This window comes from Acidobacteriota bacterium (genome assembly GCA_003225175.1).
Taxonomy (GTDB): Bacteria; Acidobacteriota; Terriglobia; order Terriglobales; family Acidobacteriaceae; genus Gp1-AA112.
This window is the reverse complement of record QIBA01000045.1, coordinates 1-57,671: the sequence shown is the minus strand read 5'-3', so window position 1 is coordinate 57,671 and position 57,671 is coordinate 1. Positions and strand designations below refer to the sequence as shown.

The window sequence follows — 57,671 nt, the reverse complement described above, 5'->3', positions numbered from 1 at the left end:
GTTACCAAAGTGACTCGCAACGCGCGTTTACGGGTTCCGATCCAGCCACTCTTCAAGCTTAATAATTGAGGCAGCAGAAATCGCCGCCGTTACCTACCCCTATCTTTGGAGCAAATCTGGATGTTTGAGAACAACAAGCTACTCGACAGCCTGTGGTTTCGAATGGGCGTTCACACCCTCGCCTTTTGGAGCTGGATAGCTGCATGCTGCGTCCTGCTCGCCATTCACTAGTTCTGGTTTCCCGACAGTACTGAGACGCGTAATCCCGGAAATTTCTAACCTGCACGACTTCTGATCATTTCTTTAAATCGAATCTAGCTCAATGCAGAGGAGGCACTCTCGTGCCCTCTGCAGAGCTTCTAAAGCAGTGCTCAAATCTTCGCTGTCCAGAACTCAACCGACGAGTTTGTTTTCGACCTTCAGGCGATACTTTCTGGTCACTGAGCGCTCTCCGTGCGTCGCACGAACGAATACAACTGGATCACGAGCGTCACTGCCCACTTGTTCCAGGTCCAAATCGATCGCCACTCGACCGTCGGGCTCGCTGACGGCCTGCGAGTGAATCGGAACTCCAGCCGGATATTGCAATCGTGAAGTGACCAGCGCTCCATCAACGGCTACACCAGAATCGCTAACTAGCAATCGCATGGTTAGCTTCTTCTCGAGAACTGGCTCGTCGGAGTTGAGCCAGGTGACAGCCAGGCTCTCGCCCTCGGCATCGCGAATTTCAGTCTGATCGCGGAAGAATTGCTCGATTGAGCCGGCCTTGATCACATCGAGCACCTCGCGATGCTGCTTTTTTAAGAGATCGTGAATATGCTCCTCTGAGAATCCCGGATTGCCGACCTGCTCAGCATACGACGAACCGTATTTGCCGATGCAGTGCCCTTTCACGAATACCATCGTTTGCAGTAGCAAGTCTGCCTTTCGTGCTTCACTCTGGACGTGGTAGATGGTCTGATTGTGTTTTACGTCGGTGTTAAAACCAAAAATCATCGGGTCCTGTGATCGCGCAGCACGGGAGATTCAATCTTGTTAATTGCTCGCGTGGAGGTGGTCGCTCATCAGAGCTCTCATTGCGTGTCCTGCGCTTGACACTCCGTCGCGGCGAAACTTATAGTCAAATGTTTCACCGTCTCTGTTGGCGCGCATTATATAACGGCCTCTATGCCGAACCAGCCTCTACCTTATTACGTCAATTACCTGCCCGTTTTGCTGCAGATTATTGTGGCTTGCGTGGTGGCTGGAGGCATGGTCGGTCTTTCCGCATTGGTCGGAAAGCATCGCTACAGCCGCACGAAAATGCAGGCGTATGAGTGCGGCATGGTCGGTACTGGCGATGCCCGTCAACGATTCTCCGTGAAGTTCTACATGGTCGCCATGCTCTTCATCCTGTTTGATGTTGAGGCGATCTTTCTTATTCCCTGGGCTGTGATCTACCGCAAGTTGCCGGCTGCAATCGCTCCCGCGCTGGGCGGCACTCCTGGGGACTTTAGCGCGCGCATGTTCGGTTTCTGGGAGATGTTGGTTTACATCGGCGTCGTCCTCGTCGGCTTCTTCTACATCTGGAAAAAGGGCGCGCTTGATTGGAACAAAACGGAGAAGACGGACTTCTAGATGCCGTTACAGCCTGCAATCACCGAAATTGACCAACTCAAAGACAGACCGGCAGCAGCGGCGCTCCAGTCTGCCTCACTCTTGGAAGCGGCGAAATTCGATCGCGATGAGTTGACGATTTATGTCAACCGCGCCGACATCCGGCGTGCTTGTGAGATTCTGCGGGAGAACACGCAGACTAAATTCAACTTTCTTTCAGACATTACTTGCGTCGACGTCTTCCCTTCTGAGCCGCGCTTTGAAATGATTTATAGCCTGCTCTCACACTCGCGAAAAGAACGAGTCCGCATAATCGCCAAGCTTCCAGGGGGAGACCCTTCGATCGAATCGCTCATGGGTTTGTGGGCTTCCGCGAACTTCTTCGAACGCGAGGTCTTCGATCTTTTCGGTGTGCGCTTTGTGGGACACCCAAATATGCGGCGCATCATGATGCCCGAGGACTGGGAAGGTCATCCGCTCCGTAAGGATTACCCAGTGGAGGGATATCGCTAAAATGGCGCATCTCAATCCCACACCGCTACTGGAACCAGCACAGGATCGCACGATGATCCTGAACATGGGCCCGCAACATCCGTCAACGCACGGAGTGTTGCGACTCCTGCTCGAGATTGACGGCGAAACAGTTATCAAGTGCATTCCCGATATCGGATATCTCCACACCGGAATCGAGAAGACTTGTGAGGCGAAGTTCTATCAGCAGGTGGTTCCACTAACGGACCGCATCGACTACTTGTGCCCGATGACCAACAATCTTACGTATTGTTTGGCTGTCGAGAAACTTCTTCAGCTTGAAATCCCGCCTCGAGCTCAATACTTGCGGGTTCTACTAAACGAGCTTACCCGTATCAATTCGCATCTGGTTTGGCTTGGCACCCACGCGCTCGATATCGGCGCGATGACGGTGTTCCTATACTGCTTCCGCGAGCGCGAAGAACTTCTGAAGATCTTCGAGAATGTTTCCGGCCAGCGAATGATGACTTCTTACTTCCGCATTGGAGGCGTCTCTCTCGATCCACCCCTGGACTTCTGGAGCAAGGTAAAGCATTTCATCGATAAATTCTCGGATCGTGTTGATGAATATGAGGGTTTGCTGACTTCCAATCCGATCTGGATCGAACGTACTCGCAGTGTCGCATACCTTACCGCCGAAGACTGCACTGCCCTTGGCGTAACTGGTCCGAGTGCGCGTGGCAGCGGAATTGATTGGGACCTGCGTCGGGATATGCCCTATTCGGGCTACGAGAAGTTCCAATTCAAAGTACCCGTTTCTAAAGAGGGCGATGTCTATGCTCGTTATCTATTGCGCGTACAGGAATTGCGCGAGTCAAACAAGATTGCGCGACAGGCATTGGAAGGTATGCCTGAGGGCCCATTTAAGGCTGAGGCTCCCAAAGTAGTTCTCCCGGATCGGGAAAAGATGAAGACCCAGATGGAAGCGCTCATCTATCACTTTAAAATCGTTACGGAGGGCTTTTCGGTTCCGGCGGGCGAGGTGTACCAAGGTGTGGAGTCGCCGCGTGGAGAGATGGGCTATTACATTCGCAGCGATGGGACCGCCAAGCCATATCGCGTCCATATGAGATCAGCGTGTCTTGCGAATTTGCAAGCCCTCGAAAAGCTTTGTATCGGCAGACTTTTAGCCGATGTTGTCGCCGCAATCGGAAGCATCGATATTGTGCTCGGGGAGATCGACCGCTGATGCAATACTCGCGCGAGCTCGAGCAAAGGTTCCAAAAGCTAGTTACCCAATACCCGTGGAAACGTTCGGCACTCATTCCTTTGCTGCTCTATGCGCAGGATGAAGTCGGGTATCTGTCTGATGACGTGGTTTCTGACATCGCGAAAAGAGTTGATCTGAACGAGCTTGAAGTTCGCAATGTGATCAGCTACTACTCCCTTTTGCGCACGAAGCCGGCGGGCAAATACGTCGTTCAAGTGTGTACAAATATCAGTTGCATGCTTCGAGGAGCTGAGAACGTATTCGATCATTGCAGGCAGAAGCTCGGAGTCGATCACAAAGAGGTCACCCGCGACGGAACATTTTCAGTCGAAGAGGTAGAGTGCATTGGGGCTTGCAGCTGGGCTCCCGCGGTGCAGGTGAACTATGACTTTCACCTGGAAGTAACGCCGGAGAAGATGGACCAGATCCTCGACAGCTATCAGAAGAAGACGCAACAGTGAAGACGATCTACACGCCAACGCCGCTGGCCTCACATCCCGACGAGGTTCGTATTATCTCGAAGCGTTTTGGCCACGGCGCGCAAAACATCGATCGCTACATTGAACTCGGCGGCTACAAAGCTGCCCGCAAAGCGCTGGAGATGCAGCCCGACGACATCATCAATGAAGTAAAGGCATCTGGGTTGCGCGGTCGAGGAGGTGCCGGCTTCGCCACCGGAATGAAATGGTCGTTCATTCCCAAGCAATCTGAAGCTCCGAAATACATTCTCATCAACGGCGACGAGAGCGAGCCTGCCACCTGCAAAGATCGGCTGCTGGTCGAATACGATCCGCATGCAATTATCGAAGGCGTGATCATTGCTGGATTGGCAGTTGGCGCGAAGCTCGGCTTCATTTATCTACGGGGAGAATATCGCTATCTTCTCGAAATTATGGAGAAAGCCGTAGCCGACGCCTACGTGAAGGGTTTTCTCGGCAACAGCATCTTCGGCAGCGGACGCGAGTTCAACATACTGACTCACACCGGCGCGGGAGCGTACGAAGTAGGTGAAGAATCTGCACTGATGGAGTCACTCGAAGGCAAGCGCGGATTGCCGCGCCTGAAGCCGCCTTTCCCTGCTATCAAAGGTCTCTACGGCGGTCCAACGGTCATTAACAATGTTGAGACGATCGCCACCGTTCCTCCAATCATTCTGAATGGCGGTAAATGGTACGTGAGCTTCGGACCGAATGAAAAGAATGGTGGCACGCGCCTGACTTGCCTAACAGGACACTTCAACAAACCTGGCGTTTACGAATTACCGCTTGGATATCCTTCAAAGAAAATGATCTATGAAGTGGGCGGCGGTATTCCGAACGGACGCAAATTGAAAGCTCTCGTCCCCGGCGGGTCGTCGACGTTCCTGCTGAACCAGGAAGAAGCCGAGTCCGCGACGATGGACTACGACTGGTTTGCGAGGCGCGGCGAGTTCCTTGGGTCAGGTGGAGTAGTGGCGATCGATGATCAGACATGTATGGTGAAGGTCGCGCTGCGCATCATGAAGTTTTACCAACACGAGAGTTGTGGCTGGTGCATTCCATGCCGCGAAGGCACCGACTGGCTGAAGAAGACCCTCACGCGCTTCCACGATGGAGGCGGCGTTAATAAGGATATCGATCAAATGCTGTATCTCGCGAACAACATGGCTGGACGAACATTCTGCGCTCTGGGAGACGCGGCTGCATTCCCAACCATCTCCATTGTGAAAAAATGGCGCCAGGAGTTCGAAGAGCATCTCGATGGCAAGCCGTGCCCATTTGAGCCCGTGTCGAGAGAAATGGCCATCGCTTAAGGAAATCACATATCTCGGAAATGGCTGACGTAACCATCACTGTCGACGGCAAGAAGGTTACCGCACCTGCGGGAACGCTTCTCATTGAGGCCTGCAAGAGCGCAGGCGTTGAAGTGCCCGCCTTCTGCTACTACCCCGGACTATCAGTTCAGGGCGCATGCCGTATGTGCCTGGTGCGCATCGAGAAGATGCCGAAGCTTCAGACGGCGTGCACCGTACCGATTACGGACGGCATGATCGTCATTACCGCTACCCCTGAGGTCCATCAGGCTCGTAAAGCAACGGTTGAGATTTTGCTCGGAAATCATCCTCTTGATTGCCCGGTCTGCGATGCTGGCGGAGAATGCGAATTGCAGGATATGACCTTCGCCTACGGCGCGGCGGAATCACAGTACATGGAGTCCAAGCAGCACAAAGAGGAGCAGCAGTGGTCACCTGTCGTCTTCTTTGATCGGCCGCGCTGCATTCTTTGCTATCGCTGCGTTCGTGTGTGTGGTGAAGGAATGGACGTATGGGCGCTCGGCGTACAAAACCGAGGCGTGGCATCCCTGATTGCTCCGAATAAGCAGGATCATCTCGAGTGCGAAGAGTGCGGCATGTGCATCGACATCTGTCCTGTCGGCGCACTCACGTCGGGCGCGTACCGTTACAAGACTCGTCCATGGGAGATGAACCACGTCGGCACCATCTGCACGCATTGCGCCGACGGTTGCAAGACAACTCTTGGTGTGCGTCGTTCCAAAGGTGGGATGGAGATCGTTCGTGGTGACAATCGTGATAAGAGCGGCATAAACGGCGATTTCCTCTGCATCAAGGGTCGCTATGCCTTCGATTTTGCGAATTCCGACGACCGCATAACGCAGCCTCTAGTCCGTCGCGATGGCAAGCTGATGGCAGTTTCCTGGGAGCAAGCCATCGATCACGTCGCGAACCGCTTCAAGCAGATTCGCGATTCACAAGGCGGGGGCGCAATCGGTGTAATCGGTTCGAATCGCACAACTAACGAAGAGAACTATCTGCTGCAAAAGTTCGCGCGCTCTATTTTGGGGACGAACAACATCGATCATCACCAAACGGCCGATTATCCTGCATTCGCCAAGGCCGTTGCAGGCAAGCAGAACATAACGGCGACACTGCGCGAAGTGACGACTGCTCCAGCAGTTCTGCTCATTGGGAACGACCCCACTGAGCAGCATCCTTTGCTTGCCTGGAATCTCCGCACCAACGTTCGTATTCACAATGGCCGTATTTACATCGTGAATTCGGGAGACATCAAGTTGCGTCGCCAAGCTCGCGCTTACGCGCAGGTTCCGATGGATGGCGGCGAGAGTTTGATGGTTCGATATCTGGGCGGGGATGATTCAGTCGCCAGTCAGTTGCAGTCTAGCAGTCTCAGCCGCGACCTGCTTCGAGAGTTCCGCGACAAGGTAAAGGGCGAGAAAGAGCTGATCATTGTCTTTGGTTCCGAGTTGCGCGGCGACGACGTTTTTAGGCTTGTGAAGTGGGGATCGGCGCAGTCGGCCAAATTCATCTGTCTAGGCGACTACTCAAACTCCCGCGGCGCTGCTGACATGGGTCTGTATCCCCATCTGCTCCCGGGATTCACTCCAGTCTCGAGCAACTCGGCCTTTGCGCAGGAATACGGATCCTTGATGCCAGGGCAGGCTGGACTCGACATCCAGGGCATGTTCTCCGCCGCCAAATCCGGCAAACTCGGCGCGCTCTACATAGTCGGATCGAATCCTGTAGCCCGTTACAACATCGATCCGTTTGCTTTGAAAAATACTTGCATTGTCGTGCAGGATCTGTTTCTCACCGAGACCGCGACTATAGCGGAAGTTTTCCTCCCTGCGGCAAATGCTTATGAGAAAGCCGGCACATATTCCAACACTTACGGCGACCTTCAGCTTTTGAAGAAGGCTGGCGATTTGGCCGGAGTGCGCACCGACTTCGAGCTGATCGTCCGCATTGCCGATCGCATGGGAGCAGACGTCCACAAGCTGGTTCCTTTCGGGAAGGGCATTCGTGCCGATATGGGACAGAGTCGTGGAGCGCAATCCGGAGAAGCGGATCAGCACCTTGTGTGGCTTAGTGCCCGGAATCTTGAGCCTAAGCTTAGTCCGTTCGATCCAGAGGCATTGCTGGACGAGATCCAGCGGCTTGTTCCCGGTTACAACTTCTCACGGCTGAACCTGTTTTCCGGAGGTGACGTTCACACTCTGGCTCCAGAGTTCAGCTCTATCTCACAACCTTCATCGCCGGAAAGCATTGTTCCGGCCAATGACACGCTCTTCACGTCCGGCACACTCGGCCGGTATTCGAACACTCTCAATTCGGTCATTGAGAACCGACAAGCTACAACGGTCGAAGCACAAATTCCGGCCGATTAGAGATTGATTCCGTCTGTTTTTGAAGTCTGCAGTTGATACAGGCCAGAGCCCCTGCTTACAGGATCAGGGTGACACCAAGCGGATCAAGATAACGGTTCAGAACTTAAAGAGAATTGGAATTGCTTCAATACCTCATCTTTGCGGTTATAAAAATCGCGCTGCTGCTCTTTATCCTGCTGACAGCAGTGGCGTACATCGTGCTCATGGAGCGCAAGGTTATTGCGCGCATGCAGAACCGCTGGGGTCCCAATCGCGTTGGGCCGTTCGGTTTGCTGCAACCTTTGGCAGATGGCATCAAGTTCATCCTCAAAGAAGACATCATTCCCGACAGCGTCTATAAACCACTTTACATAGCAGCTCCGATGATCGCGCTTACTCTTTCGCTGATCTCGATCTCCATCATCCCATTTGGTGGAGAATGGACGATAGGCAGCTATCACATACCCCTGCAAACGACTGCGTTTTGGAACGGCAACGGGATTCAGGACATCAACATCGGCCTGCTAATCATTCTTGGTATCACTTCGCTGGGAGTTTATGGAGTTGCACTTTCGGGTTGGTCTTCGAATTCGAAATATTCCCTGCTTGGATCTTTGAGAGCAAGCGCGCAGCTCATCAGCTATGAATTGGCGCTTGGGCTCTCGCTGGTCGGCGTGCTGCTTCTTGCCGGGAGCTTGAGCCTACGACAGATTGTTGATTCTCAGGCCGGCTCCCTCCTGAACTGGAACTTTTTCGGAGGTCTGCAGTTCGTCGCTTTCTTTATCTACATCATGGCGGCGTACGCGGAGACGAACCGCATTCCATTTGATCTGCCTGAGGCGGAGACCGAACTGGTTGCCGGCTATCACACCGAATACAGCGCCATGAAATTTGCCATGTTCTTCATGGCTGAATACTGCAACATGGTAACTGTAGCGTGTCTGGCGACTCTGCTCTTCTTTGGCGGCTGGCACAGTCCGCTGGAGGGACTGCATCTGCCTGTGCCAGCAATCTGGCTGATGATTTCGCCGCTGTTCTGGTTTTTTGTGAAGGTGTTCTTCTTTATCTTTGTGTATATCTGGGTTCGCGGGACGCTTCCGCGCTTCCGCTACGATCAATTGATGGCTTTTGGCTGGAAATTTCTGCTACCCCTATCGATTGCGAACATTGTGGTCACCAGCCTGGTGCTGGCACTGCGGTCTTAGTCTCGGAACGGAAATGCTTCACACGATTTTGTTCCTTATCTTCGGCGGAATCTGTGTGGCGGGAGCCCTGAATTTCCTGCTGCAACGCCACCCCGTGAACAGCGCTCTGTCGCTGATCGTCGTTATGGGATCGCTCGCATTGCTGTTCCTGCTGTTAGGCGCAGAATTCGTGGCCGCCGTTCAGATAATTGTCTATGCCGGCGCCGTCATGGTCCTGTTTGTCTTCGTGATCATGTTGCTGAACGCCGGCGAAGAGGAGCGCACCCATGGCAGCCGCGTTGCCCTAGTGCTAGGCGTACCCGGTCTTATCGCGCTTTTTGGATTGCTCTGCTGGACGGTCTCGTCCTCTCGTTCCCAGCTTGGACAAGTACAGATCGGGGGATATTACGTTCCCACCACAGAATTGGGCATCGCTCTCTTCCGCGAATTCCTGCTGCCGTTTGAGATTACCTCTGTCCTTGTGCTGATTGCCATTATGGGAGCCGTCGTTCTGGCCAGGAAGGAGCGCCAATGATGACACAGTCCATTCCACTCTCTTGGTATCTGATTCTCAGTGCGTTCCTATTTGCCATCGGAGTGGCTTCCTTTCTGATTAAGCGAAATATCATCACGATCTTTATGTCGATTGAGCTGATGCTAAACGCTGTGAACTTGGCCTTCGTAGCGTTCGCCAGCCACTGGCATCAGGTAAGCGGACAGGTATTCGTCTTCTTCGTAATGGTCGTGGCTGCAGCAGAAGCCGCTGTGGGACTGGCGATTATTCTCGCTGTGTTTCGTAGCCGCGAAACCTTGAATGTGGATCAGGTGAACCTGCTCAAACTATGAATTCGAATACGAATTTCAACTTGTGGATGATCCCGATTCTGCCGCTAATTGGCTCTGCCATCAACGGCATTTTCGGCAAGCGATTCCCGCGCAATCTTGTCGCCACCATCGCGCTTGTTTTTCCTGGCGCAACGTTCGCCTATGCAGTGTGGGTGGTCAGCCAATTTGCGAGTCTATCGCAGGCACAGATCCCGCACATCGAGCGTCTGTTCCCGTGGATCGAAGCTGGCGGGTTCCGTGTCGATTACGGTTTCTACCTCGATCAGCTTTCGGTGACAATGCTGCTTGTCGTTACGGGTGTCGGATTCCTGATTCACATTTATTCGGTCGGATACATGGCAGAGGAAGGCGGCTATTACCGCTTCTTCTCCTACCTGAACCTCTTCATGTTTTTTATGCTGACGCTGGTGCTGGCGCACACGTACCTGTTGATGTTTGTCGGTTGGGAGGGCGTCGGCCTGGCTTCGTATCTGCTCATTGGATTTTTCTTTCGCAAGGACTCGGCCGCCCAGGCAGGCAAAAAAGCATTTATCACCAACCGCGTGGGTGACTACGGGTTCCTTTTGGGAATGTTCCTGCTGATCAAACAATTTGGAACGCTCGATTATGACAAGGTCTTCAAGACAATTTCTGGACGACCAGTCGAAGCCAGCGTCGGGGTATTGACGATTACCGCGCTCCTTATAATGTTCGGTGCCGCCGGCAAATCTGCACAGATTCCGCTATATGTCTGGTTACCGGACGCTATGGAGGGTCCGACTCCCGTTTCGGCACTGATCCACGCTGCAACCATGGTGACGGCAGGAGTCTACATAGTTGCGCGCTCGAATGTTCTATTTCTGCACTCGCCGGAAGCGCTGCGCGTGGTTGCAATTATCGGAGCGTTGACTGCTATCTTCGCCGCCAGCATCGGCCTGGTGCAGAACGATATTAAGCGCGTCCTCGCATACTCCACGGTCTCGCAGCTTGGCTACATGTTTATGGCCTGCGGTGTGGCCGCGTTCTCTGCGGGCATTTTCCACCTTGTGACGCATGCGTTTTTCAAAGCCCTGCTCTTTCTCGCAGCAGGATCTGTGATTCACGCGCTCGGCGGCGAGCAGGACATGCGCCACATGGGAGGACTGCGAAAGCTGATTCCGTGGACATTCTGGGTGATGACGATTGCTACGTTCGCCATCGCAGGATTTCCACCACTTAGCGGATTTTTCTCGAAGGATGAGATTCTCTGGAAGGCATTCTCTGACAAGAATCACGGAAACTGGGTCCTCTGGCTGATCGGATTGATCACCGCGGGAATGACATCGTTCTACATGTTCCGCCTCTGGTTTATGACCTTCTTTGGGGAGCGCCGCGAAGCAGTCCATAACGAACACGAGGAGCCTACGGGAGGCGTTCATGCTCCCGGCTCAGCGCAGGCTGCTGCGGGTCATCAATCTGGAGTCCAGCACGGTCATGGCAATTATGGTCACACCGGACATGTTCACGAGAGTCCGTGGATAATGCTCGCTCCGCTGGTGGTCCTTGCCATTGGTTCCATCATCGTAGGCTGGCTCGGAATTCCTGAGGCGCTCCATGGTCACAACAGATTCGATCAATTCCTCGCTCCTGTCGTCCATACCAGTTCCGAGCCAGTGCGTTCCACAGAAAACTTTCCCTCGGAGCCTCAGAAATCCGAGAGCCCTGAGGAGAACAAGAGTCTCGAGCTAGAGCTCGCCGGAGCTTCGGTGGCCGTGGCATTCGCTGGGCTCGGTTTGGCATATCTCTTTTATGTGCGGCGTCCTGAGCTCCCCGACCGCATCGCGACAAATTTGAAAGGTGTTTATCGCATTCTGCTGAATAAATACTGGGTCGACGAGACGTATTATGCAACGCTGGTGAATCCCATCGTCGACGGCTCCCGCAATGTACTCTGGCGTGGCGTGGATGTCGGAGTGATTGATGCTCTCGTGAACGGCGCCGGCACGACCTCCAAGTTATTGTCAGGAATAACGCGCCGCATGCAATCCGGCAGCATTCGGTCCTACGCAGGTTGGGTCGCGCTTGGAGCCGCTTGCGTCGTCGGCTTCATGATCTGGATGGGGCTGCACGCATGAACGAGCTAGTCCTCACCCTGATCACATTCGTGCCGGCCGCCGGAGCTATCCTCCTGATGTTGATGCCGCGAAACGATCGCGCCATCAAGTGGATTGCGCTTGTCGTTTCCATTTTGGCTTTCTTCTTCTCGCTCCACCTCCCGGTGTATTGGAGCCACGGTGTAACTGGCTTTCAGTTCTCCGTCGACAAGCAATGGATTTCTAGTCCGAACACTCACTACCACTTGGGCGTCGACGGCATCTCGGTCTGGCTCGTCCTACTCACCACTTTCCTCACACCGTTTTGTGTACTCATTTCGTGGAAGTCGATCCACGGTGCGGTCAAAGAGTTCTTCGTGCTGATGCTGATCCTGGAGACGGCGATGATTGGCGTTTTCGTCTCGCTCGATCTTTTCCTCTTCTACGTCTTCTGGGAGGCTACGCTGATTCCCATGGCGTTGATGATCGGCATGTATGGACACGAGCGCCGCGTGTATGCCGCCGTCAAGTTTTTCCTGTACACGATGATCGCGTCCGTATTCATGCTCGGTGCCATTATCTGGTTCTACATACACACCAGTAGCTTCGACTACGTCACGATTCAAAACGCAATTCAAGGTGGATCCATCACAGGCTTTAATCGTGCCGCTGAGTTTCTGTTTTTCGGCTTCTTTATCGCCTTCGCAGTAAAGGTTCCGCTCTTTCCGTTCCACACCTGGTTGCCAGACGCCCACGTCGAAGCTCCGACCGCTGGCTCCGTATTGCTCGCAGGCGTTCTGCTGAAGATGGGCACCTACGGATTGCTCCGATTCAATGCGACGCTGTTCCCTGCGCAGGCACACGAACATGCGCTTTGGATCAACATTCTTGCTTTGATCGGCATTGTGTACGGCGCGCTCGTCGCTTTGGTGCAGCCGAACATGAAGAAGCTCGTGGCTTACTCCTCCGTTAGCCATCTTGGGTTCTGTGTTCTCGGAATCTTCACATTCACGCAGGTTGGAGTTGATGGCGCGGTATACCAGATGTTGAATCACGGTATCTCGACTGGCGCGCTCTTCATGCTTCTTGGAATGCTGTATGAACGCCGCCATACATACGAGATCAGGGAGTACGGTGGTTTGGCGACGCCAATGCCTGTCTATTCCACCCTATTCTTGATGATCACGCTGTCGTCGGTCGGATTGCCGCTAATGAATGGATTCGTCGGTGAATTTCTCATCCTGAGCGGCGCGTTTACTAGCTGGCAGTGGTACGGGATCATTGGAACGACAGGTGTGATCTGGAGCGCCGGCTATCTGCTCTGGCTTTATCAGCGCATTTTTTATGGTGAAGTAACACAGCCAGTGAATGCGCAACTATTTGACGCTGATGGACGCGAGCGAATCAGCCTGATTCCGATGGTTGTTATGGCCTTGATTATGGGCGTGGCTTCGCCATTGTGGATACGAATGATCGATCCATCAGTCGAGCACTCCTTGCGGCCTAGTTCCGTGAATGCCGCCACGGAAGTGAGACCAAGGGCGGCGGCACACATTTTTGCGATGGGCAACACAGCTAAATGAATCCGACTCCCGAATTGAGCTATATCCGCATTCTGCCCGAGCTTATCCTGAGCGCTTGCGGCCTGATAGTTATGCTCGTCGAGCCTTTGTTGCCCCAGCGTAGCAGCCACAAATCGCTTGGCATCTTTTCTCTGTTTGGCACCCTGCTGGCGTTGGTGGCCTCTCTTTATCAGACGAACTATCCCGGATGGGGATGGTTCAATATGATCCGTGTGGACGAGTTCAGCGTCTTCTTTCACGTCACGATCTGTGCGATTTCCTCGGTCGTAATTCTGGCTTCATTCGAATATTTGGAAACTCAGCAAATTCGCGGCGGCGAGTATTACGGGCTCATTCTGTTTGGCACAGTGGGAATGGTGCTGATGTCCTCGGCTGTCGAGCTGGTGCTGATTTTTATTGCGCTCGAGATCTCGTCTATCGCTACTTACGTGTTGGCGGGCTATCGACACCGGGCTGCCACAAGTGCCGAATCTTCCATCAAGTATTTCCTTCTCGGCTCATTTGCGACCGCCTTCTTCCTTTATGGCGTTGCATTGATGTTTGGCGCGACAGGATCAACTAGCATTTACACAATATCCAGTGCGCTTCAATCGGGACAAGTAGCGCTCGGCTCTTCGGTAGCACCAGTCAGCTATGGTCTCGCTTACGTTGCGGTGGCGCTCATGTTTGTGGGGCTCGGCTTCAAAGTCGCTTCTGCGCCATTCCATGTTTGGACTCCAGATGTATATGAAGGTGCGCCTGCTCCGGTGGTCGCTCTCATGTCGACGGCTCCCAAAGCGGCTGCCTTCGCGGTTCTACTTCGGATTCTTTTTGGCGCCGCTATCGATACAAGCAAAGCCTGGTTCTGGCTGGTTTGGATCTCTGCCGCGCTTTCGATGACTCTCGGAAACTTCGGAGCGCTTCTGCAGAACAACGTGAAGCGCATGCTCGCGTATTCATCGATCGCTCACGCAGGATATCTGTTGATTGCATTTGCAGCCGTGATCGCGCCCAATGCTCGCGATACAGGCATCTCTGCTGCGATCTTCTACGCAGCGTCGTACGCAGCTATGAACGTTGGCGCCTTCGCCGTGGTATCGCACTTCGCGCGTACTGGCGAACGCTACGTCAACTTCGAAGACTATGCCGGGTTGGGAAAGCGGTCCCCACTATTGGCCGCGACTCTCACCATCTTCCTTCTTTCCCTACTCGGACTTCCGGCGACTGGCGGATTCTTCGCTAAGTTCTACGTGTTTAACGCCGCTATCAAGAGCGATCTCATTTGGCTTACGATCATCGGCCTCATTAATAGCGCAGTCGCTTCTTATTATTATCTGCGTCTCATCGTGGTGATGTACATGTATGAACCGCAACCCGGTGAGGAAAAGCTCGAGATGAGAGCTGCTCCCGGACTTACGGCCGCACTCGTGATCACGGCCATCATCACGATCTGGCTTGGTGTTCGACCTGCCGGTGTGCTGGACTACGCAACTCGCGGAGCTTCGAGATTGCTGCCGAGCTTTCAGCAGAGCTCGAGCTTATCGCGCTAACTTTCTTCCAGATTCGCCTGAAAAACGAACGCATTTTCGCGTGCAATCCTCATTCAAGCTGTTCCGCACTAAAGCCAACCTACATAACACCACATTGGTTCTAAGCTGCTGAAGAGAGGCTGTCGATGCGGAATGCATTCCTATTACTCGCGTTACTGCTTACAATTTCGTGCTTTGCTCTCCCGCAGGCCAATGCCGGCCAGCAAGGAACAGCTCCTACACCCGGGACAGCTCCGGCTGCACATGATCCAGCGCAGCCTCAGAACCAGATGCCGCCCGACACGAAGGCTCCTCCGCCGACATCGACACCCAGCACGTCGCCTGGACAATTCCCGAGCAATCCTGCTGCAGCGCACTACATTTCTCCAGGGACTACTATTCGCGCAAATCTGGACACTCCGCTATCGACCAGAACTTCGCAGGTTGGAGACCGGTTCACCGCAACTATCACTGCCCCTGTGCAGGATTCCGGGGGCAATATCATCATTCCCGTCGGAGCCAAACTGAATGGTCAGATCACTGAGCCCCCCGACGAAAAGCTTGCCAGCGCTATAAAAGGCATGGGGCACCTCAACCTGCGGTTTACTAACATACAGCTTGCAAGTGGAGCGGACATTCCGATCAACGCAACTCTACTTTCTGTACATAAGCCGCAACTGATGCGGCCCTCTGCCGACGGCGGCTCGCAACCAGGGAGCACTTCAATCGGAGCGAATACCGCAGCGAATACGGCGCTGTCCCGTGCCTTCGGTCCGCCGATGAAGGGAGTGGCGGTCGGGAATCTCTCTGGCGGTGGTTACGTGCTTTCAACCAGCGGAAAGCAGGTGGATCTTCCTGCAGACTGCGGCCTGCGTCTGCGTGTCGATCGGGACACGCCGTTACCCTAAAAGCTAATGCTTTTCGACGACGCGGCGTTGTCGCAGCACATCCCACCGCACATAAATCATGTAGAGTACGACAAGGATGTTTACGATCAGGACCGTCCAGTGCAGCGCATTCGGATGCCTTATTAGCCCAATGATCTCCAGCGGCAGATAAGCCGATCCGGAAATAATGGCGAACCATTCGGCCCACGCTCGGGCATTCCAAAGCCCGTAAGCTTCCACAAACCGAATCAGCGCATAAGCGATTCCCACGCACGCGACTGCCACGATTTTCCTGCCGCTGAAACGGTCAGCGGCCGTGAGGAACGCCTGAACAAACCGGTGTGCGGGATTCAGATGAAGGAACTCGATAATATTTTCCGCAACGTCACCGATATCCTTGTGCAATAGCGTGAAGAGCGCAAAGCTCGCCAGCATCGCAAGGACGCCCTTAAAAATCTCGAGCAGGGCAACCGCGCGCAAGCCGGCAAGGTGCTCTCGATGCGCACTGAGCGCAAGGTTGTCAGTGGTTCGGGGAGGCAATGATTGCGCCACAGTCATCAATTCGAGATTACACCCCACACCTGTTCAGACATATGAGATGCGCGAGTAATCCGTACGCAATTTGGGATGAGAGAAGAAACTGCCAACGGCGATGAGAGACATAGCGTCGAGCAGGACCGATTCTTTCTGTTACAATTAAATCAGTCGGAGCCGCCAGGTTTCGGCACAAGGTTCCGCTCACCTTCCAACGAGTTTCCGCCACGGCGGGCGTCAAGAAGCGGGGACGTAGTTCAGTTGGTTAGAACGCTGCCCTGTCACGGCAGAGGCCGCGGGTTCGAGTCCCGTCGTCCCCGCCATACTCTCCTCGAGTGATAAGAGGCTTAACAGCTTCTTTCCGAATCGCCATCTACTTCGAATTCATCTTGTCTTTAAACATCAGAGCAGCCTAACGACACATGCCATCACGGAAGCAGCTCATTATCTTCATCACCGTCATCCAGTCCATTCTCTTCCTGGGGCACCTCGTGCTCTATGAGACTTGGATATTTTCTTCGCAAGGCCGCGGTATCCCCGTAGCTTCGGGCATCAAGGTTGTGCTTGGCATTTTGTCCGTTAGTTTCATTGCCAGTTCCCTGCTTGCCTTTCGATACAAGAACGGCATCGTGCGCGCGGCTTACAAGACTTCTGCGATATGGCTCGGACTACTGAGCTTCCTCTTTCTCGGGGCGGCTGCATCCTGGATTACCTTCGGTACGATGCGGCTGGCAGGACTGGATATCAACTTCCATCGCATCGTGCAAGTTCTATTCAGTATTGCTGTTGCGGTCGGAATTTATGGCGTGCTCAATGCCAGTTGCACCCGGATCACGCGAGCAAGCGTTCGAATAGCGAACTTGCCGGAGACTTGGCGTGGAAGAAAGGCGGCGCTGATCAGCGACGTGCATCTGGGGCACGTTCGCAACGGCAGCTTTCTGCGTCGTATGGTCACGAAGATTCTGAAGGAAGAGCCGGACGCGATTTTTATCGCTGGTGACTTATACGATGGCACAGCCATCGATGCCCATCAGGCGGCACAGCCATTGAAAAAACTTGCGGCGCCACAGGGAGTGTATTTTGTGGCAGGAAACCACGAGCAATTCGGGGACGACAGAAAGTATCTGGATGCCGTTGCGGCTGCCGGTATTCGCGTCCTCAGCAATGAGAAGGTGGAAGTGGATGGCCTGCAAATCGTCGGCGTCCCATATCGGAACGCAGCCCATCGCAACCGATTTGCCTCGGTGCTTCACGCTATCGGCCTGGATCGTGATCGGGCAAGCATTTTGTTGACTCATGCGCCTGATCACCCGCAGATTGCCGAGGCCGCCGGCGTTTCTTTGCAGCTCTCCGGACATACTCACCTCGGTCAATTTATACCCTGGAGCTGGATAGCGCGACGCGTCTACCGGGAATTCGTCTATGGCTTGACCCGATTCGGGAAAATGCAGGTCTTCACCTCGAGCGGTGCAGGCACGTGGGGACCGCCGCTGCGCCTGGGCTCGAATCCTGAGATTGTTATGCTTAGATTTGAGTAGCCCGAACTGCTTTCGCGAAAAATAAGAGCCATTACAGGGCCTTCCGCGGGAGATGCCATCACCCAGACCGAAGCGTGATAGCATGAACAGCCAATCCTGGATCACAAGCAAAACTGACGAGGAGTCCCAATGGCCGCATCTGGGTCCGTGCAGGTATCGGCGGGAGCTTGCCTCCCAAGTTTCGCCTCGCGGCTCTCACCCACAATGTTGGCGCGGCACTCTGTCCTCGTCCGCGTTACTCATTGGATTATCACTCTGTGCTTTTTTGCCCTGCTCGTTACTGGAATTGAAATTTTAATCTCCCACCCTCGTTTCTATTGGGGCGAGACCGGCAATGTGTTGACCTCACCCTTGTTCAAGCTGCCGATTCCTTCCTCGAGGGCGCTCGTTCCGACCGGCTACAGATACGTGCTGCCCGATCAGAATGGCTGGAGCAGGGCTCTTCATTTTCAGTCTGCGTGGATCGCAGTACTGACCGGCTTCGTTTATCTAATCTCCAGCTTGTTCACAGGGCATTTCCGGAAACACCTGCTTCCAGGCAAGGCCGATCTTTCCTGGCGGACGCTTTCGAGCGCGCTCGCGAAGAATTTGCGCTTCCAGCGGCCGAGTGCGGAAGAAGCTTGGTCGTACAACGTGCTCCAGCGGCTCACCTATTTATCTGTGATCTTCTTTTTCTTCCCATTGGTGATCTGGACGGGATTGGCCATGTCCCCCGCCTTCGTTTCCGCCTTTCCGGCAACGGTCACGCTGTTGGGCGGCCGTCAGTCCGCGCGCACCATTCACTTGTTGGTGTCTCTGGCTCTCCTGCTTTTTCTTATTGTTCATCTCGTCATGGTATGTCGCGCCGGATTCAGGCGCAGAACGCAAGCGATGATCACTGGTCACATTCACACACCCTGAGGAGCGCGCATGACCGACCTCTCACGCCGCAAATTGATCAAAACCGGACTCGCAGCCGCCGCCGGCATATCTGGGTTGGGTGTTGCTGCACGCCTTGCGCAAGAGTACGGACTCGTTCCCCCTGATCACGGTGGACCCTATGGTCTCGGCGAGACGCTGACGTATGCTTCTCAACGCCTGCTGACCAGACATTCGCTGGCGCGTGAGTTCTCGCGGAGCCAAATCTCAGAGCGTCCACTCGCGAATGAAGTCGCTGCACCGAACGAGGCATTCAAGCGCCTTCAGGCTGGTGGATTCTCTCACTGGCGGCTCTCGGTAGACGGATTAGTCGATCGGCCCACATCATTTTCCATTGACGACCTGAAGAGTTATCCCTTGCGCAGCCAGATCACCGAACTGGCATGCGAAGAGGGTTGGTCATACATAGCTGAATGGATCGGTGCGCCACTGTCGCATGTGCTCAATCTGGTCGGCACCCACCCAGAAGCCAGATACGTTGTCTATTTCTCTATCGATCCGGAATGGTGGGAGAGCATCGACATAGCCGATGCCATGCATCCGCAGACCTTTCTCACATATGGAATGAACGGCAGTGACCTTCCCATAGGCAACGGCGGCCCACTGCGCATGCGGCTTCCCCGCCAACTCGGCTACAAGAGCGTGAAATACATCACGCACCTGACGGTCACCGACAGTATGAAGCGTTTCGGCAAGGGCCTGGGCTCGGCCTCTCCTGAAGGAGGCTACGCCTGGTACGCCGGTATCTGACGGGACTGTTTCAGCGATGTAAGATGTGCGCGTTCGAATGCTGATAATCGGGAGAATATCCCGTTTTTGCCTGTGCTTTGCTGCTACAAACCTGTTGATCTTTTGAATGCTCATCGTTGCAGCAGTTCTTCGGGCCGATCATCTGTACACTTACAATTCAGGAACAGCTGCGCAAAACAGATGAGCTAAGCGGGAGCTGAGGAGAGGCAAAGAATGAGATCCAAGCTGATTTTTGCTTTAGCGTTCGTACTGTGCATCGCGTCGGTTGCGTGGGCTGATTCGTTGGAGTTGAAGAATGGCAGCCTTATCAAGGGCAAGTTCGTGGGTGGTACCGATTCTTACGTCAGCTTCCAGGTCGGCTCGTCGATACAGAAGTACGAAGTTGCCGATATCCTTTCGATCAAGTTCGATTCGACCCCCGAAGCAAACGACAGCTTGAAGCGGCGCAGTTCGCTCTCCCGCGAAGGAGAGATTACAGGTCTTGTCAGCTCCCCGCCACCGGCATACGTCACGATCCCAGCAGGGACGCGTATTTCTGTGCGGATGATTGATGGCATTGATTCCACTCAGAATCATGCCGGGGATCGCTTTCAGGCCTCGCTACAGGAGCCACTCACGGCTGATGGAAATATCGTGGTCCCAAAAGGGAGCGACGTTTATGGACGGCTAGCTGAATCGAAAGAATCGGGAAAGTTCAGCGGCAAATCGCAACTGCAACTTGAGCTGACCGGCATTTCCGTCAAAGGTCAAACTATTTCCATCGTGACTGGCGAGTATGAACTTACCGGAAAGTCTCGCGGGGCCAGCACTGCCAAAAGGACAGTGGGAGGAGCCGCAGTCGGGTCGATTATCGGCGCGATTGCGGGCGGAGGCAGAGGCGCCGCGATCGGCGCGGGCGTCGGAGGCGCTGCCGGCGCAGGGTCAGAAATCATTACCAAGGGAGACCAGGTGAAGATCCCGAGTGAGACACTCCTCGACTTCACCTTGCAGCAGGATCTTTCAATTCCCGAGGCAGGAATCTAGCTCGAGAACATTCGTATTCACGTGCTCGTGTCAGGGTGCATTGCGTTTCACTCTTAGACTGACCGAGCGAGCGCTCGGCTTCAATATCCCCCTAGGTTTTCGCTCGTATATCCTTTCCGGATGCTGAACAGGTTTAGTGGCTTTGCGCTTCCAATTCTCATTTCGGTCTGTCTGATCTGCGCAAGTGCTCAGAGTGCGCCAGAATCCTCGGAAAACAGGGGCTATCGCAATCCAATTCTATTCTCGGACTACTCCGATCCTGACGTCATTCGTAATGGTGATCATTTCTACATGGTTGCCTCGAGCTTTCATTTTGTTCCCGGCATTCCTATTCTGGAATCGCTCGACCTTGTGCATTGGAAGATTCTTGGCCATGCATTGCCGCGGCTTGATATCGATGCTCGTTATGACCTTATCGGGAGCAATGGTTATGGTATGGGCGTGTGGGCTCCAGCCATTCGCAAGCACAATGGGCTGTTCTACATCTACTTCCCTACTCCAACCGAAGGTATTTTTGTCGTGACCGCGAAGACGATCAATGGTCCCTGGTCGAAACCGCTGCCTCTGATTCGGCAACCCGGCCTTGAAGATCCTTGCCCATTCTGGGACGAAGATGCCTCCGCATACCTCGTGCACTCAAAGAAAGGTGCTGGTCCGCTGATTCTGCGCCGCATGGCGGCGGATGGCCTGTCAGTCCTTGACGATGGGAAGGAGATTGTTCGTGATCCAGAACACTTGCCTACGCTCGAAGGTCCGAAGATCTACAAGCGCGAGGGCTATTACTACATCTTTGCGCCGTTCGGTGGCGTCGAGAGAGGATCGCAGGCGGTGTTGCGATCCAAGTCGATTTGGGGGCCGTATGAGTACAGAACAGTGCTCGCGCAAGGTTCGACCAAGATCAATGGGCCGCATCAAGGAGCCTACGTCGAGACGCCCGATGGAAGGGGATGGTTCGTTCATTTTCAGTCTCGTGGAGCGCACGGCCGCATCGTGCATCTGCAGCCTGTGAAGTGGCAGGATGGCTGGCCGCTGATGGGCGAGGTCGTTCCGGGCGGCAGCGTTGGTGAACCGATTGCCGAGTACCCGCAATTGCCGGTTGAGGCCGACGCGAAAGGCCGCGCAATGCAGCCGCAAACATCCGACGAGTTCGACGCTCCGACTCTCGGCCCACAATGGGAATGGAATCACAACCCGGACGATGCCCGCTGGAGCCTCAGCCAGCGGCATGGCTTTCTACGGCTTGTGCCCGGAGCTGCGAGCGGCTTTCTGCGCGCGCGGAACACGCTTACCCAGCAGATGCAGAGCGAATCGCTCGAATTCACGGTTCGCATGGATGTATCTCACATGCAAATCGGTGTTCGCGCCGGAGTGGCTATGCTCCAGAAAAATCCGAACGGCCTGCAGGTTGTACAAGAGGCAGGAAAACGCAAATTACAGCTCTTCACCGCGAATGACGTCAGTGACGGACCGGAGCTCAAGGTCAACACCGTTCAAGTACGCATCAATATCGATGGGGACCGTGCGATCTATAGTTATAGCCTGGACGACGGTAGGTCGTTCCATCAACTCGGTAACGACATATCGATCACATTCTCTTTTTGGAAAGGCTCTCGCCCAGCACTGTTTGCCTACAAGGCGACGTCCATACATCAGGGGGCACAGAGTAAACTCAACTCAGATAAGGACGGAGCGATCGATTTCGATTGGGCTCATTATCGCGCGCTGCCGTGAGACCGCATGCCAGTGAAGACTGCGGTCCTGACAGTACATTTAAAAGCTATGTTAGGGGATTGACGTTTGCGGGTACGGCTGCGCCTGCCGTGCTGCGCCATTACCCAGTCTGTGACACTCGCGCCGCGAGTTCAAGAATACAATTTCGAATCGATATTAGGTCCTCCGCATCTTTACTTTGATTCCTCACTTACGACCGACTTGGCCGGTCGCGCACAACCAACGTTTTTTCTCCAGAAATGTAATCCACCAGAATCCACAGGAGGAGTTATGGCAACAATGCGAGTAGCGGTACCAGCAGTAACGCCAATGAGGTTGGCACAGATTTCCAGACCCGGAGCTGATTTCGAGATCGTTGATCGCGAAGTTCCTACGCCCGGCGCACGTCAAGTTCGTATCAGGGTGAAGGCCTGTGGCGTGTGTCACAGTGACCTGCTGACGAAAGAAGGCGTGTGGCCTGGAATCCAGTATCCGCGCAGTCCCGGACACGAAGTCGCCGGCGTCATCGACGAAGTTGGGCAGGATGTTACCGGCTGGAACAAAGGCCAACGCGTCGGCGTTGGCTGGTTTGGCGGACAGGATGGTACTTGTCTCCAATGCCGGCGTGGCGACTTCATCAACTGCCGCAACCTGAAAATTTCCGGCATCAGCTACGACGGGGGATACCAGCAGTACATGATCGCTCCTGTCGAGGCGCTGGCTGCGATACCAGACGGTCTCAGCGACGTCGAAGCTGCTCCATTGCTTTGTGCAGGAGTTACTACATTCAACGCGCTGCGGCACAGCGGCGCCCTACCAGGCAGTCTGGTTGCGGTGCAAGGCATCGGTGGACTTGGCCACCTCGGAATCCAATTTGGGAACAAGTTTGGCTACAACGTCGTGGCCATCGGCCGCGGTCCGGAAAATAGTGCGCTAGCAAAGAAGCTGGGAGCCAGCTCGTACATCGACAGCAAATCTACCAACGCAGCGCAGGAGTTGCAGAAGCTTGGCGGCGCACAGGTAATTCTGGCGACAGCGCCAAACTCAAAGGCCATGTCCGAGTTGATCGACGGTCTGGCGCCGAACGGCAAGCTCATGGTGGTAGGCGCAACGTTAGATCCTATCGAAGTTACGCCGATACAGCTCATCAGCGGAGTTCGTACTATCCAGGGCTGGGCTTCAGGAACACCAACCGATTCCGAGGACACGCTCAACTTCGCGACATTAACCGGCGTGCGTCCGATGATCGAAACCTATCCGCTCGAACAAGCAGGCGAAGCGTACGCGCGCATGCTGAGCGGCAACGCACAATTCCGCGTCGTCCTCACCATGTGACGTAACATCGGCTGTTTTCTCGCATACGGGCACGAGTTTCACTCGTGCCCTTTTCAGAGCGGAAGAGCCGCCCAATACCGCAGGAAAGCGTCGAGTGCCTTGAGTAATATTAGGCTGCCCGATCGCGTTCTGATTTGGGAACAACTTCTTCCGTGACAGCGAGGGACCGGAGAGCCGTCTGTGCACGCCAGCGTCGCCAGAGCACGCGCAGAGTAGCCACGACAGGAATCGAGAGGTACACCCCAATTACTCCAGCGACTTCGGCGCCGGCAAGCACGCCGAAGAGCGCTGCCAGCGGATGCAGTTCGACTCGGCCGCCCATAATGCGAGGAGCATTCACATAATCCTGAATCACGCGCCAGACAGCCAGGAAGGCAATCAAGAGCAGCAGGTGCGTGTACCCCATGCCGATGGCCACACCGATGATGACCAGCGCAGCGATCGCAGGTCCGACAACCGGAATGAACTCGAGACAGCCGGCGATCGCGCCGAGCACGTAACCATAAGGCACGCGCATCACGATCAGAGTAATGCAGAACACGACTCCGGTCAGCGCGGCCAAAATCAATTGCGCGCGGATGTAATGGGCCAGGATCTGATCAATGTCATTCATGAGTCCTTCGGCAAATTCGCGTTGGCTGCGGCGCTCAAAGATGTCCAGAACCGAGCCGCTGATTTTGCTGCCGTCTTTGAGAAAGAACACGGAGAGTATGGGAATTATGACGAGCCACCATGCGTTCTTCCCCAACGCGGTGAGCCTGATGCCGAGATCGCCGGCGACACCGATGATCGTGTCGCGATGGGCGGCCATGAATGCCTGCACTTTCTGAATGGTTTCATGACTCCATCCACGCTTCGAGCCTAGTGTCCACGCGATCTGGCCGGTGGTGATTTTCTCGTACAGGTCCGGAATGGTACTGGTTAGTTTTTGCGCTTCACGAACCAGGCTCGGTCCAATGAACAGGAGCAGGAGCGCCAAGCCCGCGCCAATGGCGATATAAACGATGACGATGGCCCTGCCCAGAGAGATTCGTGCGCGATTGCGAACGTGTTCCACAAGGGGCGCGACCAGATACGCGAAGAAGATTGCAAAGAGAAAAGCGATTAGTACTGCACGCGCTGCCCAGGCGAATCCCAACACGGCTGCGAACAGCAGGAGCGTGATCAAGACTCGCGTGGTCTTCTCGTCGAGCAGCATGCCCAATGCGATGTGGAGGCGCGGCGGCTAGTTGCACCGTGGAGGCAGCGCCGCTTGAGAAAGGAGCAGAGGAGCAGGTCACTGGCGCACTGATCCGAATGCGCTGCGCTTAGGAGACTTTGGCACCGCGCTCTGTGAGTAATTCCCTGAGAACGGAACGATGGCAGCGATCTTCGTCCTCGCAGTAGCAGCCTACGCAGAAGTTTGTCTGATGCGAGAGCGCCGCCAGTACATCGAGAAGTCTGGCCGCTTCCGGCTTGTTCATCTCGGCGCGAAATCGGCGTTTGAATGTTTTCCACGAGCCCTCGTCCTGTGATCGTTGAGCGAATGCCACGAGCTCTGGGGTCGGCGAGAGGTTTGGTAGCCAGACGTCGTAGAAATCGCGCTTCGCGAACTGCGCCTTCGGAACTCCCCGAGGTGGTCTGCGAACCGTGCCGATGCGCAGTCCTTCATTCGGTTTCCTCGGCGATCCGAGCTTTATGATCGCAATCGGCAAGGTCGAACCCTCATCGCGGTGATTGGATAGTTTGCCAGACTAGGCCCCTCTGCGATGAATTCGCTTCGAAAGCAATTCTTTTGCTTTCTCCAGCTCCGATCGTCGCTTTGCCCCCAAGCCGCGTCCTGCGCGATTGATGAAGTAGGTCAACATCCTCATCCCTGAGCTCGGTCCCTTTGGAGAGACCTTCTTGGACGCCAGCGTCCTCGCAATCATGGACGCGCTCTTCGTGAAAAGACCAGACGGAGGATGAGTCGAATCAGTTTTTACCTTCGCTACCCATCTCTTAGATTTCTTTGGAGCGGTGTGTCGCTTCACTGTCACACAACAGTGCGATGCATCTGGCTTGTCGCGGGAGTGCCCATTCGATTCCCCAGAAAAGTAATATAAAAGCACTATCGTCCTGAGCTGCCCGGGAGTTTAACGTTCCACACGACCCCCATAATGAGGTTCCTGTCTCAGAAAAGCATTACCAAGGCCTGCCTCTGGTTTGCGGCCCTTTCCGGTGCGTATCTTTATGCTTTTCCTGGACCGAACCTCTTCTATATCAGCATTTCCCTGGCGCATATTGCGCTGGGAGTAGTCGCGGTTCTCGCTGCTCCCTTCCTTATTCATAAGCTGCGTGGGCTCTCTCGGCTGGGCAAAGCCGCAGTCGCGCTTCTAGTTCTTGGTGCGATCGATGGCGTCGTCGTCATGGTGGTTGGCGGAACTCGCCCGCATCTCGACTTTGTTTACCTTCATTCGATTTTGTCCTTCGCTGGAGTGCTCCTGCTGGCGGTGAATTGGCTTCGCTCCAGGCAATGGTTCTCGTCGGCTGGGCCGAAGCTCACTGCGCAGTGCGCATCGCTGTTTCTAGTAGCGGTCCTTCTCGCTTTGGAGGCTCGTCATTTGCGCCTGAAGCGATGGGAGACGTCTACACCCATCAGGAACCCAGAGATCGCTCCGGCAGAAATGACCAAAGAGGGAGACGGTCCTTCGGGAGCCTTTTTCCCGAGCTCAGCGCAAACTACTGACGGCAAGCTGATACCTGCCAAGTACTTCATGGAGTCGCAGGCCTGCGAACGTTGTCATAAAGATGTCTACGAACAGTGGAGCAGCTCGGCTCACCACTTCTCTTCCTTCAATAATCAGTGGTATCGGAAGAGCATTGAGTATATGCAGGACGTGGTCGGCACACATCCATCAAAGTGGTGCGGCGGATGCCACGATCCATCGGTGCTGTACAGCGGATTAATGGACACGCCAATCAAGCAGATCGTTCACACCCCCGAAGCCAATGCCGGTCTGGGATGCCTGATGTGCCACTCCATCACTAAAGTGAAAAGCACGATGGGACAGGGAGACTTCGTGCTTCTTTATCCGAAACTGCACGAACTGGCCGCAAGCAAGAACCCGGTGATGCGATGGCTGCACGACTATGCTGTCTATGTGAATCCTGAGCCGCATCGGCGGGCTTTCTTCAAGCCCTTCATGCATAACGAGCAGTCAGCGGAGTTTTGCTCGAGCTGCCACAAGGTTCATCTGGACATTCCAGTCAATCACTATCGCTGGATCCGGGGTTTTAACGACTACGACAATTGGCAAGCAAGCGGAGTCTCCGGGCTGGGCGCGCGGTCGTTTTACTATCCGCCCAAACCGCAGCGCTGCCTGGACTGCCATATGCCGCTCGTGGAGTCTGCTGATTATGGAACCACTGACGGCAAGCTACACTCACATCGCTTCCCTGCTGCCAACACAGCGCTGCCGTTCGCGAATCAGGACGAGAAGCAGATGCAGACCGTCCTCGACTTTCTCAAGAACGGAATCATCAGTGTGGATATTTTCGCCATGGCTCGCGAGACAAAGCAGGCAAGCGCAGGAGCCGCTGTTCCTGGGGAGCTCTCAACAACCTTTGCGGTGGGCGAAGAGGCTGAGTCGAGCGTTCGTGCCGGAGAAACTGGAACCGGTGGCACTGAGCAGTTTGACGTTACAGCTCCACTGAATCGGGTGCTGCCTGCGCTTCATCGCGGCGATACGGAACGCGTTGACGTTGTCGTGCGCACGCGCAAAGTTGGACACTTCTTCCCTGCCGGCACTGTCGATGGCTTTGATGTCTGGCTCGAACTGAAAGCCACCGACGAAAAAGGACAGGTGCTCTTCTGGAGTGGTCGCGCGGAAGACAACGGCAAAGGGCCCGTCGAAAAGAGCGCGCATTTCTATCGCTCGCAGAGCATCGATGAGCACGGCAATCCAATCAACAAGCGTAACGCGTGGTCAGCGCGCGCGCTTGTGTATGTGAAGCTGATTCCCCCAGGCGCAGCAGATACGGTCCACTATCGCTTGCGAATTCCTGACAACGCCGGCAATAAAATCAAACTCGAAGCACGACTGAATTACCGGAAGTTCTCGTGGTACTACACGCAGTTCTCTTATGCCGGCAATAGCCAAGGCTTCGCCAGCCAAATGGCTTCGAGCTTCGATGATCGCAAGGTTTCATTCGATGGCGAAATGTCCGGAGTCTCGGGCAAATTGAAATACATCCCCGATCTTCCCATCACTACCATCGCCTCCGACGAAGTCAGCTTGCCAGTTGTTGCGAGGAACGTGGCTAAGCCGGAACCGAAGCGGCAACTTGAGGCAAGGGATTGGGAGCGTTGGAACGATTTCGGAATTGGCCTATTCCTGCAGGGGGACCTGAAAGGCGCACTCTCTGCGTTTCAAGTTGCAGCGGAAGTAGATCCTGCAAGAGCAGATAGTTACGTGAACCAAGGACGCGTTTTGGTTCAAGAAGGTGACGTGCAGCGTGCCAAAGAGGTCCTGGAGAAGGCGCTCGCGATTGACGCCAGCCTTGCGCGCACGCATTACTTTTATGCGCGTGCTCTGCGCATCGAAGGCAAGTACGATGATGCATTGCAGCACCTACGAATCGCCGAACAGAAGTACCCTCAGGACCGTGTCGTGATCGATGATATTGGCAGAATTCTCTTCCTGCAGCACAAGTATCAAGAGGCGATCGACGAGCTGAACAAAACGATAGCTATCGATCCTGAAGATCTGCAGGCAAACTACAATCTGATGTTGAGCTACCGGGGGGCGGGAAACGCGGAACAAACAGCTGAGTATCAGAAGCGATACTTACGCTTCAAGGCAGACGAGGCTGCGCAGGCGTTAACCGGTCCGTATCGCCTGGCCCATCCAGAGGACAACAACGAGCGACAGACTATCCATGAGCATGAGAGTGCTTCGCTGTCGAATCCCATCCGACCAACGAAGACTTCTACCCTGAAGCCGAAGCGTCCAAGGGTTGCGTCGACACAATCCAGCTCGACAAGCTCATTTTCTCCCGGTCATCGATGAATAAATCCATTCTGCGTCTTTCTCTTGTCGGTTCCATATTGGTTTACACGATTGCATCTGCGCAAAACTCACAGTTCACGAATATTACTCAAGCCGCCGGAATTCACTTTGTTCACAACAACGGCGCGACAGGAAAACGGTACTTGCCAGAGACGCTGGGAGTGGGGGTTGCCTTCATCGACTACGACAACGATGGATCGCAGGACATCCTCTTTGCGAACAGCGAAGACTGGCCGGGAGCTCCGAAGCATCCGTCTACGCTGAAGCTGTATCACAACAATCGCAATGGAACCTTCACCGATGTGACGCAGAAGTCAGGCCTTGGGATCAGCATGTATGGCATGGGAATCGCAGTCGGTGACTACGATAACGACGGCTACGACGACGTATTCGTCTCTGCTGTCGGCCAGAGTCGCCTGTTTCATAACAACGGCAATGGAACTTTTAGCGATGTAAGCCAGAAAGCCGGCATGACTGGTGTGCAGGAGTTCAGCACCAGCGCCGCATGGGTTGACTATGATCGCGACGGCAAGCTTGACCTCATCATTGCCAATTATGTTCGCTGGTCGCCGAAAGAGGATATCTACTGCAGTATTGACGGCAAGAGAAAATCCTACTGCACTCCTGAATCTTATAAAGGAGCGTCGATTCGCGTCTGGCACAACCTCGGTAATGGCAAGTTCGAAGACGCGACTGCCCAGTTGGGATTGCTCGACCTGACTTCAAAGACGTTGGGCATCGCCGTCCTCGACTACAACAAAGATGGCTGGCCGGATTTCGTCCTCTCCAACGACACACAGCCCAACAAGCTCTACGTCAACGATAAAGGAACGCGCTTCTCGGAGGTCGCCGTAACAGCAGGAATTGCGTACAGCGAAGAAGGTCTGGCACGTGCCGGAATGGGCGTCGATGCGGCGGATTACGATCGCAGTGGCAACCCCAGCATTCTGATCTCAAACTTCTCCAATCAGATGCTTTCGCTGTTCCATAATGAAGGGCATGGTCTATTTGTGGATGTGGCGCCCACATCCGAGATCGGCCGCGATAGTCTGCTCACTCTAGGATTTGGTTGTTTCTTCTTCGACTACGATCTCGATGGCTGGCTCGACATCTTCGTCGCGAATGGACACATTGAGGATCAGATCGAGAACATTCAGAAACGCGTGCGCTATGCCGAGCCTCCACATTTGTTTCACAACCTCGGCAATGGGAAGTTCACTGAAGTAACGGAGCGCATGGGCGCCGAATTTGCGCGGCCGCGAGTGGCTCGCGGAGCCGCATACGCCGACATCGATAATGACGGAGATCTCGATCTCGTAATGACGACTAACGGCGGCCCGGCACAACTCTTCCGCAACGACACGAAAGAGAATCAAAGCCTGCGCATCAAGCTGGAAGGCACAAAATCGAATCGTGATGGAATTGGAACAGTCGTTCACGTACACACCGGCGCCGGCGAGCAGGCGCTAATGATGCGGAGCGGCTCCAGCTATCTTTCCCAGAGTGAACTCGTGCTTACCTTTGGCCTCGCTAATTCGACCAAAGCAGATCGTATCGATATCGATTGGCCTAGCGGCCAACACGAGATCTTGCGCGATGTTCCGGCGGGCCAGATGATTACTGTTCGGGAGGGTGCGGGCATAAAGGCTGGTCGCAAGTTTGGCCCACGATCCTAGGACGCGAGTCGCGTACACGGTTGGTCTGAGGAGAGAATCACCTTATAGCCGTTTTAGACAAACCCCCGGCCGAGGCGGCCGCAGGCCCTGATTGTTGCTGATGTAAGGACCGCCGCGCCCGCGCAGGTGTTTGGCCGTATTCCTGAAATCAGAGAGCTAATCCGAGAGCGTTAGACCAGAACAGCTTTTTCTGCAACCGTATTCTCGAAATGTTAGGTTTTGCCAACCGAGTCATTTACATTGTTGAGTCTCTGGCAAGGTCCAAAGGAATGTTAATGAGTCGCCGCGCACCGTCTGTTAATAGTTTGTTCAGATTCTTCGCGTTGTGGACCTGCTTTTTGGCAGCTTTGAACGCCGACGCGGCGAAGCGCGCGGAAGTTCTGACCCGCGGCTATAACAATCAACGCACCGCGGCGAATCTCGTCGAGAAAAAGCTAAAGCCCTCGAAGGTCGACCCGAAGCAATTCGGCAAGCTGTTCATGTTGCCTGTGGACGATCAGATTTATGCGGGCTTGCTTTACGCCGCAGATTTAGAGATCGCTGGTCATAAACACAACGTTCTCTTCGTCGCCACGGTAAACAACAGCGTCTATGCATTCGATGCCGACCATTTTGGCCCGCCGCTGTGGCACCGGAACTTCAACGGCAGCGGGCGGCCGACGCGCAACACCGAGGTTGGTCAGGCGTGTCGCATCTACAACGACTTCATTGGCAATATCGGTATCGTCGGCACGCCTGTGATCGGGCCAGACAGGACCATGTATTTCGTCACGCGTATGGTCGAGGGCGATGCGACCGTGCAGCGTCTGCGCGCGATTGACATTACAACTGGCGCAGACCGGCCGAACAGTCCACAGATAATCCAGGCGACCGTGTCCGGAACTGGGGACGACACCAATGGATCAGTGGTCAGATTTAATCCCTTAACGGAAAACCAACGTCCAGCGCTGGCTCTCGCGGACGGAACCGTGTACATAGGCTGGGCGTCGTTTTGCGATACACGCCCTTATCACGGCTGGATGATATCTTACGATGCTTCGACGTTGAAGCAGATCGGAGTCTTCAACTCGTCGCCGAATGGAAACATGGCCGGGATCTGGATGTCCGGCGCAGGCCCAGTATTGGACCAATCCGGGAACTTGTACTTCTCAACCGGCAATGGCAGTTACGATGGGACTACAGGATTCGGCGAGTCGCTGGTCAAGGTGCAGGCGAAGACCCTTCATCCCCTGGACTTTTTCACACCCTCAAATTTCAATACGCTCAACGATTTCGACCTCGATTTCGGAACGCAGGGCCCAACGATGCTGCCGGGCACAAATCATCTTCTCGTGGGAGGCAAGGAGGGCAAGATGTATCTGCTTGACGCCGGAAAGCTCGGCGGCCAGTCGCCAGGCGACATCCAGATTTCGCAGGTGGTTCAGGCTGTCGATCCTACAGTTCGTCCGACGCTTACCCATCACATGCACAACGCGATCCCGGTATGGGAGAGCCCTGAGGGATTGAATGTGTACGTCTGGGGAGAGAGCGATTTTCTACGGGTTTATCGTTTCGATCCTTCTACGCACAAGTTTGCAACCAAGGCGGTTGCGACCGGTTCCATTCTGGCACCGAGCGGAATGCCTGGCGGCATGATGACCATTTCTTCCAACGGCTCCCATTCTGGCACCGGCATTCTTTGGGCGGCACTGCCCAGGGCGGGGGATGCCAACCAGATGACGGTGCCGGGCGCGCTCTACGCCTATGACGCTGAAAATCTGAAGCTGCTTTGGTCAAGCACGGCTGCAGGCGACGATCCGCTGAACTTTGCCAAAGGCAGCCCTCCGATTGTGGCCAACGGCAAAGTCTATATGGCTTCCATCTCGAACTTTGTCTCGGTCTATGGCGAGCGCAAAGGCGCGCCCAAGTTTCAGAATCTCGCGTTGCGCGGAAAGGCGACTGGAAGCCGACCCTGCGATCCAACTCAGACTGCGGACAAAGCATTTAACGGCAGCACGGAGAATGGACCCAGCGATAAATGGTGTTCTTCCGATGCCAATCCTTTTCTCCAGGTGGATCTCGGCCGAGTTTCTGAGATCGGACGAGTTGTCGTAGAGCACGCGGGAGCGGGCGGCGACGACTTCAACCTGAATACCCGCGATTTCAACATCCAGGTGAGCGCGGATGGTCAAACCTTCTCCACAGCGGCAAGCGTGAAAGGAAACATTCAGAGCATCACCACGCATGACATTCCTCCTACGGAGGCTAGATATGTGCGTTTGACTGTAACTACGTCTCAGGCGACGCAAGCTCCACCCGCAAATATTTATGAACTACAAGTCTTCCCTGCTGCTGATCTCAACCAGGCGTCTTCTCACGGCGGCAGATAACAGAAATGCATAACGAAGCTCGATCGACACAACGCAAGTTGGCAACCAGCACAGGCGAAGTGAACTTTTTGCTTCTACTGGCGCTCACGCTCTCCATTTGCCCATTCCAAGCTTCGAGTCAGACAGTAGAAGTCACTCGTACAGGCCAAGTCATCACGGCTCCTTCGGACGTCGCAGCACCGCCGCCTGACGCCGAGATCACTTCGTCGGGACTCGCAATGAAGGTGCTGAAGGCAGGGATAGGGACGGTGCATCCGGCCACCAACGATTGTGTAAGTGCAAACTTCGTTGCATGGAAAACCGACGGCAGTTTGTTCTCAACCTCCACCTCGATGGACAACTCAGAAATGCTCTGTCTTAATGCAGGCATCATTGGCGTTTCTGAAGCGCTGAAGGAGATGGTAGTTGAGGAAAAAAGACGCCTTTGGGTTCCAGAGGATCTCACGTTCAGAGAGCACCATCATCATGGTCAGAGACGACCAGAAGACGAAGAACCGCCGCGTGGAGACCTGACGTTCGACGTCGAGCTTCTGTCGATCATCAAAGCGCCGCCTACTCCTGCCGATCTGGCGCAGCCTCCCGCAAGCGCAACCAGAACTTCATCCGGCCTTGCCTATCAGGTATTGAGAGACGCAACCGGCAGTGTTCATCCCTCCTTGAAAGACAAAGTAATGGTTCATTTTTCGTGCTGGAAGAGCGATGGCACGCTGTTCGAGACGACTGAGATGGGCAATCACCCTGCACTGGTCACGCTGGCAACGGCTCCGGCGGGATGGCGCGAAGCGATTCCCTTAATGGTGGTCGGCGAGAAAGCTCGATTCTGGATTCCGGCGGTCTTGGCTTTCGGCGACCGACCCGCCAACCGCTTCAATCCCGCCGGCGACTTGGTCTATGACATTGAACTTTTGACTGTGCAGTAATTTCTTCTATTTGACCCGTTAACCTACGCCGGATCGGCTACGCGGAATTCCCGCTCAAAAAGTGCCGCGGTTTGTGCAGCACTCTCGCCGTCCACTGGAAATCGGTGTCACAACAAGAAGCCGGAGTCCACATCATTTCTGTGGCGGCAACCTGGTGAAGACAAATGAAAAAAGGCCTCTCGTTGCCGAGGGGCCTTTCCCTTTGCCTGGAAACTTCTGGCTAGAACGAGTAACGCAAGCCGGCCTGCATGACCCTATATGTGTTCGGGACCATGGTTTTCCAGTTGCTGAAGTTCGGGGATGGCGCAGTTGATCCAGGACTGATTCCGTAACCACTGCGGCTGAAATCAATTCCCTGGAACTGCTGCGTGTTGGTCAGGTTGAATACCTCCCAACGGAACTGCAGACTGTGGTTCTCGTTGTAAGGCATTACCCAGGTCTTACCCATTCCCAAATCGAGATTGATGAAGTGCGGATAGCGGAAGTAGTTCCTCAATCCCGTCTCGCCGGGATAGGAGTTTCGGAAGTTCAGGAAGGCAGTTGGCTCGCAAGCGCCAAAGTACTGCGGAGTCGCAACGACGCGCGTGCTGCAGCCGTTGTTCGGTACCGGCCCTCTCAGACTGGTATAACTCTGCACTTCCCAGTTGGTCGACCACTCAGCCGCATCGTAAGGAGCGCCAAATGGTGTGCCGGTATTGAAGCGGAATACGTTGGAGAGTTGCCAGCCACCAATGATCTGCTGGACCGCTCCGTGAGCGTCGCTACCCAGCAACTTGCCGTTCCCGAACGGTAGTTGCCAGACTGAGTTGACGTTGATGACGTGGCGGCTGTCGAAGTCCGAAGCGGCGTATGCGTCTTGCGGACGGAACGGGTTGAGGATGAGCGCCGAATCGTTGTAAGCCCCATAGGCTTGCAATCCGGAGGCATTGTCGAGCGAATGTGAGAAGGTGTAGTTGAAATCAATCGTCAGATCGCGCAAGCGCTGGCGATAAGAAGCTGCCAGAGCGTGATAGTTCGAGTACGCGAAGGTTGACCAAGTAGTGAGAGCGCCATACTGCGGCTGGTAGAACGCGTGCGGCCCGATGTTCGACAGGTTCTCCATATCGAGCATGATCGTCGTCCAGTCGTTGGTATTGATGAGCGCATCCTGATATACCGCCTGAGTGGAGGAAACACACGGTTTTTTAGAAGAGCACAAATTGGCATTCATTCCCGACACGGGAAAAAGATTTTCGAAGTAGGGAATGACCGGGACCGCGCCGCCGGGAGTTCCTACCTGGCTGAATGGCACTCCAGCTTGGCGAGCCTTTTCCAGAATCGTGGCAGCCGTATAGAAGTCCATGCCGCTCTTTGGATCTCTCAGGTCCGCAGGTGTCGCGATGTCCTTTTGTGCGAGCAGGTCGCGAGCAAAGCGTCCGAGGTAAGAGAATTGCAGCACGCCTCCCTTCGGCATCTCGCGTTCGTACGTTAGGCTGACAGCGTAATTCTTTGGCGTCTGGAGCTGGGAGTTCAGAGAAGACTCGATCCGAGTAGGGAAGTCTTGTTCGGTCTGCTGCAACGGGAAGGTCAGATTACCAGGTACCGTAATCAGCGGCAGAGTCCGAACGTTTTGGGTAAACGATGTAAACAGTGGCCCAGGTGCTGACGTGCAAGAGGGTAACTGATTGCCGTCCACCACGTAATGACCGCAACCCACGTTATACGTGTTCACCGGGATCACAGTTTTGGACCCGAATCCCAGGGTATTGCGCGTGTCGAAGAAGGTCGCGATCGCTTCCCCGAAGTAGTCGGGCAGCATCGCAAATCCTCCCCGTATCACGCTGGCGTTGTTTCTACCGAAGACCTTCGACCAGAATCCATCGCCAGTCCTCGGAGACCAGGCAATACCCAGCCGTGGCAGGAAGACTGTCTTATCCCAGTTATAAAGCGGTGGGCCGCCATTTACAGGACCTGATTTGTTGATGATGATGTCTTGCAGATATGCGCTGCCAGCGTTCATGGCGTCTACACGTTTCTGAAAGATCTGTCCGAGAGGAATGCTTGGTTGTACTTCGAATCCATTCTTCTCGTACACCGGACGCCACAGGCTGTAGCGAAGCCCAGCAGTGACAGTGAGATTCTGATTCATCTTCCAGACGTCCTGGAAGTAGCCCTCATACCCTTGGGTAGCGAAGTCGCGTTTGGTCGGAGAGCCAAAATTCAAAAGTGAACCGTCACGATTGAATAGGAAATTGGCAGTGTATTGCGTGTATCGGCCAAGCAGAGCGGTGACAGCATTCTCGACCGAACTCTTGAAACTGGATGCAACCTTGTACCCACGATTTTCGTTCAGGTACAGATTGATCGCGTTAATCAACAGATTGGTCTTGTATCCCGAAGGATTCGTAGTTGCTGTATCAAACGAATTACTGAAATTCACGCTCGCGTTGCTGATGGTCTCGATGTTGGCGCCAAACTGTAAGGTATGGCGTCCTTTGGTCCACGAGACATCGTCAACGAAATTGTTGACGGGTGTTGTCCGGCTGCTGGCGTAAGTGAGGTTCGCTGGCTGATACACGAGACGGAAATATGCTAAATTCCCTGCCAGCTCTCCTCCGTTTGTGACTGACTGCCGTGTCATGCCGTAACGGAAATTATTGACAAGATTACTGTTGATACTCCAGGTGTGCCCAACCGCTAGGCCCCAAGGGTGACTCCAAATCCTTGGCGCTGTGCCGGTTGCGAACGCTGGCGTTTGTTGAACGTGGTCGTAGATCACATTCGTGCGGACAAATAGCTGCTGGTTTTGGTTCAGCGAGTAGTCGAGTCTTAGCGAATGGGAATTAAGGTGAACTGGAACTGGAGCGTTGAATACGTTTCCAGCCGTATTTAGTCCATCGCCTACCGCATTGCTGTTTGCCGCAAATTTGGCTCCCTGGGCCAGGGCCGTGAGCGCGACAGGATTGACTCCGCCTGTATCGGGAAAGATGTTGGCAATATCGGTAGCGTTGATCTGCTGGAAATTGCCGTTGGAATCCTTGAACTTGACAATTCCCTGAGCGAGGGAAGGAAGTGGGACGGTGCTCGGAGAGCTAGGATTTTGGCTCGCATCCCGCCGTCCCTCGTAGCTGTAAAAAAAGAAAAATTTATCCTTGATGATCGGTCCACCAATCGAAGGGCCAAAAGTATTTCGAATTAGTGCGGGCCGCGGTATTCCATTGTGATTGTTAAACCAGTCATTGGCCTCGAAGATGGTATTTCGATGAAATTCCGACAGGGTTCCACGAAACCGGTTTGTTCCGCTCTTGCTGACCAGCTGGATTTGGGCTCCCGAAGAACGGCCACCCGATGAATTTGACGACACTGTCGAAAGGCGAAACTCCTCGATAGCGTCTGCATTCAAACGCAGAACTGGTCCGGCAATTGGGCTAGCTGCAGTGCTGGAATTCAACGTGTCGGGTCCAGCTTGATTTTTTTCCGCATCATTAATGTCAACACCGTCAAGCGTGACATTCGCCTGATCCATTCGACCGCCAGCTACGTAACCGTCTCTCGTTACTCCAGGCTGGAGGCTCAGCAGAGACAGCACGTTACGAGCGTCCAATGGCAGCTGTGTGATCTGCTGACTGACAATGGTGTTGCCGAGGCTTGAGTCCTGCGTATTCACTTGAACGGCGGAATTTTCGGCGATCACTTCTACGGTCTGCGTTGTTGCTCCGACTCGTAAGATCACGGACAGATCTGAAGGCGTCGCCACCAGAGCGTGAACGTTCTCCAATAACGATTTTTGGAACCCGGGAGCTTCGATTTCGAGCCGGTAATCACCCGGAGGAACAAGGTCAAAGGAGAAGTTGCCGACAGGTCCGGTCTTTTGTGTACGAACGATTCCCGTACCTGTGCTGGTCAAAGTAACGAACGCGCTTGGCACGACGCGTCCTTGCGGATCGGTGACCGTGCCGCGGACAGAAGATGTGCCTGTCTGAGCAAAGCTGATCCCCACCAAACACAGAAATGCCCCAAGCAGTACAAGAGCTCTGGTAAATCGAGCTTTCATGGATTTCGCCTCCGATTCGGAATGGAAAGAGTTTGGAAATGTTCAAGGCTGGTAGCTAACGGCGAGACAAACAGCAGGTCTGTGCAGGCGGATACAGTACGGCGGCGGGATTTTGTTTTTGAAATCCCTCTCACGAATCCTCTCCACCCCAGCGAGTCAAACCATTAAAGGGGCTGACTCCAGACTAAATTCACAACCCTCGGGCCGATTACATTGCTCGAAACCAACGAGCAACTCGGCTCTATTGGCCGCGAAGAATAAAACAGTCGATAGGGCGTTATCAAGGGATTAATTTGCAAAAAGAGGGGATAAATAACGATGAGCGTAGTACGGAACGGTTATGGGCAGGTTCGGGTGGTGACGATTCCTTTGGTCTCCCTCAATCCAGGGCTCAGCTGGTTCATGTGCGGAGGCAAACAGGGACAAAAGACTGGCGAACTCGACGGAAATCCCTGAGCATTCCTGGTTAGGGTTACGTATCGCCAGGCGGAATCATGTTTAAGCATGCCCAGGGACAGCAGGTTGGGAGCAAAATCCCTGGATCCCTGATGTTCCCTGCCTTTAGTCGAGATTTTCAAATGTTTGGCAGAATTCGATGATTTTCAGACGAAATTCGAGAAATTCCGGTGTCTTACTCTTTGTACCGATTTTTCGCAGGGCCGTTGCAGGCTAGAACGAAAACTGCACTTGAAGATCAATTCGCCGGTTCGCAGCCTGGGTATTAAATGGTCCATTCGCCATAGAGATTGATTCCCCAAAGTTCGTGTTTGCGTTGGGAATGAGCGCTTGGCGGCTAAGCACTCCGACCGGTGGCGCCAGATTCTGGTGATTGAACAAATTGCGGGCAGAGACGCTGAATGTCAAATTGTAACGGCGGCCACTGGAGCCTCCGCCGAAGATTCCGCCCCTGCCGCCCCCGGGCCCGCCGAAACCGCCAAAGCCTCCGTGTTCGTGCCCGCCTTCCCCACCTCCACCGCCGCGCCCGCCGCGATTCGCTCCGGCGTTGCCAGAACCTTCGAGTCGCTCACCAAGGCCGATCGTTTTGCTAACGCGAAGGTTGACTGTGACGTTTGCTGGTCCCTCGCCCAAGTTGACTGGGATCGGAGTGTAGGTCTGTCCGGCAAGTGGAATGAAGAAGCACTGAGGATTCGTGGTTGAGAATGATGCGCATTGGGCAGATGGCGCGGCGAATCCCGGTCTGGCGTTGAAGATCGAAGTACCGAGGAGATCCTCAGGAATCGTGATGTTATAAGGTGTGCCCGAGTTCGCAAACATGAATGGACTCAGGCGGAATCCGTAGGGAGCTGTGAATGTGCCGCCCACGAATAACCGCTGGCGCACATCGAAGGCACCGCGGCCATAGTCGGCGCTCGGGTTATATGGATTGGTTGGAAAGCTGCCTGATCCCCCGGTGTCGCTGTCTGCGAAACTCAACGAATAGAACCCGAAGATCGAAAGGTTCGGCCCGTAGCGCATGTTTAGGTTGCTGATTAATTGATTCTGCTTGAAGATCCCCTGGGATTCGTACGCATAGATGTTTCCCAGCCCGCAGCCCAGAGGACAAACAGGGTTTGCGGGAAAAGTTCCCGGAAAGGGAGCATTGATGTTGTTCGTGAAGAGCTGATGAAGTCCGCGGGAATTCAGGTAACTAACAGAAAGTTTTATTGCCTTGTTGAGCTGATGCTCAATGCCAGCGGCCGTTTGGATCACATATGGTGCGCGCAGATTCGAATCGATGCGGTAGACCGCTGGCGACACGCCTGTGAATCCATTGAACGATGATGGAATGTTATCCGGTCCAAACTGTGGCGACGGCACTATGAATGACTGCTGATTGGTTCCGTTCAATCGACTCGCCTGCAGAACGAGACTCTGCGGAAAGCGGTCGTAGAAGATGCCGAATCCCGCGCGCACAACGGTCTTTGGGGCTGAGCCTTTCTTGCCCAGTCCAAGTGCAACTCCAATCCTCGGTGCGAAGTCGGTGTAATCGTGAATAGCGCTTTGTGTTTCGTAACGCAGGCCATAGCTGACGGTTAAGTTCGCCCGCGCCTTCCAGTCGTCTTCTGCGTAGATGCCAACATCGGCGAACGTGTCCGAGATCAGGGGTTGCCCAGTGGTAATGGAGAACTGGTTCGCCTGTCCGACGGAATAGGCAGCGATCGATGGATATGTGAAAGTTCCATTGAAATTGTCTGCGATCAAATTGGATGCCTGCGACAGACGCAGTCGTCCGCCGAACCTCACGGAATGATTGCCAGAAAGAATCGACGTGTAGTTCTGAAGTTCGTAATGGTTTTCCTGATCAACCACGTGCCCGGAGCTGCGACCGCCGGTCGCGAAAAATCCTGGAACGGAGAGTTCCGGGGCAGTGCTGAGCGGCGTCTGATCGCTGTGCACGCGTTGATACTGCAACCGCGTTTCATTCACTACTTTTGTGCCAAGCACCTGCGTATCGCTGACCTGCAGGTTATGTTCAGAGCTGTCGAGGTTGTAACCGAGCGAGGCCAGGTTGATACGGCTCTGGGTTTGACCAATGCCATCGTTCTTCTCATGCGCTCCTTCATATTCGTATCGCGCAGTCAACGTGTTATTGCTTGAGACCTGATAGTCGAGGCGCGGTCCTGCTTCAGTTCGGGAACGCTGATTCGGAACGGTCTGCTGCGCACACTCCGGAAGAACAAAATTGCCGCATTGCGGACTAACAATCGCGACATCTCCGATGTTGCGCCGTTGGGCATTCAGAAAAAATGAAGCCTTCTTACCCAGCGGCCCACCGAAGTTACCCTCGTACATTTCCGTGTGATAGTCCGGAGGAGTAGCAATGCTTGAGGTGAAGGGATTTCGCGAGTTGAAGATCGAATTGTTTTCGTTGAACTGAACTTGCCCGTGATACTTATCCGTTCCCGGTTTGGTAAAGATCTCAACACGCCCAAAGCCAAGCCTGTCGTACTGCGCGGAGAAAGGATTCGAATTGATACGAATCTCGCGAATCGCGGACTTCGGAGGAAGCTGCCCTCCGGTGAATCCGTCGATGTACATCTGTCCACCATTGGGACCAGCCGAAGGCCCGGCGAGTGCTTGCAGTTCCGATTGCAACTCATCCGGGTCGTCGGATAATGCGTCAAGATCCTTGTCTTTCAGGACGACGGTGTTTGAGTTGTTGGCCGGAGCAGTATCGAGGTTGTTTCCTTCTGACTGAACATCGATATTCTGGTGTACCACTTCGATCTCAAGTGGAATATCGAGTGTGAGAGGGTGTCCTTCGGAAATTGTAACGGAACTTTTCGAAAATGGAGCAAAGCCCTGAGCCGTAGCTGAGACCGCGTACTGTCCTGGAGCAAGCCCTTTGATTTGATATTGACCGTCACCGCCAGAAGTCCCACTACTCGCCTGCCCACTCGATGATTTCGCCGTGACCACTGCATTCGGAATAACCGCCCCGCTGGGATCTGTCACTCTCCCGCGTAGCACACTGGTTTGGGCAAGTAAGAAAGAAGAGGAAAAAATCAGGAAGGAAAAAACGGCTAAAGCAAAACGTCGCAATTGGAACGAACAAGATGTCACGTAGTCTTCGCCTGAATAAAAATTATGAGAAGCGACTTTCACTGATTTCCGCCTTCAGCGTCGCTCCCCATGCTCCATCCGGAGAGTAAATTGGCAGCGCTAGCTTGCGTCGGAGCGGCAGTAAGGATCGGTTCAACGCCACTTAAGAGAGTGAGAGCAATAACCTGTTGGTCAGCCGGGGCATCTGTCGTCACAATCATCACCGCGTCGCCTTGTTGAAGATCCGGCAGCGAGGCCGCCGGCATGCGACGGATAATCTGCTGAAAATCCGGCCCGCCACCAGGACCGCGTGAGCCTCCGCCAGCGCGCATTTGTTGTCCGCCGCCTTGGGGTGGAGGACTCGACGCCTGTTCGGCGCTGCCCGCAGCGGCAGGACGCTTCAGGAACATCGCGATTCGTTGCGCGACCTCGGGCGGAATCTTGCGCATTTGAGTTTCCGGCGTGACCCTTATGATCGCACTCTTCTTGCGGATCAGATCCATCACCGTGATCGTTCCCGCAGAAGTATCGATAGAGTTCACCGTGCCCGCAATGTTTCTAAAAGTTCCCGAGATAACCGCATCTGCGTTCAGCGATTGACCATCGCCGCTCCTGTTGCCCCGCGCTCGAAGCTGGTCTCCAATCCTGATTTCGCTGAAGGAACTCTTCTTGGCATCGCTGAACTTCACAGAATCCGGAGGATAGCGGAGAAAAACGGTGGCGCCGCTGGTATGCACCGCGATAGTTTGGGTTGGAGTAGGCGATATCGTAATGCCGCCCGAAGCAGCGTCGAGCTCACGAACAATCCCTCCTGCTCCACGCCTTTGCCATTCCTGAACATCCCTTTGCTGACGATTCGCTACATCGCTTTGCTTCATCACAATCAGCGATGTCGCGGTGACTGAGCCTGCTTCATCTCCCGGCCTCCCGCGCGCCAGTACGCGATCGCCAACCTGCAAATCCTGAAGCTGAATCGGAGTGGCCTCTTTTAAGTCTCTTTGTCCAGGCGCAGTCTTCACGATGCGAGTCGAATCCGACACTGTGACTGCTGCATTCGGGCCGGCATCCGTCTTCACCGAGATGATGTTGCCGTTGATGGCAGTTACTGTCCCTATGGCTCTACCTGCGCTGGGAGCCGTTGTGGATGCCTCCTGTGCGACTCCCGATCTCAGAAGCAAGGCACTAATAAAAAGTAGGAGAATCGAGATCGCTGACCAGGACATCAATTTGGGAGTTGCAGTCAAATTTCCTCGGGAAGATGGCGCGTCAGTGCTATCTGCACGTCCAGAACTATCTATTATTATCCGATACCAAGACGGGCTACTCGTCTCTTAAGCAGCGGGAGAGCACGTAAAGATTTGTAACCATCTGAGTTGCTGCGCTGCAAGATATCGATGATTCTGCGTATTGAAATCCAGTAGGCTGCGAGGTCCTCACTTTGCCTTTAGAGAAGATGAATTTTGCTGTCGTGGCATTATTGCTGCTGATTTTGACCGGCTGCGCCGCAGGACCGAAGTATCAACGATCGAACGTCACTACTCCTCCGGTCTGGTCCTCTGAGGAACCGTGGCGTGCCGCGGAGCCCCGTGATGGGATTCCAAAAGGCACATGGTGGAAGCTGTATCAGGATCCGGCGCTGGACGTACTTGAAGAGCAGTCGCTCAACGCAAATCAATCGATTCAAGTTGCCGCCTCGCGAGTTGAGCAGGCACGAGACCTGGCGCGTGTTCAGGTCGCCGGCTACTTCCCTACATTGTCGGGCGGAGCCAGTGTGCAGCGGCAGCGACTCTCAACCAATCGCGCCGCCGTTTCTGCGATTGCGCCCAGCAATGCAATCACGCAGAACGTCTATCAGCTCCCGTTTCAGCTGAATTACGAAGTCGACCTTTTCGGTCGCGTGCGTCGGAATGTCGAAGCTGCTAACGCAACCTATCAGGCTACGGCAGCCGATCTCGAGAACGCCAGGTTGCTGATTACTTCAGACTTAGCCGCTGACTACTTCACCCTGCGCGAGCTCGATGCCGAGATCGGGGATGTACAGGAGTCGATCGCCTACGACGAAAAGGGCCTTGTTCTGGTGAACAATCGCCATGCTGGTGGCGTGGCCTCCGGACTCGACGTTGCACAGCAAGAGACTGTGCTCGATGCGGCTCGCGCACAGCTTCGTCTTTTGCAGGAGCAGCGCGCTACTTTTGAACACGCGATCGCTACGCTGGTTGGCGCTCCGGCGCCAACGTTTCACGTGCAACCTGCGACTCTGAACACACAGATCCCAGCCATACCTCTCGGCGTTCCCACAGATGTGCTCGAACGCCGGCCCGACATCGCTACTGCTGAGCGCCAGATGGCGGCACAGAATGCTCTAATCGGAGTCGCAAGAAGCGCGTTTTATCCATCAATCTCCCTGTTCGGCGGCGGTGGTTTAAATAGCACTGACATCACCAGCCTTTTCTCTGCGCCAAGTACGTTTTGGTCGCTGGGAGTCTCTGCGGCGGAGCCGATTCTGAACGGTGGTCGCACTCACGCTCAGGTTGATTTCGCGAAGGCCGGATATCAGGGCTCAGTTGCGACATATCGCAACACGGTCCTAACTGCTTTTCAGCAAGTTGAAGACGGTTTATCCGGACTCACAACGCTGGCAGATGCGGCCTCGGCACAAGCAAAAGCGGTGAACGATGCACAGCGTTATCTCAACATTGCTAACGACCGCTATGTTGGAGGGCTGGTTACTTATCTGGATGTGATTACTGCAGAGCAGACGCTACTTAGCAACCAGCGGCTTGCCACGCAGATTCAGGGTCAGCGACTAGTGACATCAGTGTTCCTGGTAAAGGCTCTCGGTGGAGGTTGGGACCGCAAAGAAATCGATGCGCTCTTAGTTCGTCCGACAGCAAAACAAGTCGTACAGCAGTAGGAAGAAGTGAGCCGATTTGCGTCGAACCAGCTTCGGCGCGCGGGCATTGCGAATCCTCTAGCTCTTAATAGGAATCTAATCTGTTGGAGTAACGCATGAAGCTCCCACAGATTTGGCTAACGATTGTTCTTACAGTCTTCTCTTTTTCCTCTTCGGTTCCTGCCTTTTCGCAGCAGGAGCCTGCATTTCCCGGAGTTCAGAGTAGAGTTCTTGTGAGTGTGGAACCACGACATGGCAAGCAAGTTCCCGCCGTCCGCAAGGAAGATGTAACCATCACTCAAGGCAAACAGCGTGACAAGGTGCTTGCCTGGCAGTCCGTTTTGAGTCCCGAAGTGGGAGCACAGGTCTTTGTCCTCATCGATGATTCGCTTTCATCCTCGGAGATGGGCAGCAAGCTCAACGACATTCGCGATTTCATAAGCGCTCAACCTGTAAGTGTTCTCGTTGGCATTGCTTACATGCGAAACGGAACCGCACTGGTTGCGCAGAATCCAACCAGCGAGCATGCCCTCGCGGCAAAGGCTCTGCGCTTGAGCATTGGAGATGGCGGCTCCTCTCCGAGTCCGTACTTTGCCCTGCAGGATCTACTCAAAAGGTGGCCGCAATCCAACAGCGCCAGAGAAGTAATCATGATCACAGATGGTATCGATCGCTTTTGGGACGGCGTTGGCTTGGATGATCCATATCTGAACTCCGCCATCGAGGAGGCGCAACGCGGAGGTGTTGTCGTGAATGCTCTATACGCAAGAGGTGGAGGACACTTTGGCCACTCTCCCTGGATGATCAATTGGGGACAGAACTACCTATCCGAAATGGCCGATGCTACCGGCGGAGAAGCCTATTACGTTGGCAACGACACTCCTCCGTCCTTCAGACCCTATTTCACGGATCTCACAGAACGTATCTCGCACCAATTCCTGCTCACGTTTGAAGCCCAGCCGGGAAAGAAATCTGGATTCGAGCGCATCAAGCTGAGCACCGAGGTTCCCAATGTGGAACTCGTGACCCAACGACAAGTTTACGTGCCGATCGGTTCGTGACGTGAGATCCGAATGAAGGCGAGGATTTGAGATGGCGACAATTGTTGAAGCGAGACCTACGGCTGCTTACACAACTCCCGCTCTGCCCAAGGCGGACTCCTGCATCCTTGTAATCTTTGGCGCGACAGGAGACCTCACCCGACGCAAGCTGATTCCGGCGCTCTACGATCTCGCCTGTGTCGGGTGCATGTCGCCGCACTTCGATATCGTCGGGATGGGCAGGAAGCAACTCTCAGACGAAGAGTTTCGCGACAGTCTGGAGGAAGCGGCGGCTCATTCGAAGGACGCGCGTAACTTTTCTGCCGAAGGCTGGCGCGAATTCGCCAAGCGTATCCGCTACTTCACTGCTGACACCGACGACCCTGAAATCTATCCGCGCCTCGCGAAGTACCTCGCAGACATGCGAGGCAAAGACTGCAGCCCCAACCTGCTTTTTTATCTCGCAACGCCCAGTTCTTTATTTGATGAGATCATCAGGGGACTCGGAGCCGCTGGACTACACCGCAACGAGAAAGGGTGGACGCGGATTGTCATAGAGAAGCCGTTTGGCCACGATCTGGATTCGGCGCGCAGGTTGAATGAAGTGCTTCGTTCTGTATTCCAGGAGGAAGATGTCTATCGCATCGACCACTATCTCGGCAAAGAAACTGTCCAGAATATTTTGGTGTTCCGCTTCGGGAACCTGCTCTTCGAACCGATCTGGAATCGAAACTACATCGACTACGTGGAAATCACCGCCGCCGAGATTCTCGGGGTGGAGCAGCGCGCCGGCTTCTACGAAGAAACCGGAGCCTTGCGCGACATGGTTGCCAACCACATGCTTCAACTGCTCAGCCTCACCGCGATGGAGCCGCCGTTGGCTTTCGATGCCAGCTCGGTTCGTGGCAAAAAGGTAGAAGTGCTAAGCGCCATCCGGCCGATGAGTGTTGAAGAAGTTCCCGATCGTACGGTGCGCGGACAATATGGGCAGGGCCAAATCGACGGCAAACCCGTACCCGGTTATCGCCAGGAGCCAGGAGTTTCCCCCAATTCGAAGATCGAAACCTACGCGGCTGTGCAATTCTTCATCGACAACTGGCGCTGGGCTGGGGTTCCCTTCTCTCTAAGGACGGGCAAGAGGCTCTCCCGCAACCTGACGGAAATTGCAGTTCACTTCAAACGAACTCCTCAGACCCTGTTTGCACATGAGAGCGACCACGAAATTGAGCGTAACGTCATCGCCTTCCGCATTCAGCCGAACGAAGGCATCTCGGTAGATTTCGCCGCGAAACGGCCCGGAACGGAGATGCACACCGCCAACGTCCAACTCAATTTCCGTTATCGCGAGGCATTTGGCACAAAAAGTCCGGTGGCTTACGAGACGTTGCTGCTGGACGCCATGCGCGGGGATGCGACGTTGTTCACTCGCCGCGATGAAGCCGAGGCCGAGTGGCGGCTGATTACGCCGATCGAGGACGCCTGGGCAGAACTTCGTGCTCCAAACTTCCCAAACTACCCGGCAGGTAGTGCAGGGCCCGAGGGAGCGGACTTGTTGATCGCGCGTCAGGGCTGGAGTTGGCGCACACTTGACCCGCTCGCCTGACCTGGAGCCGATTTCTCCTGGATTAGCAGAGTTGCTGACCTGGAATGCACTCCAAATACACGGGAGTAGCACACAACGCAGCCGAAGCTCTCCTCATCCATACACACGAAGCTCTCAATGAGCCTTTGAAGAGGATAGGGAGAGTACTAATGAAGAGTTTATTTTTGACACTGTTCCTGCTTGCATTCGGCACGGTCACATTCGCGCAAACGGACACTTCGAAGAGCAAGCTCGAGGACGATCATCCAGCCGTTGCCAAGCGTTTTGATGAAGCTACTTCAACATTGAAAGAAATGTTTGGTGCGCCCGATAAGGGAGTTCCGTCAGACTTGCTGAGCCATGCGAAATGCGTGGTCATCATCCCGAACCAGAAGAAAGCTGCACTGGGATTCGGTGGAAGCTATGGCCGCGGCTTCGCGACTTGCCGTCTTTCCAATAACACTGCGCAATGGAGCGCACCGGCACCCGTGTTCCTTGGTGGAGGAAGCTGGGGAGCGCAGATCGGTGGTTCCTCGACGGACATTCTCATGCTCGTCATGAACGACAAGGGCGTGCAGAAGCTGCTTTCCAGCAAGTTCAAAGTCGGTGTGGACGCCAGCGCTGCTGCCGGTCCGGTTGGGCGAACGGTTGCTGCGGACACCAACATTAAATTGGACTCTGAAATCCTGACCTATTCGCGGACAAAAGGCCTCTTCGCCGGCATCGACATCAACGGTGCTGAGGTGAAACAGGATGATAAATCGACGAAGGACGTCTATGGACGCGAAGTTCCCTTCACGCAAATCTTGAACGGACAAATCCGTACGCCTGGGTCGGCTCGAGAGTTCATTGCCGAAGTTCATCGTGACTTCGCCGAAGCGCGCGCCAGTAAGTAACCAACTCCTGACAACAGACCCCGCTCCGGCGGGGTCTGTTCTTTTTGTGGCATACACTGATCCCCGCACATCTACACCGGCATGTTGAACCAACTTGCAGTAGCGCGTCTGCGTGACCAACTCGACTCGCTTAGCGCGTTCGTCGCAAATAAAACTGCTGACGAATGGAATCGCGTGCCTGCTTCTGGAAAATGGTCCGCAAGGGTGAACCTCGCCCATCTTTGCCGATACCACGAAGTATTTCTCGAACGCCTGAATCGCATTCTGCGCGAAGATCGGCCTCAGTTTGGGCGCTATCGCGCAGAAGATGACGAGCTATGGCCATCGTGGTCACCTCTACCTGTAGATCTGCTGCTCGCGCGCATCCGACAACTTCGCAGAGACGTGCGCAGCCAGCTCAGCTCTCTTTCTGATGAGCAACTCGCAAGGACAGGTATCCATCCCGTTTTGGGCGAGATGGATGTCCCACTCTGGCTTGAGTTCTTCTTGCTACACGAGGCTCATCACCTCTACGCCATCCTGTTTCGTCTGCGCGAGTCCTGAAGCTGAGCTTCAATCTCCGCTGCTGGTGTGCGCGTAGCGACGGAAAAAACTCTCCTGCTTCCACTCTGGCCGTTTGTCGTTATCTGCGATCGTTAGCATCAGCTGACTGATCACCTGTTCGTACTTGCCCGCCGCGTTTTGATCGATGGGCTGGTTCAGGTCGTCTGAAGGAGCGTGATAACGTTCATGCAGCCAGTCATGAAAGGCCTTGTCCTCTGCAGATCCCGGTTTGTATCCGACCTTCATTGTGATCGCGGGGATTCCGTGACGAATGAAGTTGTACTGGTCACTGCGAATGAAGCTGTTGCGCTGCGGCTCAGGATCGTCTTGCACCTCGACTCCGTCTTTCTCCGCTACTCGGCGCAGATCGTCGCCAAGATCTGATTCCTTGAGTCCATAGGCCGTCACCGCCTTCATGGGATACAGCGGCAGGAACATGTCAATATTAATATTCGCTGCCATCGACTTCGCTGGGACCGTCGGATGCGCTGTGAAATATTTTGATCCGAGTAATCCTTTCTCCTCGCCTGTAACGAAGACGAAGAGCAGCGACCGCTTCGGTTTCTCCGGCGAACTCTTCAGCGCGGCGGCTACATCGAGCAGCACGGCATCGCCGGAAGCATTGTCCATGGCACCGTTGTAGAGCTTGTCTCCGTTAATCGGCTCGCCTATGCCGAGATGATCGATGTGCGCTGAGAGAACAACATATTCGTTATTCCGAGTTGGATCCGTGCCAGTCAGCTTGCCAATCACATTTGCTGACTCGACCGGACGCGTGACAGTCTTTGTGCGAGCGCGGAGCGAAATGTTGAGCGGAAAGCGCGGGAGCTGTTTGCGATCTTTACTGGCGTCCAGAATCTGCTGAAAGGAATGGCCGGAGGCGGAGAAGAACTTGTCGGCGCGCGCAGGATTGATAACGCCGCCGATCTTTTCACCGGCAGTCTCATTGAACTCCGCTCCCACGAGATCCATGCTTGGATGGGTGCGCGACAAACTCATTCGCGACCATGGAATATCCATCGACGCAGGATTGGGAATATTGAAAGCGCCAATTGCTCCGGCCGCCTTCAAAGCCTTCCAGCGCTCGGCAACAGTCGAATAATGCGACCCAAGAGGTCCAGGGATGTTCGATGGAATTCCGCCAAAAATCACTGCGATCTTTCCTTTGAGGTCGAGGTCGGCGAGATCGTCGTAGTTCAGTTCTGGAACTTTCAAGCCGTAGCCAACGAAGACGAGCGGCGCTTCTACCTGAGGAGCAAGCTCCGCCCGCGTTGAGAAGAAGGCATCCTCTCCCAGGGTCAAGGGTTCAGCTTTGCCGTCTTTCACCAGCGCCATGCTGGAGTTCTTCTCGTCAATCTCGCGTGAAGTTAGCTTCACCGGTTGGTAGTAGCCGTTCTCGCCGGCGGGCTCAACGCCGGACTGCTTCAGCTGGTTAACTACGTACGCCTCCGCTCGCTTCAATCCAGGGCTGCCGGTTTCACGTCCTTCCATGTCGTCATCGGCCAGAACCTTAACGTGATCCCACCAGCTCTTGCCATCAAACTCCTTGGGCGGATTCGGCACATCCTGTGCAGCAAGCAGGACGGTGCTCACGACGAGAACAGCAACTCTACTCATAGACTCTCCTGGAAACTGTAATGGTAGAGACGCAGCATGCTGCGTCTATACCTGGACAAACAGAAAAGGATAGCAGGATCAGTCGGCCCAAAGTCCGGCTGAGCCACCAACCCATTCGAGATTGCGATTGTGATCAACGCCCATCATCTTGCCGCGCCCCATCCGCACTAGAGTGAGCACCGGTGTGGGCTGCGGGTCGCCATCGCGCCAGATGTACATAATGCGAATCTCCGCCTGCGTCATACCATGAGGAGTATCGATTACTGGCTCAAACGCGATCCGCTCCTGAATGATGTACTCGTGGCGTTGCTGTTGTGGAATCGCAGCGATGTCTTCGTCCGTTGGCGCAAACTTGATCCCGATTCCCGCAAACGAATAGAGCGGCTTGAGCAGATAGTTTTCTCGATCGCCAGGCAATGAATCGAGTTCATCAAGAAACCATGTGCGCGGCACGGACGCGTGTTTCAGAAAAGGAATAGAAAATTTACTGATACGAAAATACCAGTTGGGATGACCGGCCCACTCGACATCGAGATCGTCACGTAAGTCGAACGGCAGCTTGATCGCCTTTCGTATGACCTCATCGACGATCATGCGATTGTAGATTCGCTCTACTCGGACTTGCTTGCCATGTTTCTCATAATAGAGCGCTCTTCCCTGCTTCAGCAGGTCGAGGACATTCACTGTCTCAATACCACACAGCTCTTTCGTAAGCAGAAAATCCGGAAGCGTCTTTTGCTCCATTGGATCGATCTCAAGCAGGATCACGTTCTCCGGAGAATGTTCTCCGACAATTGCTTGGCGCAGAAGCTGGTGATAGCTGTCGAAATCGAGTCCCGACAGGAAAGCATGCGTCGCCGGATCGAGCGAATAGCTCTTGCGATATTCCTGCGTGAGTGCGGGCTGATATGCATAGAGCGAAGGGAACGCTTGCAGCTCCACCAACTTAGGTTCTACCTTGCCGCGTGTGCAAGTGAGGCCGAAGTCGACCTGCAAGAACATTGGGTGATTCGACTCGTTCGGCACGTTGTATTCGCTCGGAATCGTTGCGTCGGACTGCTTGCGATACGCCCCACTGTCGAGCAGTTGGTTCACAAGCATTGTGCCTTCTTCGGCCATCTTGTCTAGTAGTGATTTAGGGAAAAAGCAGGGGGTTTCCGCAACGCGGAATTTCACTGGTGTGCCACAGCGGCGGTCAAGTGCTGTAAGGAATTTTCTGTACTTCTCGGGAGTGAATTGCTGATTAAACGCGCGACGAAGGTGCGGAATCATGCGCCCGACATTTTAAACATCAACCATCGGCAGTGCGTGCCGTTCGGGCCAAAGTGGAGATTCCTCGCCGAAGGCGGTTCGCAATGACAAAAGGCCTCTCCGTGACCCCGTGACTCCGTGGTGAATAGATCTTAAGCCTCCATCAAAAACTTGCCTTCGCGCATGATTTGCTGATCATCGACCCAAATATCAAATCTTCGCCCAACAACATCGATGTGAGTCGATGAGTACCACTTGGCGCCGGTGTGCTCTCCATAAGGATTGCCGAATGCGATATGGATGCCAGGAAATTTCTCATCCTGCAGGATGTGCCCGATCACGTCTTTTAATTCGATGTTGGTGCCAATAGCGAACTCACCGACACGATCGCTGTTGTCATCAGTATGGGTGTATGCCCAGAAATCCTGCTCCAATTCTTTGTTGTCGCTATAAGCTTCGGTCAGCCGATTCCCTTTTACCCGGATCGTGAGCGGCGTCTGCTTGAGATCGCCGAATTTCGCGCACAGATAATCTCCGACAACTCCATCGATCACGTAGGTGCCGTTCACTTCGCCCGGCGTAGTAAAGATCTCGCCACCAGGTAGATTTCCCCACTTGTCAGGACTGATCAGACCGCTGGTTTTGAGCCACCTGTAGCTCGGTTCGATATCGGCAACGAAATCGCTTCCCGCAGGCGTCCGGGCTTTGATCTGCTTTGCCCCGCTCACCATTTCCAGGACTTTGCTGCTGATGCGATCCACTTTCAGAAAGTCTGCGCGCATGCCTTCGAGCATGATCTGCCGGTTAATGTTCACCATGTGCGCGTGCCGGATATGCCGGCGATTTACGATGTCGGTCATCTGCATGCGCGAGCGCAGCTCGTTGGTCTGGACCTGAACCGCGAAGATACTGACCTGACTGGTTTCGAGGTCATCGGCGATCTCTACCGGTAGGCCGGTCAGCGGTCGCGAAGCGAGATCTTCGAGGACAAATGCATTGAAAGGAGAACCCACGGTCTCCACTTCTCTTGCAATGCTCGCCGCAATCTCGCGGCTCACAAGATCGGTAATGATCGTGACTTTTTCCGTTGGCTGAATGCGGAGGCAAATGCGAACCGCATTGCGGGCTCCGGGAGCCAATTCCGGATCGATTGGAACGTTAAGGCGATCTGGCGTGCGGATTGCGCTGTCGCGCGTACTAACTACTCCCATCAGTGAGTCACCGAAGCGGTTTCGGTGTCAAACACGCCTACCTTCGTCTCTTCCACCATGTAGTCGACCACTTTCTTCAGATCTCCGGTTTCTTCAAACGCCTTGAGCTGACGGTCAGCGCCGTTCCCCATCTCAAGGATACGATGAATATAGTTGATCTCTTCCCGGCTATCTAGCTCGTCGAGCACATCGTCAACAAACTCCAGATATTCGTAAATGAGATCGCGCTCGTTGACCTCGGCTTCAATGCCGAAGTCGATCAGTTTGCCGTCGAGACCATAGCGAGCAGCGCGCCATTTGTTTTCCATGAGCAGTGCCCGCCCATAGATGCGAAATCCCTGGTTGCGCGAGTGCAACCTATAGAGCTTCGCGATGGTGGCCTGAATAAGAGCAGCCAGCGCAATCGTCTCTTCGAGACGCATGGGAATATCGCACACTCGGAACTCGAGTGTATTGAAGAACGGATGCGGGCGGATATCCCACCATATCTTCTTAGCGTTATCGATGCAGTTGGTCTTGATGAGTAAATTCACGAAGTTCTCGTACTCCGACCAGCTGGAATACGAATTGGGAATGTTGGTTCGCGGGAATTTGTCGAACACTTTGCAGCGATAGGACTTTAGTCCCGTATTCATTCCCAACCAGAATGGAGAATTCGCAGAAAGCGCGAGAAGGTGCGGCAGAAAATAGCGTGCCTGGTTCATCACATGGATCGTGGTTTCACGATCCTCAATACCGACGTGGACATGTAATCCGAAGATCAGGTTGGCGCGTGCCACAAGCTGCAAGTCCTCGACGACTTTGCGGTAGCGCTCGTCCGGATAAATTTCCTGCGATCGCCAATCGGCAAAGGGATGCGTAGCGCCTGCGGCGAGCAAGAGTCCATTGTCTTTGGCGAGCTTGATCATGTCGTGGCGCAGCTTGCGAATGTCCTTCTTGGCCTCCTTGATGTTCTTGCAAACGCCAGTTCCCACTTCTACGACAGACTGGTGCATCTCCGCCTTGATCTGCTCTTCCATGATTCGCTTGCCCTTGGCGATGATCTCGCTGTGGATGTGCGAACGCAGATCTCGGGTCTCAGGATCGATTGTCTGATATTCCTCTTCAATACCGATGGTGAATGACGGCTTCATGGTGTTTTCGCTCAGGCACTCAAACCCGTTTGCGCTGGAGCCTTGATTCGCGTTTTTGTTGGCGATTTCACGGCAGTGGTCTTTGAAGAGCCAGACGATCCGCCTGCAAGGAAGGCCGACCAGCGCAGCTCTCGAGCTGGATTCTCGTCGCTCAATGCTTTCTTCACAGCCAGCTCTGCGACGGCATTGACGATCCAGTCGAAGTTATCTTGTCCCACGGAATTCACGTCCGCATCCGGAGCTGGATTCATGAAATCGATTGCATACGGAATTCGGTCCTCGCACGCGAACTCGACCGTGTTCAAGTCGTACCCGAGTGCCCGGCAAAGCGTGAGCGCATCGCGCTCCACTCGTTCCAGCAGCTTAGGATCGATCTTCGGACCATCTTTCACATATCGCTCGTGATGTGGTCGCCGAGGATCGTATTGCATGATGTGTACCTTCTCTTGCCCGACAACGTAGCAACGGAAGTATTCCTGGAACTTCACTGCGCGCTGCAGCGTCATGCAGAGATCGCGCGTCTGATCGTAGGCACGGAAGAAATCTTCGGGCGTGTGCACGTGATACACGTCGCGCCATCCTCCACCATTGAATGGCTTGAGAAACGCTGGGAATTTGACATATTGGAAGACCTCATCCCAATTCATGGGATAGATCAGGTTGCGCATGGATTGATCGGTCGTTCCCGGTGGATGCTCCTTATGCGGCAGGATCACGGTCGGCGGCACCGCAACACCCAACTTCTCGGCCAGCGCGTAGTTGAAGAATTTATCGTCGGCGCTCCACCAAAATGAATTGTTGATCACGATCGTGCCGTTGAGGGCGGCGTTCTTCAGATACGCACGATAAAACGGAATGTCATGCGAGATGCGATCAACGATCACGCTGTAGCCGCTTGGCTCCGCCATACGAATGCCGCCAATCTTGATGAACTCCGCATGTACGTCGCGATTACCCATGGAATTGACTTTTTCGACGAAGGCGCCAGGAAAAGTGTTCTCCATGCCAAAGATGATGCCGATTTTGTGAGTGGCCATTTGAGGCTCCAGAGGGGTCTTCTATTCTACTTCTTTGAGCACATGCCGGCCTCCAGCCCAGGCTGCGCAGCAGCCATAGTCCGCCGAATGGCCGGGCTCGCGCTTTCGCCAATGGCTAATGGATCATCGCTAATTGCTGCCTTTATGCGAAATACACCTGCGCCATTCGTTGCCACCAGGGCCAATCGTGGCCGGTCTGATCGCGCCATACATCGAGCCGATGTGGAATATGCTTGTCCCGCATGATTTCGGCGAGACGTTCGTTTTCGTTCCAGCACATGTCGTGCTCTCCTGTCGCTAATACATACTTGTTCTGCCGGCAGCGATCCAGATGCCAGCCATCGCTTATGTTGCGTAAATAATGTGGAGGATTGTTGAAGTAAACGTCATCGTCGTAGTAGCCGTTTAGAAATTGAATGATGTCGAATGCCCCGCCCATGCTCACGCTCCCACTTACCAAATCGGGATGGCGCAAGGCCAGGTTCATGGCGTGATATGCGCCGAACGAACATCCCGTAGTGGCGAGATCCCAGCGCGAATTCTTCAATTTAATCAGCGGGACGACTTCGTGCAGCACATAGTCTTCATATTGCACGTGGCGTGCAATCCGCCAGCGGGGAGGAACATTCTTGTTGTACCAGCTCTCGCTGTCAACGCTGTCAACGCAATAGAGCTGCAAGCCTCCACTCTCAATCTTGCGCCAGATTGCGCCCACCATGCCGCGATCCTCAAACTCAAAAAAGCGACCCTGCGAAGTGGGGAACACGATTGCGGGCAAGCCGGCATGCCCGAAGACCAACAGCTCCATATCGCGTCCAAGACGCGGTGACCACCATTTGTGATACTCGCGGTTCATGGAAATAGGCTTTCGGCTGGTCGGCCTTCGGCATTCAGCCAACCAAGCTTTTCGTGTGACTCACGCGGAGGCTTTCGTCACGGCCCAATTCCCTTTGCGGCCTGGACCAAACTGATAGTTGGCCGAATGCCGACAGCCGAATGCCGCTCATAGCCGCGCCGCACGATTTCCGCTTGCAACATTGAGTGCGCCGTGTACTCTAACAGCAAAGGATGTCTACTGAAAATTTCGACATTGCAGAAGCCAATGGCGCGGAGCAGGTTTCTCAATCCGCGCCGGAAGTAGAAACATCACAAACTGATGTTCACAACACCGACAGAGTTCAGCGCCACCACAACTTCATCTCTAACTTCGTGCCTTATCGTCGCGATCTAGTCGTTTATCTTCCGCCAAACTACGAACACAGTGAGAGCCGCTACCCGGTTCTATATCTACACGACGGCCAGAACCTGTTTGATCCTGAGACCGCTTACGTCCGGGGAATGGATTGGAAGGTCGATGAGACTGCCGAGGCGCTAATCCGATCCGGTGAGATAGAACCCTTGATCATCGTAGGCATCTACAACACCGGGAAGCACCGCATCGAAGAGTACACGCCTACTCGCGACCGCAAGCTTGGTGGCGGACATGCCGAGCTCTACGGACGCATGCTCGTCGAAGAGCTTAAGCCTTTTATCGAAGCGCGCTACCGCACCCTGCGTGACGCGCACCATACCGGTCTTGGCGGATCATCACTCGGCGGACTCGCAACTCTCTATCTGGGATTCACACATCCTGAGGTCTTCGGCAAAGTAGCGGTGCTTTCTCCTTCCCTCTGGTGGGACAACAAAGCCATTCTCAAGATCATTCAGAAGACCCAGCCGAAGCCGCGACTGAAAATCTGGCTCTCGATGGGTACGGAGGAAAGTAAGACTGGAGTGCGCGATGCCAATCTTCTCGACCAGGCACTTATCGCCAGAGGATGGCGTGAAGGCGACGATCTGCATTACGAAGTCATTCCCGGAGCCAAGCACGAAGAAGCTGCCTGGGCAGATCGCGTAGAACCGGTATTGCGATTCTTATTTCCCAGCAGGTAAGTGGGAATCAAACATCATTTTGGTACCCGGACCAATCGCGCTTTCTCGTAAACACTGACGTACTCACGAGCGGGCTGCTCCCAGGAAAAGTTCTGACTCATGCCATTGAGCATTAACTGCTTCCAGTCCTCCTTGTTCTTGAAGGTTGAAAGCGCCTGTCGCACTGCGACGATCAGTTGCGCCGGATCGTAGCGCGCAAACTTGAACCCGGTTCCGGTCCGAGTCTTAGGATTCCATTGTTCAACCGTATCCTCGAGGCCACCCGTAGCTCTAACCACGGGTACGGTTCCGTATCTCATGCTATATATCTGGGTCAGGCCGCAAGGTTCATAGTGGGACGGCATGAGGAAAATGTCGCTTCCGGCTTCGACCAGATGGGCCAGCGAATTGTCGTAAGCGATTTTCACCGACAAGCGATCTGGAAAGCTTCGGCGCAGGGTCTGAAACATCGCTTCATAATGCTTGTCACCGGTTCCGAGAACGACCAGGACGACGTCCTCCCGCAGCAGCCGGGGCAAAGCAGTTTCTATCAAATCAAATCCTTTTTGAGCCGCAAAGCGCGAGATAATTCCGATGATTGGGGACTGCAGTCTAGCCTTTGATATTCCGTATTGCTCGAGCAAGGCTTCCTTACAATTCGCCTTGCCACTGAGGTCGGAACCAGAGAATCTCGCCGGAAGATAGCGGTCTGCTGCGGGATTCCACTCGCCGTAGTCAGCTCCGTTCACAATTCCGATTAAACGATCGCGTTTCTTCGAGACGGTATCCGCAAGTCCAAAAGCGAAATCGTAAGCCTGTATTTCCTTCGCGTAGGTTCGGCTCACTGTTGTTACGTAGTCCGAGTACACGATCCCGCCCTTGAGAAAGTTCACTTTGTCATAGAACTCGAGACGATCCATCGTGAACAGCGACCACGGCAGCAGAAGCTTCGGGATCACGCTGTTGGGAAACAGACCTTGGTATCCAATGTTGTGGATCGTTAACACTGTTCCCGTGAGCGCGAAAGTAGCGTCATGCGAGTACAAACTGCGCAACAACACCGGAATCAAAGATGTCTGCCAATCATGAACGTGGAAAACATCTGGTGGTCCGAATCGCTTGGAGGATTCGATTACTGCGCGGCAAAACATCGTGAAGCGCTCAGCATTGTCCACATAATCGCCATGACTATCACCATAAAGTCCGTCACGATAGCTAAATTCCGGATGGTCGACAAAGTAGAATTGCACTCCGTCGTGCTTTCCGCCGTCTATGATTTGGCAAAAGAGCAGGTAGTCCTGCATTGGAACCGTGAGGTTCGGAATAACGAGCTGCGCTTCCTTCAGGTGAGTTCGCCGGTAGCGCGGCAGGAAAACTGTGAGTTCATGACCCAGTGCAGAAAGCGTTTTTGGAAGAGCGCCAACAACATCGGCAAGACCACCGGTTTTCGAGTACGGTACTCCCTCCGACGCGGCAAACGTGATTCGCAACCAAAGCTCCTTCAGCTTGGATTCGCTACTGATCCGTCTGCACGAGACTTCCCGCGCTGGCCGGAGAACCCGCAATACGCGCTCTCAACAGAGAAGAACCGAGAGGCCAAGGCAAAACGTCGAGTCTAATG

At 54.3% G+C, this 57,671-nt stretch carries 44 protein-coding genes and 1 tRNA gene; 30 read left to right on the top strand and 15 right to left on the bottom strand.

What is annotated here, in order from left to right; genetic code table 11:
- Positions 1-393 precede the first annotated feature (393 nt).
- Positions 394-996: a hypothetical protein gene (locus DMG62_12015; GenBank protein ID PYY22732.1), complete on the bottom strand. Its 603-nt coding sequence runs from the start codon at positions 994-996 to the stop codon at positions 394-396.
- A 171-nt stretch (positions 997-1,167) separates the two neighbouring features.
- Between DMG62_12015 and DMG62_12010 the strand changes: the two genes are divergently transcribed.
- From DMG62_12010 to DMG62_11950, 13 genes are all read left to right on the top strand, one after another.
- Positions 1,168-1,617: an NADH-quinone oxidoreductase subunit I gene (locus DMG62_12010; protein ID PYY22731.1), complete on the top strand. Its 450-nt coding sequence runs from the start codon at positions 1,168-1,170 to the stop codon at positions 1,615-1,617.
- A complete protein-coding gene (locus DMG62_12005; GenBank protein ID PYY22730.1) occupies positions 1,618-2,109 on the top strand; it encodes an NADH-quinone oxidoreductase subunit C in 492 nt (163 codons plus the stop codon).
- Between the two features lies 1 nt (position 2,110).
- A complete protein-coding gene (locus tag DMG62_12000) occupies positions 2,111-3,316 on the top strand; it encodes an NADH-quinone oxidoreductase subunit D (GenBank protein ID PYY22729.1) in 1,206 nt (401 codons plus the stop codon).
- Complete coding sequence (locus DMG62_11995; GenBank protein ID PYY22728.1) at positions 3,316-3,798, top strand: NAD(P)H-dependent oxidoreductase subunit E; 483 nt, start codon at positions 3,316-3,318, stop codon at positions 3,796-3,798. The genes DMG62_12000 and DMG62_11995 overlap by 1 nt, the downstream gene beginning before the upstream one ends.
- Positions 3,799-3,803: 5 nt before the next feature.
- Positions 3,804-5,129 carry an NADH-quinone oxidoreductase subunit NuoF gene (locus DMG62_11990; protein PYY22758.1) on the top strand — a complete coding sequence of 442 codons (1,326 nt, stop codon included), beginning with the start codon at positions 3,804-3,806 and terminating at the stop codon, positions 5,127-5,129.
- 20 nt (positions 5,130-5,149) lie between these two features.
- Positions 5,150-7,519 carry an NADH dehydrogenase (quinone) subunit G gene (gene nuoG, locus DMG62_11985; GenBank protein PYY22727.1) on the top strand — a complete coding sequence of 790 codons (2,370 nt, stop codon included), beginning with the start codon at positions 5,150-5,152 and terminating at the stop codon, positions 7,517-7,519.
- A gap of 113 nt (positions 7,520-7,632) precedes the next feature.
- On the top strand, positions 7,633-8,703 hold the full coding sequence (locus tag DMG62_11980; protein ID PYY22726.1) for an NADH-quinone oxidoreductase subunit NuoH: 1,071 nt from the start codon (positions 7,633-7,635) through the stop codon (positions 8,701-8,703).
- A 13-nt stretch (positions 8,704-8,716) separates the two neighbouring features.
- On the top strand, positions 8,717-9,217 hold the full coding sequence (locus DMG62_11975; protein ID PYY22725.1) for an NADH-quinone oxidoreductase subunit J: 501 nt from the start codon (positions 8,717-8,719) through the stop codon (positions 9,215-9,217).
- Positions 9,217-9,528 (top strand): NADH-quinone oxidoreductase subunit NuoK, encoded by a 312-nt coding sequence (locus DMG62_11970; protein ID PYY22724.1) that lies wholly within the window; start codon positions 9,217-9,219, stop codon positions 9,526-9,528. The genes DMG62_11975 and DMG62_11970 overlap by 1 nt, the downstream gene beginning before the upstream one ends.
- Positions 9,525-11,621 carry an NADH-quinone oxidoreductase subunit L gene (locus DMG62_11965; protein PYY22723.1) on the top strand — a complete coding sequence of 699 codons (2,097 nt, stop codon included), beginning with the start codon at positions 9,525-9,527 and terminating at the stop codon, positions 11,619-11,621. The genes DMG62_11970 and DMG62_11965 overlap by 4 nt, the downstream gene beginning before the upstream one ends.
- Entirely contained in the window at positions 11,618-13,162 is a 1,545-nt protein-coding gene (locus tag DMG62_11960; GenBank protein PYY22722.1) for a Fe-S-binding domain-containing protein, read from the top strand. Before DMG62_11965 ends, DMG62_11960 begins: the two co-directional genes overlap by 4 nt.
- Positions 13,159-14,691, top strand: coding sequence for an NADH-quinone oxidoreductase subunit N (locus DMG62_11955; protein PYY22721.1), 1,533 nt, complete (start codon positions 13,159-13,161; stop codon positions 14,689-14,691). Before DMG62_11960 ends, DMG62_11955 begins: the two co-directional genes overlap by 4 nt.
- Positions 14,692-14,816: 125 nt before the next feature.
- Positions 14,817-15,578 (top strand): hypothetical protein, encoded by a 762-nt coding sequence (locus DMG62_11950; GenBank protein ID PYY22720.1) that lies wholly within the window; start codon positions 14,817-14,819, stop codon positions 15,576-15,578.
- Positions 15,579-15,581: 3 nt separating this feature from the next.
- Here DMG62_11950 and DMG62_11945 read toward each other — a convergent pair whose 3' ends face one another.
- Positions 15,582-16,115 (bottom strand): DUF2127 domain-containing protein, encoded by a 534-nt coding sequence (locus DMG62_11945; GenBank protein ID PYY22719.1) that lies wholly within the window; start codon positions 16,113-16,115, stop codon positions 15,582-15,584.
- A gap of 222 nt (positions 16,116-16,337) precedes the next feature.
- On the opposite strand from DMG62_11945, the gene DMG62_11940 reads away from it, so the two are divergent.
- The 7 genes from DMG62_11940 (at position 16,338) to DMG62_11910 (ending at position 23,365) form a co-directional block, all read left to right on the top strand.
- Positions 16,338-16,414, top strand: a tRNA-Asp gene (locus tag DMG62_11940).
- A 99-nt stretch (positions 16,415-16,513) separates the two neighbouring features.
- Positions 16,514-17,629, top strand: a complete 1,116-nt coding sequence (locus tag DMG62_11935; GenBank protein PYY22718.1) for a hypothetical protein — start codon at positions 16,514-16,516, stop codon at positions 17,627-17,629.
- Positions 17,630-17,758: 129 nt separating this feature from the next.
- Positions 17,759-18,529 carry a hypothetical protein gene (locus DMG62_11930; protein PYY22717.1) on the top strand — a complete coding sequence of 257 codons (771 nt, stop codon included), beginning with the start codon at positions 17,759-17,761 and terminating at the stop codon, positions 18,527-18,529.
- Positions 18,530-18,538: 9 nt separating this feature from the next.
- Positions 18,539-19,297 (top strand): oxidoreductase, encoded by a 759-nt coding sequence (locus DMG62_11925; protein PYY22716.1) that lies wholly within the window; start codon positions 18,539-18,541, stop codon positions 19,295-19,297.
- A gap of 213 nt (positions 19,298-19,510) precedes the next feature.
- A complete protein-coding gene (locus DMG62_11920) occupies positions 19,511-20,320 on the top strand; it encodes a hypothetical protein (protein ID PYY22715.1) in 810 nt (269 codons plus the stop codon).
- 120 nt (positions 20,321-20,440) lie between these two features.
- A complete protein-coding gene (locus tag DMG62_11915; protein ID PYY22714.1) occupies positions 20,441-22,051 on the top strand; it encodes a xylan 1,4-beta-xylosidase in 1,611 nt (536 codons plus the stop codon).
- Between the two features lie 270 nt (positions 22,052-22,321).
- Complete coding sequence (locus DMG62_11910) at positions 22,322-23,365, top strand: alcohol dehydrogenase (protein PYY22713.1); 1,044 nt, start codon at positions 22,322-22,324, stop codon at positions 23,363-23,365.
- 109 nt (positions 23,366-23,474) lie between these two features.
- Here DMG62_11910 and DMG62_11905 read toward each other — a convergent pair whose 3' ends face one another.
- The 3 genes from DMG62_11905 to DMG62_11895 all read right to left on the bottom strand — a co-directional run bounded on the left by DMG62_11905 (position 23,475) and on the right by DMG62_11895 (position 25,275).
- Entirely contained in the window at positions 23,475-24,563 is a 1,089-nt protein-coding gene (locus tag DMG62_11905) for a hypothetical protein (GenBank protein PYY22712.1), read from the bottom strand.
- A 109-nt stretch (positions 24,564-24,672) separates the two neighbouring features.
- On the bottom strand, positions 24,673-25,059 hold the full coding sequence (locus DMG62_11900) for a DUF488 domain-containing protein (GenBank protein PYY22711.1): 387 nt from the start codon (positions 25,057-25,059) through the stop codon (positions 24,673-24,675).
- 39 nt (positions 25,060-25,098) lie between these two features.
- Positions 25,099-25,275: a hypothetical protein gene (locus tag DMG62_11895; GenBank protein ID PYY22710.1), complete on the bottom strand. Its 177-nt coding sequence runs from the start codon at positions 25,273-25,275 to the stop codon at positions 25,099-25,101.
- 228 nt (positions 25,276-25,503) lie between these two features.
- Here DMG62_11895 and DMG62_11890 point away from each other — a divergent pair, with 228 nt between their 5' ends.
- The 4 genes from DMG62_11890 to DMG62_11875 all read left to right on the top strand — a co-directional run bounded on the left by DMG62_11890 (position 25,504) and on the right by DMG62_11875 (position 33,360).
- On the top strand, positions 25,504-28,395 hold the full coding sequence (locus DMG62_11890; GenBank protein ID PYY22709.1) for a hypothetical protein: 2,892 nt from the start codon (positions 25,504-25,506) through the stop codon (positions 28,393-28,395).
- Positions 28,392-30,071: a CRTAC1 family protein gene (locus DMG62_11885; protein PYY22708.1), complete on the top strand. Its 1,680-nt coding sequence runs from the start codon at positions 28,392-28,394 to the stop codon at positions 30,069-30,071. Before DMG62_11890 ends, DMG62_11885 begins: the two co-directional genes overlap by 4 nt.
- A 209-nt stretch (positions 30,072-30,280) precedes the next feature.
- A complete protein-coding gene (locus DMG62_11880; protein ID PYY22707.1) occupies positions 30,281-32,440 on the top strand; it encodes a hypothetical protein in 2,160 nt (719 codons plus the stop codon).
- A gap of 5 nt (positions 32,441-32,445) precedes the next feature.
- A complete protein-coding gene (locus tag DMG62_11875) occupies positions 32,446-33,360 on the top strand; it encodes a peptidylprolyl isomerase (GenBank protein ID PYY22706.1) in 915 nt (304 codons plus the stop codon).
- 220 nt (positions 33,361-33,580) lie between these two features.
- Here DMG62_11875 and DMG62_11870 read toward each other — a convergent pair whose 3' ends face one another.
- The 3 genes from DMG62_11870 to DMG62_11860 form a co-directional block, all read right to left on the bottom strand.
- A complete protein-coding gene (locus DMG62_11870) occupies positions 33,581-37,393 on the bottom strand; it encodes a hypothetical protein (GenBank protein ID PYY22705.1) in 3,813 nt (1,270 codons plus the stop codon).
- Positions 37,394-38,062: 669 nt separating this feature from the next.
- Positions 38,063-40,999, bottom strand: coding sequence for a hypothetical protein (locus tag DMG62_11865; protein PYY22704.1), 2,937 nt, complete (start codon positions 40,997-40,999; stop codon positions 38,063-38,065).
- The gene (locus DMG62_11860) at positions 40,996-42,159 is read right to left on the bottom strand and encodes a hypothetical protein (GenBank protein ID PYY22703.1); all 1,164 of its coding nucleotides are present in this window, start codon (positions 42,157-42,159) and stop codon (positions 40,996-40,998) included. Before DMG62_11860 ends, DMG62_11865 begins: the two co-directional genes overlap by 4 nt.
- A 230-nt stretch (positions 42,160-42,389) precedes the next feature.
- Here DMG62_11860 and DMG62_11855 point away from each other — a divergent pair, with 230 nt between their 5' ends.
- The 5 genes from DMG62_11855 to DMG62_11835 all read left to right on the top strand — a co-directional run bounded on the left by DMG62_11855 (position 42,390) and on the right by DMG62_11835 (position 47,890).
- A complete protein-coding gene (locus DMG62_11855) occupies positions 42,390-43,850 on the top strand; it encodes an RND transporter (GenBank protein PYY22702.1) in 1,461 nt (486 codons plus the stop codon).
- A 95-nt stretch (positions 43,851-43,945) separates the two neighbouring features.
- On the top strand, positions 43,946-44,890 hold the full coding sequence (locus DMG62_11850; GenBank protein ID PYY22701.1) for a hypothetical protein: 945 nt from the start codon (positions 43,946-43,948) through the stop codon (positions 44,888-44,890).
- A gap of 31 nt (positions 44,891-44,921) precedes the next feature.
- The gene (zwf, locus tag DMG62_11845; protein ID PYY22700.1) at positions 44,922-46,472 is read left to right on the top strand and encodes a glucose-6-phosphate dehydrogenase; all 1,551 of its coding nucleotides are present in this window, start codon (positions 44,922-44,924) and stop codon (positions 46,470-46,472) included.
- Positions 46,473-46,516: 44 nt separating this feature from the next.
- Complete coding sequence (locus DMG62_11840; protein ID PYY22699.1) at positions 46,517-47,347, top strand: hypothetical protein; 831 nt, start codon at positions 46,517-46,519, stop codon at positions 47,345-47,347.
- 81 nt (positions 47,348-47,428) lie between these two features.
- Complete coding sequence (locus tag DMG62_11835; GenBank protein PYY22698.1) at positions 47,429-47,890, top strand: hypothetical protein; 462 nt, start codon at positions 47,429-47,431, stop codon at positions 47,888-47,890.
- A gap of 9 nt (positions 47,891-47,899) precedes the next feature.
- On the opposite strand, the gene DMG62_11830 is transcribed toward DMG62_11835, so the two are convergent.
- The 6 genes from DMG62_11830 to DMG62_11805 all read right to left on the bottom strand — a co-directional run bounded on the left by DMG62_11830 (position 47,900) and on the right by DMG62_11805 (position 54,995).
- Complete coding sequence (locus DMG62_11830; protein PYY22697.1) at positions 47,900-49,507, bottom strand: peptidase M28; 1,608 nt, start codon at positions 49,505-49,507, stop codon at positions 47,900-47,902.
- Positions 49,508-49,585: 78 nt separating this feature from the next.
- A complete protein-coding gene (locus DMG62_11825; protein ID PYY22696.1) occupies positions 49,586-50,779 on the bottom strand; it encodes a hypothetical protein in 1,194 nt (397 codons plus the stop codon).
- A gap of 131 nt (positions 50,780-50,910) precedes the next feature.
- Positions 50,911-51,969, bottom strand: a complete 1,059-nt coding sequence (locus DMG62_11820) for an aminopeptidase (GenBank protein ID PYY22695.1) — start codon at positions 51,967-51,969, stop codon at positions 50,911-50,913.
- Entirely contained in the window at positions 51,969-53,102 is a 1,134-nt protein-coding gene (locus DMG62_11815) for a carboxylate-amine ligase (protein ID PYY22694.1), read from the bottom strand. Before DMG62_11815 ends, DMG62_11820 begins: the two co-directional genes overlap by 1 nt.
- 11 nt (positions 53,103-53,113) lie before the next feature.
- Entirely contained in the window at positions 53,114-54,139 is a 1,026-nt protein-coding gene (locus DMG62_11810; GenBank protein ID PYY22693.1) for a hypothetical protein, read from the bottom strand.
- Positions 54,140-54,281: 142 nt separating this feature from the next.
- Positions 54,282-54,995, bottom strand: a complete 714-nt coding sequence (locus DMG62_11805; GenBank protein ID PYY22692.1) for an esterase — start codon at positions 54,993-54,995, stop codon at positions 54,282-54,284.
- 212 nt (positions 54,996-55,207) lie between these two features.
- Here DMG62_11805 and DMG62_11800 point away from each other — a divergent pair, with 212 nt between their 5' ends.
- On the top strand, positions 55,208-56,071 hold the full coding sequence (locus DMG62_11800; protein PYY22691.1) for an esterase: 864 nt from the start codon (positions 55,208-55,210) through the stop codon (positions 56,069-56,071).
- 14 nt (positions 56,072-56,085) lie between these two features.
- Here DMG62_11800 and DMG62_11795 read toward each other — a convergent pair whose 3' ends face one another.
- Positions 56,086-57,540 carry a glycogen synthase GlgA gene (locus DMG62_11795; GenBank protein ID PYY22757.1) on the bottom strand — a complete coding sequence of 485 codons (1,455 nt, stop codon included), beginning with the start codon at positions 57,538-57,540 and terminating at the stop codon, positions 56,086-56,088.
- Positions 57,541-57,671 lie beyond the last annotated feature (131 nt).

What these genes read in the sequence shown, in the direction of transcription:
- DMG62_12015 (PYY22732.1), bottom strand. Translation starts at nt 996, where the DNA reads ATGATTTTTGGTTTTAACACCGACGTAAAACACAATCAGACCATCTAC.
- DMG62_12010 (PYY22731.1), top strand. Translation starts at nt 1,168, where the DNA reads ATGCCGAACCAGCCTCTACCTTATTACGTCAATTACCTGCCCGTTTTG.
- DMG62_12005 (PYY22730.1), top strand. Translation starts at nt 1,618, where the DNA reads ATGCCGTTACAGCCTGCAATCACCGAAATTGACCAACTCAAAGACAGA.
- DMG62_12000 (PYY22729.1), top strand. Translation starts at nt 2,111, where the DNA reads ATGGCGCATCTCAATCCCACACCGCTACTGGAACCAGCACAGGATCGC.
- DMG62_11995 (PYY22728.1), top strand. Translation starts at nt 3,316, where the DNA reads ATGCAATACTCGCGCGAGCTCGAGCAAAGGTTCCAAAAGCTAGTTACC.
- nuoG (PYY22727.1), top strand. Translation starts at nt 5,150, where the DNA reads ATGGCTGACGTAACCATCACTGTCGACGGCAAGAAGGTTACCGCACCT.
- DMG62_11975 (PYY22725.1), top strand. Translation starts at nt 8,717, where the DNA reads ATGCTTCACACGATTTTGTTCCTTATCTTCGGCGGAATCTGTGTGGCG.
- DMG62_11970 (PYY22724.1), top strand. Translation starts at nt 9,217, where the DNA reads ATGACACAGTCCATTCCACTCTCTTGGTATCTGATTCTCAGTGCGTTC.
- DMG62_11965 (PYY22723.1), top strand. Translation starts at nt 9,525, where the DNA reads ATGAATTCGAATACGAATTTCAACTTGTGGATGATCCCGATTCTGCCG.
- DMG62_11960 (PYY22722.1), top strand. Translation starts at nt 11,618, where the DNA reads ATGAACGAGCTAGTCCTCACCCTGATCACATTCGTGCCGGCCGCCGGA.
- DMG62_11955 (PYY22721.1), top strand. Translation starts at nt 13,159, where the DNA reads ATGAATCCGACTCCCGAATTGAGCTATATCCGCATTCTGCCCGAGCTT.
- DMG62_11950 (PYY22720.1), top strand. Translation starts at nt 14,817, where the DNA reads ATGCGGAATGCATTCCTATTACTCGCGTTACTGCTTACAATTTCGTGC.
- DMG62_11945 (PYY22719.1), bottom strand. Translation starts at nt 16,115, where the DNA reads ATGACTGTGGCGCAATCATTGCCTCCCCGAACCACTGACAACCTTGCG.
- DMG62_11935 (PYY22718.1), top strand. Translation starts at nt 16,514, where the DNA reads ATGCCATCACGGAAGCAGCTCATTATCTTCATCACCGTCATCCAGTCC.
- DMG62_11930 (PYY22717.1), top strand. Translation starts at nt 17,759, where the DNA reads ATGGCCGCATCTGGGTCCGTGCAGGTATCGGCGGGAGCTTGCCTCCCA.
- DMG62_11925 (PYY22716.1), top strand. Translation starts at nt 18,539, where the DNA reads ATGACCGACCTCTCACGCCGCAAATTGATCAAAACCGGACTCGCAGCC.
- DMG62_11920 (PYY22715.1), top strand. Translation starts at nt 19,511, where the DNA reads ATGAGATCCAAGCTGATTTTTGCTTTAGCGTTCGTACTGTGCATCGCG.
- DMG62_11915 (PYY22714.1), top strand. Translation starts at nt 20,441, where the DNA reads ATGCTGAACAGGTTTAGTGGCTTTGCGCTTCCAATTCTCATTTCGGTC.
- DMG62_11910 (PYY22713.1), top strand. Translation starts at nt 22,322, where the DNA reads ATGGCAACAATGCGAGTAGCGGTACCAGCAGTAACGCCAATGAGGTTG.
- DMG62_11905 (PYY22712.1), bottom strand. Translation starts at nt 24,563, where the DNA reads ATGCTGCTCGACGAGAAGACCACGCGAGTCTTGATCACGCTCCTGCTG.
- DMG62_11895 (PYY22710.1), bottom strand. Translation starts at nt 25,275, where the DNA reads ATGATTGCGAGGACGCTGGCGTCCAAGAAGGTCTCTCCAAAGGGACCG.
- DMG62_11890 (PYY22709.1), top strand. Translation starts at nt 25,504, where the DNA reads ATGAGGTTCCTGTCTCAGAAAAGCATTACCAAGGCCTGCCTCTGGTTT.
- DMG62_11885 (PYY22708.1), top strand. Translation starts at nt 28,392, where the DNA reads ATGAATAAATCCATTCTGCGTCTTTCTCTTGTCGGTTCCATATTGGTT.
- DMG62_11880 (PYY22707.1), top strand. Translation starts at nt 30,281, where the DNA reads ATGTTAGGTTTTGCCAACCGAGTCATTTACATTGTTGAGTCTCTGGCA.
- DMG62_11875 (PYY22706.1), top strand. Translation starts at nt 32,446, where the DNA reads ATGCATAACGAAGCTCGATCGACACAACGCAAGTTGGCAACCAGCACA.
- DMG62_11870 (PYY22705.1), bottom strand. Translation starts at nt 37,393, where the DNA reads ATGAAAGCTCGATTTACCAGAGCTCTTGTACTGCTTGGGGCATTTCTG.
- DMG62_11860 (PYY22703.1), bottom strand. Translation starts at nt 42,159, where the DNA reads ATGTCCTGGTCAGCGATCTCGATTCTCCTACTTTTTATTAGTGCCTTG.
- DMG62_11855 (PYY22702.1), top strand. Translation starts at nt 42,390, where the DNA reads ATGAATTTTGCTGTCGTGGCATTATTGCTGCTGATTTTGACCGGCTGC.
- DMG62_11850 (PYY22701.1), top strand. Translation starts at nt 43,946, where the DNA reads ATGAAGCTCCCACAGATTTGGCTAACGATTGTTCTTACAGTCTTCTCT.
- zwf (PYY22700.1), top strand. Translation starts at nt 44,922, where the DNA reads ATGGCGACAATTGTTGAAGCGAGACCTACGGCTGCTTACACAACTCCC.
- DMG62_11840 (PYY22699.1), top strand. Translation starts at nt 46,517, where the DNA reads ATGCACTCCAAATACACGGGAGTAGCACACAACGCAGCCGAAGCTCTC.
- DMG62_11835 (PYY22698.1), top strand. Translation starts at nt 47,429, where the DNA reads ATGTTGAACCAACTTGCAGTAGCGCGTCTGCGTGACCAACTCGACTCG.
- DMG62_11830 (PYY22697.1), bottom strand. Translation starts at nt 49,507, where the DNA reads ATGAGTAGAGTTGCTGTTCTCGTCGTGAGCACCGTCCTGCTTGCTGCA.
- DMG62_11825 (PYY22696.1), bottom strand. Translation starts at nt 50,779, where the DNA reads ATGATTCCGCACCTTCGTCGCGCGTTTAATCAGCAATTCACTCCCGAG.
- DMG62_11820 (PYY22695.1), bottom strand. Translation starts at nt 51,969, where the DNA reads ATGGGAGTAGTTAGTACGCGCGACAGCGCAATCCGCACGCCAGATCGC.
- DMG62_11815 (PYY22694.1), bottom strand. Translation starts at nt 53,102, where the DNA reads ATGAAGCCGTCATTCACCATCGGTATTGAAGAGGAATATCAGACAATC.
- DMG62_11810 (PYY22693.1), bottom strand. Translation starts at nt 54,139, where the DNA reads ATGGCCACTCACAAAATCGGCATCATCTTTGGCATGGAGAACACTTTT.
- DMG62_11805 (PYY22692.1), bottom strand. Translation starts at nt 54,995, where the DNA reads ATGAACCGCGAGTATCACAAATGGTGGTCACCGCGTCTTGGACGCGAT.
- DMG62_11800 (PYY22691.1), top strand. Translation starts at nt 55,208, where the DNA reads ATGTCTACTGAAAATTTCGACATTGCAGAAGCCAATGGCGCGGAGCAG.